The sequence below is a fragment of the Microcoleus sp. D3_18_C2 genome, from assembly GCF_036702395.1.
Lineage (GTDB): Bacteria > Cyanobacteriota > Cyanobacteriia > Cyanobacteriales > Microcoleaceae > Microcoleus.
This window is the reverse complement of record NZ_JAUBTG010000005.1, coordinates 1-57,671: the sequence shown is the minus strand read 5'-3', so window position 1 is coordinate 57,671 and position 57,671 is coordinate 1. Positions and strand designations below refer to the sequence as shown.

Below are 57,671 nucleotides of genomic sequence, written 5' to 3'. Positions count from 1 at the left end.
TTTATATTGTTCCAAGGATGGGGGTTGGAGTTCTTCGCTGGCTGGCTTTGATGGGACAGAAGGAGTTGCTTCTGGTGCTTGAGTGGTTTCGATTGCTATAGCTTGATACCAAGCATAATTTGCTTTTTCTGGTTGCCCCAACTGTGTCAACACTTTAGCCAAATTGCGATAAGCTCCTGCAAAATTGGGTTTAAGCTCGATCGCCTTTTGGTAATAAGCACTAGCGGGCTGCCACTGTTGCTGTTGAGCATAAAGACTGCCGACATTAGCATAAACTTCTGGAAAATTAGGCTGAATTTTGAGGGCCTTGGCGTAACAGTCTGCTGCTGCTTGCATCTTCCCCAAACCTTGAACAGCATTGCCTAAAGTTTTCCAGGCTGCTGCAAAATTAGGTTGATTTTTTAGGGCTTGTTGGCTGGCTGCGATCGCCTCTGATAGCTTTCCTTGTTTCAAGAATTCCTCAGCTTGTTTGTGCAATCCAACAGCGGTCTGTGTTTGATTTTGAGGAGCTGACGCATTATTTGTTGCTGGTTGGTTTGGGCGATCGCTCTTGGCATCTACCTGAGACTTTTCTGCCTTCTGAGGCTGTTGATTGGCGGACTCTTTTTCATAAATCTCTTTCGCCACAAAACGAGAGGTTGCTTTCGGTACAAACTCGACAAATCCTAATTTTTGGGCTAAATCCCGTGCTGCTTCTACTTGGTGCTGGTTGTGTTCAAAAATCAAGTAGTGCCATACAGCTTTTCCGCCAGCTTGGATGAAGGCATTAACAGACTGCATTATTCTGTCCCAGTTGGTATTTTGGCGGTAGATGCTGTTAGTATCTGCCAACCCGTCGATACTAAAAGTTACGCTATCGTGTTCTCCTGTCATCGCCTTTGCCAGGGCTTGCCACCAGTCGGGATTGCGTCCGCTACCATTAGTATAAAGCCCGATTTGAGGAACTCCCATGCGGTGCAAATACTCGATCGCGGGAATTGTGGTATTGCTAGTCATAGCATCGCCGTAGTTGCCGCACATATACACCAAATCCAACTGAGAGCAAAACTCTTGTGGGAAAATTCTCTCAATATCCTCCATCTTTAATTCTGCCCCCGGCAAAATCGGGTTGCCGGTGCGGGGACACTGGGGACAAGCTGCATTGCACCTGGAGGTAATTTCTACGCTGACTCTCCTGATATCTTCATATTTTAAGTACATGAGTTTTCTCCAATTAATTTGTGATTAATATTGAAATCGCGATCGACAGAATTAGATAACAAGAGGTGTGATTGAGTGATTAAAAATTAAAATTATACCTTATGCCTGCAGGCTGTGAACATGATATAAGTTTTTTGTATAAAGACCGAGGCGGCGATGACGACTATCTTGCTTGATTTCAAATTTTAATCAAAAACCGCAGCTCGATCGACATCGAGCCGCGGTTTTTTTAAGCTAAAGTTTCACTTAATCCCGGCCGTTGAGAGCAATCAGCAGGCGCAGAATGAAAATGAACAAGTTGATGTAGGTCAAGTACATCGACAGAGCGGCGGGCAAATACTGGTCGTCGCGGTAGCTGCGGGGTAATATGTAAAAATCGACGATCGCAGCGCCGGCAAATATAAACACGCCGATGCCAGAAATGCCAATTTCCAACCAGGTTGGGGTGTAGACGCCAAATAGAGATAGCAGAAACTGGCCGCCAACGACGACTAACAAAGCAATCACACCTAAACTGATAGTTTTGGTGAGGGCCATGCCGTCTTGTTCAGAAAGGTTGGAGCCAATTTGGCGGGCGGCGATAAAGGTAATGCCGCAGCCGAGGGCTGCAAAACCAATACCGGCGATGCCGACGCCTTCGCTTCTGAGGGCTATAGACACCAATCCGCTGAGGGTGTAGCCTGTAAGCAAGCTGTAGGTTGCCAGCAGAGGCAAAGCGGTATTTTTGTTATTTTGTTCGGCTGCGCCGCGGGCGACGAAGAACAGAATTAATTGTAGGACGATCGCGGCAATGAACGTGGGAAAGAAGATCCCGGGATAGTTGCGGATCACTCCGAGGCCACCGTAGGTGCCGACAGCAGTTAAGACAAGTCCGCCGCCCACGAAGGGGAGAGCGTTGGAGATGACGTTGGGGCCTACCAGCGCGTGGTTTTTGGCCTCGCGCACGGCTTCGCGGAAATTGCTAGTGTTACTCACGAGGATTTACCTAATTTGGGCTGAGAATTGCTATCTATCATTTTGACAGCTTTACACTTTGTTTGCAAAACCTCAAAGAGTTTAAAGATTTGATAAAGAACGGGGGTGAAATCACTCCAACGCAGGGATCGATTGTTTATAATCGACTGCGTACAGGTCTGTGCCGTGTCGCCCTCTCGCACCGTTGCGCGTCGTGGCTAAGCTATAATTGAGTTTAAGAGGTCGGCGCTATCTGCGGTCAAGGGCTACCTTAAAGTCGATAAAATCGCAAATAGCGGATGTAAATCAATTTGGGATGGGGGATTTACGATTGCGGATTAAGGAGTATATGCTAGAGGCAGGGATCACAGTTAATTTTAGGCTTTTGATGGGCGATTTAGTTTAAACTAGAGACCAGAAACTTCAATAATGTAAAATCGCCAATCAAAAATCGCTTCCGTTAATTACTAAGGTAGCTCAGATAGAGGATACCCAGAAAATTAATGAATAGATCGAGTTCTATCGAAAAACTGCTAAATAGGTAATGTCCAATGCCCACATTTTTTGAGCGCAAATTATTGCCACCTACAGCCGGAATTTTATTGGCTGCCGCCGTTATTTCCGGCGGTCAACCTGCCGTTGCAGCTAATGTCCGAGCCGTTTATACCGCTACTTCTGGGCAGGGTTCAGAAAATTGGCTGCTGGCTAAAAATACCGAGCAATTCACCCAAGCAAATTCTGGAATACCGAGCCGGGGGCCGGCAAAGCCGGAGCCTCTCCCGGCAAGAATTCCTGAGCCTTCGGCGGTGGTAGGGTTGGGTTTAGTTGCGGGTTCGCTGGCGCTGACTCGCCGGAAAGTGAGAGTTAAAAATTAGACTTTTAGCCAAAAGTCTAATTTTTGGATTTTTAACTGCAGATACACGCGGATAATCGCAGATCAATCAGGATATCAGGATTTTAGCCGATCGCGTCGCGCAGAGCATTTTTAGTCATAGCTGCGATCGACTGTTCGGTAGCTTTCGGCAAGTGATAGTATTTCCCTCCAGAAGTCTTGGCCAATTCCTTCGCAAAGCCAGTCGAAATAAACTTGCTCTCGGTATCAATCACCAGCAACTGCATTCCCAAACCGCGAATTTTGGCAGCAATTTCTAACAATTCAGCTTTAATATCTGGCTTTTCTCCATCTACAATCGGTTCCCCCAAAGAACGAGCCAAAGGAATATTCCCCCGCCCGTCAGTAATTGCGACAATCGCAACTTGACCGATATCTCCAGACTGACGGGCGTTGACTCCCACCCGCACGGCTTGAGTCAAACCGTGGGCCAGGGGGGAACCGCCGCCACAGGGCAACCGTTCCAAACGCTTGCGGGCCAAGGCTATGGAGCGAGTCGGCGGTAGCAGCACTTCTGCTTGTTCTCCGCGAAAGGGAATGAGAGCAACTTGGTCGCGGCTTTGATAAGCTTCTGTCAGTAGCTGCATGACTGCACCTTTGGCCGACTGCATTCGGTTGAGGGCCATCGAACCGGAAGCATCGACGACAAAGACGACTAAAGCTCCAGCTTTTCTGGCCAAGCGCTTCGCCCGAATGTCTCCCTGTTCCACAAATACACTGCGCTGAACCCCCCCTTGACCGGGGGGTTGACTCGTCTGTTGCCCCCCCAAGCTTCGGGGGGGTTGACTCGCCTCTTGCCCCCCCTTACTAAGGGGGGGTTGGGGGGGGTGAGAATTCCTGTCGCGGCGGGCTTTTTGGTAAGGTGCGGCGGCTCTGAGGGTGGCGTCAACGGCGATGCGGCGAACGGGGCCTTTGGGTAATACTGGCTTGACGTAACGGCCTCTATCTTCCGAGAAAATGGTGCTGCGGCTGCCGGATTTGCCTTGTTTGTTGGCGGATTGTTGGGCGAATAAAAGCACGCTGGGGTCGAGAATTACGCCTTCGGGGTCGAAGAGAAATTCTTCGGGAATGGTATCTTTTTCTGGTTCTTCTTCAGGTTCCGGGTTGTCTTCATCCTCTTGGTCTTCTTCGTCTTCTTGCTCGTTTTCTGGTTCGTCTTGTTCTTGTTCTGACTGCTTTTGGGGAGGCGGTGGGGGGGGAGGAGGAGGAGAGTTTTCGTCTGGGGGAGTTTGGATGATGGTGGCGCGGGGTACGATGACTAATTCTACGGCGCGGCGCAGGTCTTCGGCGTTAACTTCTGTGCGTCCTTCGATGGCGGCGGCGGCTTTGGCGACGCGGACTGCGAATATTTCGGCGCGGTGTCCTTGAACGCCACCCCGGATGGCTTCTTCTACTAGGTAGGCAATTTGTTCGCGTTTAATGCTGACATCTTTGAGCCATTCTCTGGCTAGGATGATTTGGGTTTTGAGGTTGTCGGTGTCTTCGCTGTATTGATTGAGAAAGTCTTGGGGGGAGCTGGAGTAGGATAAAGCTTGTTCTACTGCATAGACTCTTTCTTGTAGTTCGAGTGCTGCGTCGGCTGAAAGTACGATCGCGATTCGATCGAGCAAATGTTCTCTCAGTGGCCCTTCTTCGGGGTTGTAGGTGGCGATAAATAGAGGTTTGCATGGGTGTTGAAAGCTAATGCCTTCGCGCTCTATTTGGTTGCGCCCTTCGGTTAATACTGTTAGCAATTGGTTGGAAATGTTGTCATCGAGGAGGTTGATTTCGTCAACATAAAGTACGCCTCGATTTGCTTGGGCTAAGAGTCCGGGTTGAAATACGGTTTGGCCGAATTTCACTGATTGTTCGACATCGACTGAACCTAAGAGTCTGTCTTCGGTGACACCCAAAGGAATTTGAATGAAGGGTGTGGGAATTATTTCTGTATTTGGGGAATTACTATCGGTGGTGTGGGCATCTTGCCCGCCATTTTCTGGTAACAAGCCTGATGCCTGTTCTGCAACAATTTCATTAGGTTCGGCGTTGCAAAAAGAATCTTTAACAATTTCAATGGGTGGCAGTAAGGAGTGCAAGGCGCGGGCCATTACTGATTTTGCTGTACCGCGGCGGCCTGCGATCGCAACTCCTCCCAATCCGGGATCGACTGCTGCTAACAGCAGGGCTAATTTGATTGCTTCTTGCCCGACTACGGCGGTGAGGGGAAAGGCGGTGGTGGAAGGGCTAAGGTTGGCTGCGGGCATAGGATTTTCGGATGTAAAAATTTGAACTTAATGTTTAGCTTACTTCTTGGAGTATTTTAACTTCTTGCGGCAGAATCACGGTAAAAGTTGAGCCGACTCCTATTTCTGATACTAACTCGATTTTGCCTTGCAGCAGCGTGACGAGCCGCGATACTATCGCTAATCCCAGACCGGTGCTGTCGGTAGGAAAGAGCTGTTTGCCTGCTTCTCCTGCTTGAAAGAAGGGGTCAAAGATGCGGTTTGTATCTTCGGGGGCGATGCCAATGCCGGTATCTGTAATTGCGATCGCCCAATTTCCTTCTCCAGCATGGCGGCAACTTAATTCGATGCTACCAGATTCTGTATAGCGAATGGCATTGCTCAGCAGGTTGATCAGAATTTGTTGCAGCCGCCCATAGTCGGAGATTACTTGTGTTGGGCCGCCGTCGCTGGTAACGGCGAGCTTTAGTCCTTTAGCATCAGCAATTGGCTGCATCATTTCTACTACGGTGTTAATTACCGATCGTACATTAGTTGGCCGCAAGTTAAGTTTAATTTTTCCTGCCTCGGCGCGAGAAAGTTCTAGTGTGTCATTAATCAGGCGAAGCAACTGTCTGCCATTACGCAATACTCGCTCGATGTGTTCGATACCTGGGAGGGTATCTTTAATTTCAGATTGCCATTTTTCTTGGCGCAAGAACAGTTCGGAATAACCAATAATGGAGTTGAGAGGAGTCTTGAGTTCGTGAGCTAAATGGTAAACGTTTTCTTTATTAACGCTGACGAGGCGAGCGAGTTCTTGATTGGTGAGTTTTAACTGAGTTTGAATTTGTTGAAGTTCCTGGAGCCTCTGAGCGACGTAGCTATTGAAACACTGGGCAATTGCTTCGTCTACTACGGCATCTATCAGCCTAAAAGCTCTGAATACGTCGGCGGTGGTTCCTGCTAGCAATTCTGATTCTAACTGCGAGAATATTACTTGACGCAATAAGTGGTATTCCCTGGCTACTTCTGCTGCGTCGTAGCCTTGTTCTGCTCTGAGAAATCCGTGATCTAAACTGGCTTCAATTATTAGTTTTATTTCGCTGTTTTGATATTGGGAAAGCACTGTGGCCATCGCCGCCAGCAGGTGAGGTATGTGATTTTCGATTGCTGAGTGCGGTAATGCCTCAGCGCTTTCAATTTTCCGATCCTGACGAACTGCTTCAATCCACTTCTTGACGATAGTATCGGTTTTGTCGGCGAGCACTTGGCTGTAGTCCATGATGTCTGCGTGGGGGTTGAGTTTGGCAGAGATTGCCCATGCTTCATTGTAGTGGAGCGATCGCCAGATCGCCATATCAAACTTCGGGCGATCGCGACCCTGCCAAAAGAAGTAGTTTAGATGTGATTTTTTCCCAGTGCCGGAACTCTCTCTAGGGGTCGATCCCAGCTTGTTACTACAATAATCAGCCCTTCAACCTATTGACAGAAGAGCCATAAAGTAGTAGATTGCCTCACACTAATAGTTTTTAATTTTAAGTTTTAAATTTTTCAGGGGAATAAATGGAAAACGTACAAGCTGCGATCGCTGCAACAACATTTATATGTGTAATTTTCTTAATAATTACAGAATGGATACACCTCACAGTTGCGGCATTTCTGGGAGCGGTGATTCTGGTTTTTACCCACGTGATGACGTTAAACAACGCGATCGAATATATCGGTCGGAGTCACGCCACGCTGGGCTTATTCTTCGGAGTCATGGTAATGGTGAGAGCCTTTGAGCCTACCAAAGTATTTGAATACTTGGCAACTCAAATGGTGCTTTTGGCGAAAGGCAAAGGCAAAAATCTCTTGCTGGGTATTGTCGCAATTACTACCCCAATTTGTGCAGTTTTGCCCAATGCCACGACAGTCATGCTGCTAGCACCATTAATTCCGCCAATGGCAGAAGAAGTCGGTGTAGATTTTGTGCCGTTACTGATTTTAATGGTATTTGTAGCTAACAGTTCGGGACTGCTGACAATCGTGGGCGATCCGGCGACATTCATTGTCGGTGATGCTATTAACATGAGCTTTGCAGATTACCTGGTAAAGTTAAGTTTGGGCGGGGCAATTGCAGTAGGAGTGATAGTAGTTATGTTGCCTTGGCTGTTCCGCGAAATTTGGAACAAAAAATTAGACGATTTGGAACATTTGCCGCACCCAAAAATCAATCACCCACGAGTTTTAGCAGTGGGCGGTGTAATTATAGCTTTCGTGCTGACATTTTTTGTAATAGGAGAGTCTCTGCCCGTCCCTATTTCACCGGCAGCCGTTGCTTTGTTGGGGGCTGCTTTGGCAATGCTTTTAGCTCACCATTCCCAAATTGATTCTGTTAATAATATTTTGCGGGATTTAGATTGGAGCACGCTGCTATTTTTTATGTCTATCTTTGTGCTGATTGGCGGTTTGGAAAAAACCGGAGTTATCGGCAATATATCTGGAATATTAGCAGTGATTTTAGGTAAGAATATTTTTCTGGGTTCTTTAGTGTTGTTATTTTTTGTAGGTTTGATGTCGAGCGTGGTGCCAAATATTCCCTTGGTAGTGGCGATGGTGCCACTGCTAAAACAGTATGTTGTCAATATCGGGCTTGCACCGGCAGAGGTGCTGGCTCCGGATTTTGCAGGGCAGTTTCCACCTGCTGTGCTGCCACTGTTTTATGCGATGATGTACGGAGCAACTTTAGGCGGAAATGGCACTTTGGTAGGAGCTTCTTCTAATATAGTGGCGGCGGGAATTTCTGAACTCCACGGGCGCCGGATTTCTTTTCAAACTTTTCTGCGTTACGGGCTTCCTGTGATGGCGTTGCAATTGGTGGCTGCGGCTGTTTATGTAACTATTCGGTTTCTGATTTGAAGGAAGAAGGAAGAGGGAAGAAGGAAGAAGGAAGAAAAATTGATTGGTAATACCAAAGTATCTAAAATCGCCAATAGCTACTCCTCAAGACATATTGACAAAATGAAATGCTAGTGCTAATTTTATTGAAATTGGCTTAAAAAGTCAAGCCTAATCCAGCAGTGCGCGATCGAACCAAGCGTGTGGCTGGAGCGGAGGAACCAATTTTCGGGGCGAATCTCTACAGAATTAAAAAGCAAAGTTAAAAATTGCCAAATTTGAGTGTAATTTTTGATTTTGAAAACTAAGGAGAAGGACATCTCTCAGTCCTAGCCCGTCAGCTAACTTCGCAGGCATTGAGAAGAGACTGAAAAGCCAAATGTTCTGAAAAAGATTGTTTGGCTTCGTCAGTGTCTCAGGTTGGTATTGTTCAAGATTCTTGTACCTGCCCTGACTCTGAAGGAGTTTGAAATGTTCATACAGCTTAATTTATCTGCGATCGTAGTTGCAGGAGTTGCAACGTGGAAGCGTGTAAAACCCGTTGTCATCCGAGATGCAGTTTTGTTACCTGCTGCGGGTTTTTTGGGAATTCTTTGCTTGTGGTGGATTGTTGCCAGCTTCAACAGCGATTTGATTCCCACTCCCTATCAGGCGTTAATCGCTAATTTAGATTACATATTGCATCCATTTTACCAGCGCGGGCCTGGAGATATAGGCATTGGCTGGCTGCTGCTAGCGAGTTTGCGGCGGGTGTTGGTGGGATTTTTGCTGGGTGCAGCAGTTGCGATTCCCGTGGGATTTCTCATCGGGATGTCTAAACCAGCAATGATGGCGCTCAATCCGCTGATTCAAATCTTCAAACCGGTGTCGCCGCTAGCTTGGCTGCCCATAGCTTTATCGATTTTTAATTTAGCAGAGCCGTCGGCCATTTTTGTCATATTCATCACGTCTTTGTGGCCGACAATTATCAACACAGCTTTGGGAGTTTCTAACGTTTCCAAGGATTATCTGGATGTGGCGCAAGTTTTGGAAATGCCACGCTGGAGGCGAATTACCAAGATAATTTGGCCGGCGAGTTTGCCATACATTTTTACAGGTTTGCGGATTAGTTTGGGGATTGCTTGGCTGGTAATTGTAGCGGTGGAAATGCTGACAGGCGGCGTGGGAATTGGCTTTTTTGTCTGGGATGAGTGGAGCCGTTTGAACCTGAGTTCGGTATTTTTAGCGGTGTTTGTAATTGGCTTAACTGGACTTTGGCTCGACGCTGCTGTTGACAAAGTTCAGGAATTAGTAACGCATCGATCGGTCATTAATCATTAGCGATTAGTCAGTAGTCATCAGTCATTAGTCAGCAGCGAACAGTTAACTATCAACTGTCAACTGTAAGGTGCGTCGCTCATCGATGGTCGATTTTTGTTTGTGATGGTTGGTGGCGACGCACCCTACAACTACAACTTCAAATCTAAAATCTAAAATCTAAAATCTAAAATTGTATGAGTGACAAGTTTTCCAATGAATGGAAGCGCCGCGAGTTTTTGCAAGGAATGGGCTCGGCGGTGGCGGGAATGGCTTTATCTGGTTGTGGAATTAGCGCGGATCGATCGGCAAAAGGACTGACAGAAGAAGCCTCAGCCGTAAAGCAGGTTGTCGATTCCCGAACCTTAGAAAAACCAAATTTAACCGTAGGATACGTGCCGGTTAACGATTGTGCACCATTTGCGATCGCCTGGAAAAAAGGTTTTTTCCGCAAATACGGTTTAAACGTCCAACTCAACCGCGAAGCAAGCTGGGCAACCTCCCGCGATGGCCTAATCTTCGGCCGCCTCGACGCCTCCCCAGTCGTATCCGGCGCGGTCACAAACGCCCGAATTGGCGCAGAAGGAGCGCGGCACGCACCCCTGTGCGCGGCAATGACAATTCACCGCCACGGCAACGCCATGACGATGAACAAAGCTATGTGGGATTTCGGTTTGCGCCCGTGGCACGAATACAACGGCAATTTGGAAGAATTTGGCAAACAATTTCGAGCCTTTTTTGACAGTCAGCCACCAGAAAACAGGGTTTGGGCAGTTGTTCTGAGTTCTTCGATTTACGAATACTTTGTCCGCTACATATCGGCGGCTGCGGGTGTGAATCCGTTGAAAGAATTTCGGGTAATTATTGTGCCGCCACCGCAGATGGTAACTAATATCAGGATTGGCGCCATGCAGGCTTACATGGTGGCCGAACCTTGGAACACGCGGGCAATTCAAGGCAATTTGGGAGTGGGTTTTACCTTCGTGCAAGGCAAGGAAGTTTGGCTGGGGCATCCCGATCGCCTTTTGGGAGTAATGGAATCATTCATTGAGGAAAATCCGAAGACTTATTACTCGCTGGTTAAGGCAATGGTGGAAGCTTGTCAGTATTGCAGCAAGCCGGAAAATCGCAGTGAAATAGCGGCGCTGCTGACTGAGCGATCGTTTACGGGGGCGAAACCGAAACAAGGGGCGATCGACAAATTTACGCGACCGGCAATAGTTGGCGACTACAACTATGGAGGGTTTGACGAAAAAGACCGCACCATACAATCGTCCGATGCAACTATTTTCTATGACATTCCTAAGAATTTGCCTCAAATACCGGGAAATCATTCAACATTTATGTGGCAGTCTCAAAGTATTTGGTTGATGACTCAAGCCGCTCGCTGGGGACAGATTAAAGAAGTGCCGAAAAATGCTGAGGAATTAGCTAAAAAAGCTTGGAGAACCGACCTTTACCGACAGATTGTTGCCGAAATGGCGATCGAGTGTCCCCAGGAGGATTACCAAGTGGAACCTGCAGAACTTTTTATTGATAAACAGGCATTTGATCCTAGCGATCCGGTGGGTTATTTGAATAGTTTTGAAATTCGAGCCAACCGCCCTCAGTCTTTTTTTCAGTCTTAATGTTTGAGATGTTGCCTTTTCCCTCATGTCCCGCCAGGGAATAAATTCCCTGGCTAATAGCTAAAGTCGGTTGAAACCGACTGCCCAATTTGAGGATTTAGGCAATAGCCAGAAAAGTCAATTAACACTTTACTATTTTTGAGGAGAATACCGTGAGTCAATACACATCTACTTCTACCAGTACCAAAAATTCCGTCAAAAGCGATCGTCTATTTCTGGAAATAGAGAATTTGTTCAAGTCTTACAAAAATGGTGACGGTACAGAATTTAGCGTTCTCGAAAATATCAATTTAAGTATTGGAGAAAACGAATTTATTTCGGTAATCGGTCACTCTGGGTGTGGCAAATCAACGCTGCTAAAAATAGTGGCTGGTTTGGAAAAACAGAGCGGGGGAATGGTGACTCTGGAAGGAAAAGAAATTCGCAAACCTGGAGCCGATCGCATGATGGTATTTCAGCACTACGGCTTGCTGCCTTGGCTGACGGTGCGGGAAAATATTCGGCTGGCAGTTGATGAAGTTTTGCAAAGTCTTAGCCGCCCCCAGAAGATTAGTCTTGTCAACGAACACCTAGCAATGGTAAACTTAACGGCAGCAGCCGATAAATATCCAGACGAAATTTCAGGGGGCATGAAACAGCGGGTTGGGATTGCGCGAGCTTTGGCGATTCGACCGAAAATGTTATTAATGGACGAACCGTTTGGAGCGCTGGATGCTCTGACTCGCGGCAAGTTGCAGAAACAGGTGCTGGACATCTGGGAAAATCACAGACAAGCTGCAATGATGATTACTCACGATGTGGATGAAGCTATCTATATGTCCGATCGCATTGTACTGATGACAAACGGCCCGGCTGCGACGATAGGTGAAATTTTGTCAGTGCCGTTTGCGCGCCCGCGCGATCGCCAAGAGTTGCGGGAATCCCAGGAGTATTACGAACTCCGCAACTATGCTTTGAATTTTCTCGATCGCTACTTTACCCAAGACGAATAACGCCCGACGAACAGAGAAAACAATTCACTTAATAGAGGTCAAGCCTGTGAATCTCAAAACAATGTTAGCGCGTTTTGAAAGTGCATTGGGATACCAAAATTTAGCAGAAGAAATGGTATTGCTGCCGGAGCCAAAAGTACCCATTTCTAAGAAATCCAAATCTCCACAACAGCCAAAAACTATCAATTTTATTGTCGGTTACAACAGTTCTGCTCAAAGTCAAATAGCTCTGGATATTACCCTTTGGATGGCGCATCAAACTCGTTTAGTAACAACTAAAGAAGTCACGGTTCAAGTAGTCTACGTGATCGACGAAGCGCCAAAAGGTTACGGCGAAGATACTGGAAATTTTGCTGTGGAAAATTCCCTGGCTAACACGCCAAAATTGTGGGAATTAGAGGAAACATTCACCCTAAATTGTGCAGCGCCTGCGATCGCTTTACCCACCCAAATCCCCTCGGTATCCCAGCACAAAGATTGGATAGACCCGCATTATTTCCAAGCAATTTATGGTGAAAATAATGAGTACGAGGTTGCAGATAAGTTGCTGTGGCAAGCGCGCTGTTTGGCTGAGGAATGGCGCGGTTTATTCAAAGCTCATTTACGCATCGGGCGGGTTGCTACAGAACTGAGAAATGTGGTGGAATTAGAAGCAGCAAATTTACTCTTCTTGGGCTGCGATTCTGGCAACCACCCGCTGGTTAAGGAACTAGGCAATAATTTTCCGTGCTGCGTGCTCGGTATTCCTTCGGCACTCAGCTATCAGATGGATGTTCAGCCTGAAGAAAGTTTGAGCAAGTTACAGTTGGCGACAACTATACCTGCACGTTAAACTTGTTCACTCGTTGGGCCAGAATCTAAATATGTAAGGTGCAGCGCACCCTTTTTTTGCGTAAATTCTGTATCGTTCAAAAATTAAAAATGGTTTCCTCCCTCGAAGTCCTAATTATGACACAATTAGGACTTTTTTTGATGGTGGAGAATTTTAAAGTTATCGTCAAGGAAAATTATCGGCACTTATCTGATCGTAGACAGTTCGTTAACTAATTTTATCTTTCCCCGGCACACAGAGCGCAGCAGGCGATCGATCGAGCGTTTGTCTTCCTCAGTCAAATTTTCGTCAAAAATAGCAGCCATCAAACCGTACCTATCGGCTAGAGTAATGTAGCCATTTTGATTCACTTCGGCAAACAGCTCGCCCAAAGCAGATGGAATCAGGTGGACAGGAGTTTGCATAGTAATTGACTCTCTCACTCGACGATCGCGCGATCGGGCGTTTCTGCGGCAACCAAAGGCGATCGCACTATAAAAATTTATAGCTGTATTGCCTTTAAATGTGTGACAATAAACAGCAAAATTTGTGATAGTAAACAGCAAAATTTGTGAAGTAAATCACATTAAAAATTGGCGGATTATGCTAAGATTGCAGTTGCCGTTGAGCGAAGACATAGCAACTGCAAACTTAATTTTTTCTAAAGATTGAAAATCACCACTTCCTCCACAGGTTCAGCTAACTCAAACTTAAACACCCGCGAATAGAAATAGAATTCGCCATCCAGAGTTCTTTTGATATTTTCAGCACGGCGAAAACCGTGCTGTTCCCCTTCATAAGCAACATAAGCAACCGGCAAACCTTTAGCTTTCAATATGTCTACCATCATTTCCGCTTGATTGGGCGGAACCACTTTATCTTCTAATCCTTGAAAAAAGATAACGGGACAAGATAAACGTTCGGCGGAATGAATCGGCGAACGAGCTACATACAAATCTTTTCTTTCAGGATAAGGCCCGATTAATCCATCCAGATAGCGCGCTTCAAACTTGTGAGTATCCGTTGCCAAAGCTTCCACATCGCTAACTCCATAATAGCTCGCACCGGCCTTAAACACATCGCGGAAAGTAAGAGCGCACAGAGTGGTGTACCCCCCTGCACTGCCTCCGGCGATCGCCATTCTTTCGCCATCAACTAAACCTTTTTGAGCTAAATATTTAGCACCGTTAGCGCAGTCATCAACATCGACAATTCCCCAACTATCTTGCAGTCTTTTTCTGTATTCTCGGCCGTAACCAGTGCTGCCGCCGTAATTAACATCGAGCACGGCAAAACCGCGACTCGTCCAATATTGAATTTTCAAATTCATGCTACTAGAAGTAGCAGCAGTTGGGCCCCCGTGACTTTTCACAACAAGCGGCGGTTTTTCACCCGCAGGTGCTGCAAAATCTTGATTTTTCGGGGGATAGAAGAAACCGAAAGCAGTCAAATTGTTTTCCGTGGGAAATTCGATAGGTTCCGGTACAGAAAGATAACCAGAGTTGATGCTTAAATCGCTCGATTTTCGCAGAACTTCTAGTTGACTTGTTGCTAAATTTAATTGTACAATAGCACTAGATTCTGTCGGCGAAGCTGCCAGAAAAACCACATTTTCTTCCCGCGCTTTGACGGAGGAAATATCAGTGTAAGGCGTGTCAATTGTTGTCAAATGCTTTGTCGTTAAATCAAGACTCGCTAAATACCACAGGCCTTGCTGAGTGTAGGTGCAAATAATTTTGCTTTCCGAGACAACGGCATAAGTAGACATTCCAAAAACCCACTGAGGAAGTCCGAATTCAGCCGCCATTTCGCACAAGCTGGTTTCTATCTCTGCTTCCCCCCTTACCAAGGGGGGATTGAGGGGGGTTCTAGATTGCCAGCGGTAGAAATTCCACCAGTTAGACTTGTCAGAAACAAAATACAAAACTCCATCGGGCGACCATTCCGGTTGAAAAATCGACTCCTCAACCCCGCCAGCAACCAAGTATTTTTCACCTAAAGAACCGTCAGCCTTAATTTCTGCCACCCACAATTCTGTGCCATCCCACGGCATATTTGGGTGGTTCCAACAAATCCAGGAAAGTTGAGAACCGTCTGGACTTAAACGAGGGGAAGCATAAAAATCCTTGCCCTGAGTTAAGATTTGAATATCTTCGCCGTTATCTAAATTAATGCTAACAATAGTATTGACAGGTTCCCCCTCACCCGCATGGTCTTCGCGCACGCAAATCAGGCGATTTCGTTGCTTGTCAACTATCGCATCTGCATAGCGACAATTAGCAGCAGGAGTCAGAGGTTCGGGTTGAGAATTTAATGTTTGAACATAAATACGTTGGTCAGCAAAATGAGAGAAATAGACAACACCGCCAGCAACTGCAAAAGCAGCGCCGCCGTATTCGTTAACGCGAGTGCGAACATTAAAAGGATGCGGTGTCACGTCGTTGATTGTACCATCAGGAGTGCGCCGCACGAGGACGCTTCGCCCCGCTTCCGAAGGTCTTCCCTCAACCCAGTAAATATCATCGCCGTCAATAGCAATTTGTCCGAGTCCGACAGTTCCAGAAACAATTAAATCCGAAGAAATAGGTGATTTCCAAGAGCCGTAAGGTGATACTGTGGTCATATAGTTAAGGCAGTTGTGTTTCTCGCACAAAAAAATTAATATTTGTAGTTTACAGTAATTCAGTGACCGGGGAAGCAAAATGTCTAAAAAACTCGTACTAATGGATCACGACGGTGCAGTTGACGACTATCTCTCAGTCGTGTTGCTGATGACAATGGAGGAAGTCGAAACTCTGGGAGTAATTGTAACTCCTGCGGACTGCTACATTCAACCGGCGGTGAGTGCAACGCGCAAAATCCTTGATTTGATGGGGCGTTCAGAAGTTCCGGTGGCGGCGAGTACGGTGCGGGGACTCAACCCATTTCCGGCGTTATTTCGGCGAGATTCCTTTGCAGTCGATCGACTTCCCATTCTAAATGAAAAAGGAACCATTGACACGCCGTTAATATCAGAACCCGGACAAAACTTTATGGTGCGAGTTTTGCAAGATGCAGCCGCACCAGTCACATTAATGGTAACGGGGCCGTTAACAACAGTAGCGCAAGCTTTAGATATCGCGCCAGAAATTGAAAGCAAAATTCAAGAAATTGTCTGGATGGGAGGCGCCCTCAACGTTATCGGCAACGTTAGCAAAGATATGGAACCCGGACAAGATATGTCGGCGGAATGGAATGCTTACTGGGACCCGATAGCAATCGAGAGAATTTGGCAAACCCAAATTCCCGTTGTCATGTGTCCTTTAGACATCACGAATAATGTACCGCTAACTGTAGAATTTTCCAATCTCTTAGCCAAACAGCGCAAATATCCAATTTCCGACTTAGCCGGACAGTGTTATGCCCTAGCAATATCTCAAGATTACTATTTTTGGGACATTTTGGCAACCGCTTATTTAGCGCATCCAGAATTTTATCAACTGCGAGAATGGGAAACAGAAATTGTGACCGAAGGCATCAGCCAAGGACGCACAAAAGTTAAAATAGGAGGACGAAAAATTCAAGCAATGGATAAAGTAGACACAGCCAAATTTTACAAATACATATTACAACAGTGGGCGCGGTAAAAATCCCAATCTCTGCTAGAATCGAGCAAAATCTCCGTACAAACCCCCCCAGACACAAATATTCACATCCTCTTCTCCTCCCTCTCTTCCTCTGCGCCCTCTGCGCCCTCTGCGGTAAAAAAACTCCTCTCAAAAAATGCTGCCAATTATATCAATCATCCCCTTAGCCCAAACCCCTCCCGCACCTCAAGAAATCCTCCAAATCCAAGAAGTGCGACCACTCCCCGGACAATTAGACAACATACCAGTATTTAACAGCAACAGTCCAGAATTAGTGCTGCAAGAAGGAATTTTGCTTTCGACATTTCCCCCAGATGGTAAAAAATTTCCGGCGGCACATTTAAACTTTCCGTTTCAAGGACGTTTCGACATATTTGCCCACCACATAGCCCGCGCACCTTCCCCGGAAGATTTGCGAACATTGTATCAAGGAGTAATTGTTTATAATCCGGGCAATAAACCTGTAAAATTAGATATATTGCAAGCTGCGAGTTATCTCAGTCAACCCGATGCACCTTTTATTGAATTGCCGCCGCAAGTCGATAATTCAAACAGTAATATTTACGCCGGGCCGGGAAGTCGCGCTGTGAATGATATTCTCAGAGGAAGGAGACAGTCTGACTTTGATCCGCAGTTAATTATTCCACCGGGAAAAAGCCAACTGTTGATGAATCATCCGATACCGGTGCGGGAATTGGTACCGCCGCTAAACGGTCGATCGACCTTGATGCGGTTACGCAGCAATGGTATAGTCTATGTTGCCAGTCTGGCGATGTTTGCCCGAGTTGACGCACAGGGAAACGAGCGATCGCCCAATTTAACAGAATGGCAAAACTTATTAGACAATGGTAATATAGCCGGGCCGCGCGATCGAACTCCCACACCGCCCGAAATCACCGAAGGTCAAATAATTTACGGCCGAGTTGCCGGTGTAGCATTAGGTTCAGAATGGCGAGCACTTCTGTCAGACAACCCGGCCACCTCAAACCTAACAATTCCCCAACCCGGAACAGCATTTTCCTACCCATTAAGCAGCCTCCCGCGCGGAATGCTGGGCACAAATCAAGTGCAAAGTGCGAGAATGCTAGTCCGCTACCCAGATACAGCATACCGCGCCCACGGCAATTACGGAATTCAATACAGTCTCAGCTTGCCGCTGTACAATTCTACCAGCAACAATCAAACTGTAACTGTCGCAATTCAAACTCCAATTAAGACAGACAAATTAACTTCAGGAGGACTTACTTTTTTAGAACCTCCGGCCCCTCAAACTTTTTTTAGGGGGACGGTCAGAGTGCGGTATACTGATAACAGTAAAGTGCCTCAAACTCGCTACGTGCATTTAGTGCAGCGGCGGGGACAGCAGGGGGAACCTTTGGTAAAATTAGAGATGAAATCGGGAGAAAAGCGACTTGTACAAGTGGATTTTATTTATCCGCCCGATGCGTCGCCTCCGCAAGTTTTGACAGTGAAAACAAATTAAATTTGATTTGATTTGAACTTGTTTAAGATTAGCAATTATATTATGTCCGGTCGATTACCAGAAATCAGGTAGGGGCGGGTTCACCAATAATATCTGCCAATAATTAACAATCTCAAAAACCCGCCCGACCGGGATATTACGGTCAATCGAGCGGACATGATATTAACCGGGATTTCCCATCTGGACAATGTGTTTGAGAGCGTTCAAGGAGCGCGAATTAAATAACTTACAATTTTAATAGTTATTGTGGGATGGGCGTCCCGCCCGTCCAAAAAAGACGGGCGGGACGCCCATCCCACAAACTTGTGGAAGTTATTTAATTCTCATTCCTTAACGGTATGAACCAAATTTTGTCGGAAGTTACAAAACTCACCATACTTGGCTGATGGCAATTCCGAACTATTCAATTCATCCCTGTATTAAGCAACGCCCAATTTTAACTGTTATTGTGGGATGGGCGGGACGCCCGTCCAAAAAAGACGGGCGTCCCGCCCATCCCACAAACTTTTTGAGAAACCCGGTTGCTCTCAAAAAGAAAAACGGTTAAACCTTAGCAATATCCCCCGCTAAATCCATCAGCGAACCCGCACCTTCCACCTTAGCAACATCTAACAAAGTCTTCAAAACTGAATCGGGATTCAAACTAATTGAATCAATTCCCAACTCAACCAAGAAACGAGCAAACTCAGGATAATCGCTGGGCGCTTGACCGCAAATCCCAATCTTGCGATCGTACTTCTTGGCGGCTTTAATGGCAATTGCTACCATGCGCTTGACAGCTTCATTGCGTTCGTCAAAAATGTGCGCGACTAAAGCAGAATCCCGGTCTAATCCTAATGTTAGCTGAGTTAAATCGTTAGAGCCGATCGAGAATCCGTCAAAAACTTGGGCAAATTCGTCAGCAAATATGACATTGCTTGGCAATTCGCACATCACATACACTTGCAAGCCGTTTTCGCCCTTGACTAAACCGTGTTTTGCCATCTCTGCCAACACTTTTCGCCCTTCATCCGGGGTGCGACAAAATGGAATCATCGGAATCACATTTGTCAAGCCCATTTCGTCGCGGACTCGCTTTAATGCTTTGCATTCCAAAGCGTAAGCTTCGCGGTAATTCGGGTCGTAATAACGAGAGGCGCCGCGCCACCCGATCATCGGGTTTTCTTCCTTGGGTTCAAACTGCCGCCCGCCCAAAAGATTAGCATATTCGTTGCTCTTGAAATCGCTCATCCGCACGATAACGGGATTTGGATAAAATGCGGCGGCAATTGTGGCAATTCCGTGGGCGAGTTTGTCGGTGAAGAAATCGGGTTTGTGTTGGTAAAGTGCTGTCAGGTTTGCAATTTCTTCCTTGACTGATTCATCCACCAATTCGTCAAAGTGAATCAGTGCCAGCGGGTGTGCTTTAATGTGATTGGCAATGATGAATTCCAACCGCGCTAAGCCTACGCCGTCGCAAGGAATGGCTGATAAACCAAAGGCTTCTTCTGGGTTCCCGACATTCATTAAAATTTGAGTGCGGGTGCGGGGTAAATTCTCGATCGCAGTTTCTTGAATTTCAAAAGGAAGCAAACCGGAATAAACTTTGCCTTCATCTCCTTCGGAACAAGAAACAGTGATTTCTTGCCCGTTTTTCAAGATTTGGGTGGCATCGCCGGTGCCGACAATGGCGGGAATTCCCATTTCTCTGGCGATGATGGCGGCGTGACAAGTACGCCCACCGGAATTGGTGACGATCGCACTTGCTTTTTTCATAATTGGTTCCCAATCCGGGTCTGTTTTGTTGGTAACTAAAACTTCTCCTGATTGAAATTCAGCAATTCTGTGAACGTCTAAAATCACGCGGGCTTTGCCTTGTCCGATTGATTCGCCAACGGCGCGTCCTTTTGCCAAAACTGCACTGCTGCCTTGCAATTTGTAGTTTCGCAAAACTTTAGCAGACTTTTGAGATTGTACTGTTTCGGGTCGCGCTTGGACAATAAACAATTCGCCGGTATTGCCGTCTTTTGCCCACTCAATGTCCATCGGGGTGTACGTTCCGCGCACTTTTGAGTAGTGTTCTTCGATGACTACTGCCCATTTTGCTAGTTGCAAAATTTCATCATCTTTGATGGCAAATTTGTTTTTTTCTGCTGCGATGACCGAGACGTTTTTGGTGTATTTAGAACCACCGATATCGTACACCATTTTGAGTGTTTTGCTGCCGAGTCGTTTGTCTAAAATCGGACGAAAACCTTGTTTTAAGGTGGGTTTAAAGACGAAGTATTCGTCGGGATTGACGGTTCCTTGGACGACGTTTTCGCCTAATCCGTAGGCGGCGGTGACTAATACGGCGTTTTTAAATCCGGTTTCGGTGTCGATGCTGAACATGACGCCGGAGGATGCTAAGTCCGATCGCACCATTTTTTGGACGCCGACTGATAGGGCGACTTCAAAGTGGTCGAAACCCCGCTGTTGGCGGTAGGAAATCGCGCGATCTGTGAATATGGAAGCAAAGCATTTGTGACAGCATTCGAGGACGCCAGCGCAAGCTTGGACGTTGAGGTAGGTTTCTTGCTGTCCCGCGAAACTGGCGTCTGGTAAGTCTTCGGCGGTGGCGGAGGAACGCACTGCTACGTCTGTACTGTCGCCGTAGCGATCGCACAATTTTTCGTAAGCATCGGCGATCGCCGCTTGGAGTTCTCGCGGAAATGGTGTGTCGAGAATCAGTGCCCGCGCTTGCTTGCCTTTTTGTCGCAGGTTCTGCATATCTTCTACGTCTAAATCGGCAAAAATTTCGCGCAATTTAGCTTCTAAACCCGCTGACTGGATGAAGTACCGGTAAGCGTATGCTGTAGTTGCAAATCCGTTGGGAACTCTGACTCCTTGGCTGGTTAATTGTTGAATCATTTCGCCCAAAGAAGCATTTTTACCGCCTACTAATGGGATGTCGGCGATGCCGACTTCATCAAATAACAATACTAAGGCTTTTTCTTTGGGAATTACACCGGGTTTTTGATCAATTGCTAATTTTTCGATCATGGCTTTTTTCCTCTCAACTTCATCTCAGTTCGGTCAAAGCACAGTAAACAAAGGACAGTTTATTGGGAATTGTAATTTGGCTACCAAAGTTCTCTGATTTTTTCCTAGGCTGTATCAACCGAGTTTTCGATTGCCTCTACTTCAAGATTATCACTTTTTGGCTAAATAGCAAGGCCTGTGGAGATATTTGATTTGATTGCAAAACGTAAAGAATTTGCAGGAATGAGTTTATGTAAGGTATTATAAAAGAAGTGGTAAAAATATGAATAACGAAGATAGTTCTCACCGCTTTTTTGGCGTTGAGCGCTCATTGGTGCGGGGATATCGCTGGGATTGTGTTGGTAGCGGAATCCAAGGGCAAGAAACGGTGGGGTTCGATCGCGCGATCGGCTGAACCCGCCCAAAAACCGATACTTACTTTCCGATAGGAGTCGTGAGTCACCAAAAATAGGAGATTCTAGTTCAACCTCTCCGATTCATCTGTGGACTAAATCTAAAATCTAAAATCTAAAATCGGGTGACAGGGGCGATCGCCTCAAAAAATACTATGCAGCTTAGTTTCCTCCTGACACCGAGATTCTAAAAACCTTAAAAAATTTACCCCTGATTGCGTTAGCCTACTTAGAGGAAAAACACAATCGCATAGATATCAGATATTATATCATTTTCAATAAGCCTTTTAAGAGCTGGTTAGAAGAAACCCTCCCAAGAAAATTTACTCTTTCTGAAATGGGCCAGAAAGCCAGTTATTGAGAACCGTTCAACATCTAAGATAGAGTGCATTGTAATTGTTGAACCAAATAGTTTTCAACTGGGAACGGCGGATTTTGTGGCTATACAATTGTTTATATGCTATAATAGGTGGCTAAACTGCCTTATGACAAAAAACAAGGTATATGATATCAGTTTTGAGCCCACCCGCAAAGCGAAACGGCTTTAAAGTTCTTCTGGTCGAAGACAATCAAGCAGAAGCCGATCTGATTGAAGAATTATTATTAGAAACAAACGCCAGTAGAGCCGAACCCCAAAGGCTATCAGTAAGTTGTACGGACCGTCTGAGCAAAGCGCAGGAACTTTTGGTCAGCGAACATTTTGATGTGATTTTACTAGACCTTTCGCTGCCAGACAGCCAAGACTTAAATACAATTGTCAAAATACAAGAATATAGTCTAAATACTCCGATTGTCGTACTGACTGCCCGCAACGATGAAGAGCTTGCCCTGCAGTCAATCCAAGCCGGAGCTCAAGATTATCTAGTCAAGCGAAAAATTGACAGCGAAGTGTTAATTAGATCGCTTCGCTACGCAGTCGAGCGACAGCACAACCAAGAAGCTTTACGAAAAAGCGAAGAAAAATATCGCTCGGTAGTCGAGAATTCTCTCGTCGGAATTGCCATTCTCGCTCCTCCTATTTCCCCCTCAGCACCCGAAAAATGCGAGTGGTTGGAAGTGAACGATGCTTTGTGCGATTTACTGGGATACGATCGCCAGGATTTTTGGCATGAGAATTGGGAAATGTGGGTTTTTCCTGAAGACTTGCAGTCTAGTTTAGAGCAGTTAAATAAAATTTTGGCAGGGCAGAGTGAAGGCTATGTTTTAGACCAAAGATGGCGCAGAAAAGATGGAAAAACCGTTTATACTAGAGTTTACCTTCGCTGTATCCGCGCCCTAGACGGCTCGATAGACCGCCTGATTAAAGTAGTCTTGGACGTGAGCGATCGCTACCGTTACGAAGCTCAATTAAAAGCATCAGAAGAGTTTTTAAATCACACGATAAATTCTACTCCCGATCCAATTTTTGTCAAAGATGAGCAGCACAAATGGATCGTTGTAAACGATGCTTTTTGCAATTTGATAGGAAAAAGGCGATCGGAACTGATTGGCCAGTCAGGATACGATTATTTTCCCCCAGCACAAGCGGCTTTTTTTTGGCAACAAGACGAGCAAGTATTGCAAAGAAGTCTTGCTCAGGAAACAGAAGAAATTTTTACAGATAGCGGTGGTCAAGAACGCATTATATCTACTAAAAAAACAGTATTTAAAAAAACCGATGGGACTAAAATGTTGGTTGGAACAATGCGAGATGTGACCGAATACAAACGCCAGCAAATTGCGTTGCAGGAAAGCGAAGCTCGATTTCAAATAATGACGGACAACGTGCCGGGAATGATTTATCAATATCGGCTTTATGTAGATGGTAAAACATCTTTTACTTACGTTTCTTCTGGCAGTTGGCAGATATACAATTTAAAGCCAGAAGAAATAGAAGAAAATGCCAGTTTGGCTTTTGCAACAGTTCACCCAGACGACATCTCAGACTTGCAGCGATCGATGGCAACTTCAGCGGCGACTCAGCAAGCTTGGCAACACCAGTGGCGGCAAGTTATGGGAGATCGAGTGAAATGGCTTCAAGGCGCGTCGAAGCCAGAAAAGCAAGCAAACGGCGATATAGTTTGGGACGGTTTAGTGATGGATGTTACGGAATTGAAACAAACCCAGCAAGACCGCGATCGATTTTTTAATCTCTCGCTGGATTTACTTTGCATTGCAGGTTTTGACGGCTATTTCAAACGCTTAAACCCCGCTTGGTCAAATGTATTGGGTTATAGCAGCGATGAAATCTTAGCCAAACCTTTGATAGAATTAGTCCATCCAGAAGACCTAGAAATTACTGTAGCGGAATTAGAAAAACTTAAAAAAAGCCACCCGATTATTAGCTTAGAAAACCGCTATCTTTGCCAAGATGGTACTTATAAATGGCTGTCGTGGACTGCATCGCCGTTTGCAGAAGAAGGTTTGATTTATGCCGTGGCTCGCGATGTTACATTTAGCAAGCAAGCTGAAGCTGAATTGCGTAAGAGCGCAGCCACCAACCGCGCTCTTTTAAATGCGATACCAGACATGATATTTCGCTGTCGGGCAGACGGCACTTTTGTAGACTTCAAACCTGCAAAAGATTTCGATAATATCCTACCGCAAAAAGCACTAATCGGCAAAAAAGCACAAGACATATTGCCTGCTGCTTTTGCTGACAAAATCTTGTCGGGCCATCAACAAGCGATCGCCACTGGCGAGATTCAAGTTGTAGAATATCAAATGCCCGTTAATGATGAACTGTACGATTTTGAAGCGAGAATTGTTTTCTGCACGGATGACGAAATTATCGCGATCGTCCGCGACATCACCAATCGCAAACGTTTCGAGTCAAAACTCCACAGGCAAGCAGCAGCAATGGCGGCTGCTTCCGAAGGTATCGCCATATTCAGTGCCGACAAAGAGGTGATTTATTGCAACGCAGCACGACTCAATATCTACGGTTACAACTCTCTCGAAGAAATCTTAGGTAAAAGTTGGAAAATATTCTACCAAGGTGCAGAACTGCAAAGGTTCGAGCAAGAAGTCCTGCCGACTTTAGTGCAGAAAGGTTCTTACAGCACCGAAGCAGTAGGATGCCGCCGCGACGGATCGGAAGTCCCTCTCGATGTATCGCTGACAATGCTAGCCGGCGGAGAAACTATTTGCGTTGTTCGCGATATTTCTCAAAGAAAACAAGCAGAAGCAGCACTGCGGGAAAGCCAGCGATTCGCTCAGCAAATTGCTGGGGCAATTCCTAATATTTTGTATGTTTGTGACTTAATTGAAAAAAAAAATATCTATGGGAACGCTTCTATCTACCACATTCTTGGCTATACAGTAGAGGAAATTCAGGCAATGGGGCCGTGGATGATGTCAACTTTAATCCACCCCGAAAATTTAATCAAAATGCCTGATTATTTACAGCAAGTCGAAACAGGCAGCGAAGGGGATATCTTTGAAATTGAATACAGAATTAGGCACAAGGATGGTTCTTGGCGCTGGATGGTTAGCCGAGATACTGTATTTGCCAAAACAGCAGACGGTAAGTTAAAACAAATTCTCGGCACGGCAACTGATATTACCGAAAGCAAGCAAGCAGAAGATGAAATAAAGCTGTTGCTGGCCGCAACTCAAGCTATTAGTCAGTCTGCCGATTTTCACAGCGCCCTCCCGCAAATTCTGCGGTTGCTGTGCAATGCGATCGGCTGGAATTTTGCGGAAGCTTGGATACCGACTGCTAACGGTAGTTGTTTGGAACATAGCGAAACTTGGTACGCTAGCGATCGCGATTTAGATAGGTTCGGCCGCGAAAGTAAAAGAATTAGATTCGCCGCCGGAGTGGCAGTACCTGGACGGATTTGGTCAACCAGAAATGTAGAATGGATTGAAGATATTTCTCTAGCCAAAAATCATCTTTTTGCCCGATCGCAAATGGCGAAATCAGTCGGATTGAAAGCTTGTTTCGGAGTGCCAATTCACGCTAGTTCAAAGGTGCTGGCAGTTTTAGTATTCTGCAAGCGCGATCGCTCGATTATGGAACCGCGTATAGTAGAGTTGGTCAAGGCTGTAGCGACTCAGTTGGGCGATCATATTCAGCGCAAACAAGCCGAAGAAGAATTGCGTAAAAGTGAAGAACGCTGGCAGTTAGTTCTTAAAGGCAATCAAGACGGAATTTGGGATCTGAATCTTCAAACAAATGAAGCTTTTCGCTCGGCCCGCTGGCAAGAAATTATCGGTTACACAGACGGCGAAATCGACAGCACCAACAGCGCATCGATCGATCGCATCCATCCAGACGATCGCTCACGAGTGCAAGCAGCGATCCAAGGTTATCTCGATCGGCAAACCCCCAATTACGCCGCCGAATACCGCTTGCAGTGCAAAGACGGTAGCTATAAGTGGGTGCTCGCCCGCGCTCAAGCAGTGTGGGACGAAGCCGGAAACCCTCTGCGGATGGTGGGTTCGATGACGGATATTAGCGATCGCAAAGCAGCAGAATTAGCTTTACTGCAGGTCACTCAAGCCGTCGAAAGTACCAGCGATGCGATCGTGATCGCCGACTTGAAAGGGCGGTCTATTTATCACAATCAAGCCTTTATTCAGCGCTACGGCTACACAGTGGAAGAACTCAATAATCTTGGCGATATGACCGCGCTGTATGTCCGGCATAAAAATTACAAACAAATCTATAAAAGCCTTCGCAAAGGTCGCTCTTGGTGTGGCGAAGTTGCACTGCAAACTAAGAGCAACGAAGCAGTAACTGCTCTGGTGCGAGCCGACAGTATTCAAGATATTCATAGTAATTCAATCGGCTTGATTGCAGTAATTACTGATATCACAAAACGCAAAGAATCGGAATTAATTTTGCGACAAAAATTAAAGCGCGAACAGTTGGCAGTAGCCATGTTGGAACGCATTAGATATTCTCTAAATCTTGAAGAAATTTTAACCAAAAGTGTCGAAGAAGTGCGTCATTTTTTGCAAGTAGACCGCACTATTATTTATCAATTCAATCCTGATTGGAGCGGGTTTATCGCTGTTGAGTCGGTTGCCGAAAATGTTCGACCAATTGTAGGAATGGAAATTTATGACCCCTGTTTCGGGGCAGCCTACGTTCATCTTTACCAAGACGGTAGAATTAGAGCCATAGAAGATGTTCACAATGCGGGCCTAGCCGACTGCCACTTGGGTTTGTTGACTCGGCTAGACGTGAGAGCGAATCTGGTAGTGCCGATTTTGCAAGGCGAAAACTTGTGGGGGCTGTTAATTGCCCACCACTGCACGGGCCCGCGTCCCTGGCAACAATTGGAGGGAGAGTGCCTAAAACAATTGGGGGTGCAGTTGGCGATCGCCATTCAGCAATCGATGCTATTTGAACAAGCACAAACCGAAATTGCCGATCGCAAACTTGCAGAAGCCGCCCTGCAATTAGCTAAAGAAGCCGCCGAATCCGCCAACCGCGCTAAAAGCGACTTTCTCGCCAACATGAGCCACGAATTGCGGACGCCTTTGAACGGCATTTTGGGATACATCCAACTGCTCAAAGTCGATAAAAACTTTACCGCAGATCAGCAGGAAAGCCTTAACAACATTCACCAGTGCGGCAACCACCTGCTGATGCTGATTAATGACGTTTTAGACCTCTCAAAAATCGAAGCTAGTAAAATGGATCTGTCGCTGACAAACGTGCATTTTTCTAGTTTTGTGAAAAGTATTATTGATTTGTTCCAGATGCGCTCTGCTCAAAAAGGAATTGCCTTTAATTACGAGCAGATGTCAGCGCTGCCAGACGGCATTTTGGCAGACGAAAAAAGGTTGCGTCAAGTTTTGATTAATTTGCTCAGCAATGCCGTTAAGTTTACGAACAGCGGCAGCGTTACATTCAAAGTCGGTTATGCAGAAAGTTTCCCCGATAATTATCCTCAAACCAACTGCAAAAATTCTAGTTTGACAGCGGAAATTGCCCCCCCAACAATTAATTTGACCGCGAATATAGACGCGGAGCAAATGTCTAACCCGCCGCTAGGAACAACAGAAGCGCGCGAGGTGAAAACAGACAATACTGGCCGTGCCCCTACCCCTAAAATTCGCTTTCAAATCGAAGATACCGGCATTGGCATCGGGCAGAATAAATTAGAAGAAATATTTTTGCCTTTTCATCAAGTTGGCGATCATAAAAATTTCGTTGAAGGTACGGGACTGGGACTTTCCATCAGCCAAAAATTAGTCAAAATGATGGGCAGCCAAATTTGCGTCCAAAGTACCTCTGGCAAAGGCAGCATATTCTGGTTGGATCTAGACTTACCCGCAGTCGCCCAGTCTTCGGAACTCCCCTCCCGGCAAGAAAAAAGGCGGCTTGTAGGTTTTATCGGCCTCCAGCGGAAAGTGCTAATCGTGGATGATCACGAAGTAAATCGCGCCATGTTGCATAGGCTGCTTTTTCATTTAGGCTTTGAAATTGCAGAAGCTACAGACGGCGAAGACTGCTTGCACAAAGCACAGGAATTTCTACCGGATATAATTTTAATGGATTTGCTGATGCCCGTAATGAACGGTTGGGAAGCTACCAGGCGGCTACGACAGTTGCCGGAATTAAAAGATACGGTTATCCTTGCTTTGTCCGCTAACGTTTACGAGACTACCAAGCAAGAGAGCATACTTGCAGGTTGCGATAATTTTCTCACCAAGCCGATTCAAACTAATGAGCTTTTAGAATTATTGCGCCTGCATTTGAGACTAGAATGGGTTTACGAAGAAAGAGCACAAACCAAAAAGCGGACAGATCAAACTGCAAAAGCATCTTCTGAGATTGCTGCTGCTGACTCAACGATGGTGTCTCCTGCCTCAGAGTCAGTCTTGGCGTTGTTAAGATTGGCTGCAATGGGCGATATTGAAGCTATTCTGGAAGAAACTGCTAAACTCGAACATTCTGACCCGACATTAGTGCCTTTCGTTCATCACCTGCGCCAACTTGCTAAAGGATTTCAGCTCAAGCAAATTCGAGATTTTTTGAAGCAACATTTGTCCTAAAATTGACGGTAGCTAACAGACAACTCAAAATCAGTTAAATCTCGCGCCCAGAGTACCATTCTCAATTAGGTGTTGTGGCCTCCCGCGAAGCGACAACTTAATTTGCTTGGGCGGCCCGGACTCGCAGCCGGCTCCTCAAAGGGTTATTGCAAATAGAAGCATCTAGGAAGCAACCGGGTTTCTAGAGCCGCCAAAAATTCATTGAATCCGATTTAACGTCACAACCCACAACTCAAAAATCAAAAATTTGAATGTTTCCCTTGAATATGAACGATAAGAATTCCGACAGAAGCATCATACTAATTGTCGATGACAACCAAACAAATCTTGACGTGCTTTTCGAGTTGTTAAGGAATTACGGGTTTAAAGTATTAGTGGCTCTAGACGGCGAAAGTGCGATCGAGCAAATTGACTACATCCATCCCGACTTGATTCTTTTGGATATCATGATGCCAGGAATTGACGGTTTTGAAACTTGCCGACGTTTGAAAGCAGACCCGTCAACGCAAGATATTCCCATCATATTTATGAGCGCCCTTTCCGATACGCCTGATAAAGTAAAAGGCTTTCAGACAGGAGCAGTTGACTACATCACTAAGCCTTTTCAGCACGAAGAAGTTTTGAGCCGGATTCAAACCCACTTGACAATCCGCAGCTTGCAAAAAAAACTCGAAGAAAAAAACCTCGAACTTGCCCACCTCAACCAAAACCTTGAAAGACTTGTTGAACAAAAAACCAAGCAATTAATAAACCAGGAAAAAACAGCCATCATCGGACGTTTGACTCAGGGCATGGTTCACAACCTCAAAAGTCCCCTGCAAGTGATCCAGACTAGCGTCGATTTGATTGAAACAAAAGCCACACAAATTCAAGAAGACTCTCTGTTTAACTATACTAAGTATATTTTTCAAGCCGTCACAAAAATCAATCAGATCATGGATACCCTGATGATGAAAAGCCGAAACGAGCAAAAGCAAGATTTGCACCCGGTGAATATCAACGATTTAGTGCAGCGAGAAATTCAGCTATTGGAAGGCAACCTGTATTTTAAAAATAAAATTAGAAAAAAATACTTTTATGACGAAGAAATTGCCAGTATTCCATTAATTTATTCCTATCTTTCTCAAGTATTTTATAATTTAATCAATAATGCAATGGATGCTATGTGGGAAAAGAAAAGCAGAGAAATAACTATCGTGACCCGGCAAGACGACTCGAACATATACATGGATATTGCAGATACGGGATGCGGCATATCATCTGAAGATTTGCCAAAAGTTTTTGACCCTTTTTACACATCCAAGCCGCCTAAAGGCGAGGAAAAAACCGCAGGCGAACCGACAGGAACAGGTCTAGGACTTTATACTTGTATTGAACTTTTAAAGCCTTTTAACGGTGAGATTGCTATTAGCAGCAATGTCGGTCAAGGCAGCGTATTTACAGTTGTGCTGCCCAAACCACAGACAAATTGAGCGACTCAACTGAGTTAACTTGTGTCGGGTTAGACAACCATAATTAAGTTTGTAATTAAATTTGTAGCAAGGAATGCAAGTCTTGGTTACTCGATCAAGAGAGGACTTGCATTGCTCAATACAAGCGCTAATGGCGGGCATAACCGGACACAATCTCAGAGCGTATTTTGTAAATCAACGGTAATTCTCGTAGCTTAGTAGTAATACCATTTCACAAATAAATAATTTAACTTTAGGCGAGCTTTAAGCGGCAATTTAAAATCTAAAATTTCAAAGGCTATCAGCAATGCCAATCCTGATTACTCCGCGCTCTTTTGACTTGCCTCTTGCTATTCCCCTGCCAAAGGTTGTAAATTAAAATAGAGTAAAGTTGCAATATTTGTAAGACTATGATAATTTTGGCCCACTAGGTTTGGGGCCAGGCGGAAAACTTGCAGCGAACAACTCAATTCTACAAATAAATCTGGGTGGTCGGCAAGCACACAGCGCACTCTAAAGCGTGTGCTTCAAGTTCCCCAATCATGAGCTAGGTAGCTGCATCCGTTGCTGAGATTTTATAATTACTAAAAAATAGCAAAAGGATAGCAGTAAAAAAATGCTACTGTACGCAATAACCCAACTGCGATAGTCATCAGTCATTCCAAATCTCAAATCAAAAATATAAAATATAAAATGGTATGACATCTGTTTTTGAGTCAACTTTAACGCCTGGTTTAAAAATTCTTTTAGTAGAAGATTGTGCAGAAGATGCAGAATTCATTCAAGAACTGCTGTCTGAGCCCCAACTAAGACAATCAATTGATGTCACCAATGTAGTTCGCCTCCGGCAAGCGATAGAAATTTTAAGCGACAAAATTTTTGATGTAATTTTATTAGATCTTTCACTTCCTGACAGCCCAAAATTTAATACTTTTTTCCGAATTCAAGGTTGCGGTATCAATACTCCGATCGTCATTCTGACAGCGGCTGATGACGAAGAACTAGCTGTCGAGTTAATTGCCGCCGGCGCCCAAGATTATCTGGTGAAAAGACAGGTAGACAGCCGGCTGCTGGTACGGACGCTCAGGTGCGCGATCGCCCGCCAGAAACGGCAAGCAGAATGGAAAAAAAGTCAAGAAAAATACCAGCAGGTTGTTGACAATATCAAAGAAGTTGTTTTTGAAACAAATACGGCGGGCAATTGGACTTTTCTCAATCCGGCTTGGACAGAAATCACCGGATTTACCGTTGATGAAAGCTTAGGAACTTCCTGTTTGAGTTACATTCATTCTGAGGATCAATACCAATATTTAAATTCGTTGACAGGTCTGAGCGAAAATCAAGAAACATCCAATTGCTATCAAATTCGATATCTTACAAAAAATGGCGAAATTCGGTGGGTAGAAGTGCAAGAATTTTTTCTTTGGGGCGAGAACGGCGGGGCGCAGGGGACGACAGGAACTATCAATGATATTACCGATAAAATTTTAGCACTTTCCGAACTAGAAGCTAGTAAAAAGTTTTTGAATTATACAATCGATGCAGTGGCAGACCCACTTTTTGTCAAGGATGAACAGCACCGCTGGATACTGTTAAATGATGCTTTTTGCAAGCTGCTCGGCAAGGAGCGCGAGGAACTGCTGGGCAAGTCGGATTATGACTTTTTCCCAAGACAAGAAGCTGAGATTTTTTGGCAGAATGACGAACAAGTTTTTAGGACGGGGGAAGAAAACGAGAGCGAGGAAATATTTACGGACGGCCGCGGTGCAAAGCACATTTTGTCTACTAAAAAAACTGTATTTGAAAATAGCGATGGCAGTAAAAATCTCGTCGGGATAATTCGAGATATCACTGAGGATAGGCGCAAACAATTAGCGCAGCAAGAAAGCGAAGCTAGACTTCGGCAACTTGCAGCCAATTTACCGGGAATAATTTATCAATTTCGTCTCTCAACAGACGGAAAAAAAAGTTTCCCTTATATTTCTTCGGGGAGCATCGATTTATATGAATTGGAGCCAGAAAATATTCAGCATAATCCTCAACTACTTTTTGATTTTATTCATCCAGATGATTGTCAAAAATTTGAAGAATCTATTGCTGTTTCTGCGGCAAATATGCAGCCATGGCAGCAGGAATGGCGGGCGATTGTACCGTCGGGAAAACTTAAGTGGATGCAAGGGGTTTCGAGACCGGAACGAGTTGATTTTGCGACTAAAATAGGGCAGGAAGGGGATATAGTTTGGGAAGGGATCGTGCTGGATATTACTGATTTAAAGCAGACTGAAGCAGCTTTGCGGGAGAGCGAAGCCAGATTTCGATCGCTCGTTGAGAATATCCCTGGCGCTATCTGCCGCAGCTTGTACGATGCTGAGTGGACGATGGTATTTATTAGCGATGAAATTGAGGTAATTAGTGGGTATCCTGCTGGAGATTTTATTCGCAACAACGGCTTAAGTTTTGCGAGCATTGTCCACGAGGCAGACAAGGAAATGGTCGATCGACAAATCAGCGCAGCAGTAGAGTCGAAACAGCCGTACAATCTAGAATACCGGATTGTTCGCGATGACGGAGCGGTGCGGTGGGTGTCGGAAAGAGGTAGGCCAACTTACAATCTGGAAGGGCTGGTTTTGTGGCTCGACAGAGCGATTTTTGATATTACCGATCGCAAACAAGCCGAACTGACTCTGTGCCTAGTAACTCAAGCTGTAGACAGTGCTAGTGATGCGATCGCGATCGCAGATTTAGACGGTTATTCCGTTTATCATAATCAAGCATTTATTCAGCGCTACGGCTATACAGTGGAGGAACTAAATAATGCCGGCGGCCCAGCAGTAATGTACCCCAAATCTCAAGACTTGAGAAAGTTATTTAGGGTGCTGCGGAAAGGTTTTTCCTGGGAAAGTGAAATTGAAATCAAGAGTAAAAATGGCGATATTATAGAAACTTTTTTGCGGGCTAACTGCATTAAAGATAGCGCTAAGCAACCGATAGGAATGATAGCCATAATTGCCGACCTCACAGAAATAAAACGCACCGAATCGGCATTAAAACTCAGTCAAGAGCGATTACAGTTGGCGGTTTCCGGTAGCTCTTTGGGGCTGTGGGATTGGAATATAGCTACTGGCGAAACTTATTTCGACTTTTATTGGAAATCAATGCTAGGCTATGCAGAAACCGAAATTGAAAATAACCTCAAATGTTGGGAAACTTTGCTGCATCCCGAAGACCGAGTGAAGGTAATGGAATGTTTAAATTCCTATTTGGAAGGTGAGACTGATATCTATGAATTTGAATTTCGGATGCTCAATAAAGCGGGCAATTGGCAGTGGATTCTGGCGATGGGCAAGGTCGTCGAGTACGACGAATGGGGTACGCCGCTGCGGATAACAGGCACTCACAAAGATATCAGCGCCCGCGTTGCAGCAGAAGCCGAAAAAACGCAGTTGATCGCATCTTTGCAACAACTTGCCGAACAGTTGCAAGCAGCGCAAAAAATAGCCCGCATCGGCAATTGGGAATTTGATAGGGAGACAGGAGTTATTACTTGGTCGGAAGAACTGTTTCGAGTTTACGGTCGAGAATTGAATCGGCCGCCGACAATGGAAGAACTTTTAGAGCAAATTCATGCCGATGACAAAGAAAGGTTTGCAGAAGTTGTACAAAAAGCAGTGACTGAAGGAACAGCTTACGATATCGACCACCGCATCTATTTTCCATCAGGAGAAATTAGGCACGTTAACGCTAAAGGAAAAGCTGTTAAAAATGAGTTGGGTCAGGTGGTCCGGCTGTGTGGCACGGCAATGGACATTAGCCATCGCAAAAAAGCAGAAATTGCTTTACAAGAAAGCGAACAGCGATTTCGAGCTGTATTTGAACAAGCGGCGATTGGCATTGTCAAAGTGTGGCGCGACGGTCAATTTTTGAATGCAAATCAAGGGTTTTGCAATATTGTCTGCTACTCAGAATTAGAGCTAAAATCGCGAAATGTTGGGGACATTTCTCACCCCGAAGATGTAGCAGCAGATGTCGAGTCGCGCGACAGACTGTTAGCTGGGGAAATTTGTAATTATTCCCTTGAGAAACGCTTTATTCGCAAAGACGGTTCATTTGTTTGGACTAATATGACTGTATCTTTAGTGCGGGATGGGTTTGGGGAACCTAGCTACTTAATTGGTGTGATTGAAGATATTAGCTCTCGCAAACTTGCTGAGGCTATCTTGCGCCAGCAATTAAAGCGCGAACGCCTGGTGGTAAAAATGCTGGAACGCATTCGATCTTCTCTCAATTTAGAAGAAATTTTGACAAAAACTGTTGCTGAGGTACGGCAGTTTTTGCAAACAGACCGGACAGTTATTTATCGTTTTAATCCCGATTGGAGCGGTTTTATAACAGTCGAGTCGGTGGGCGAAACTTGGCAGTCGATTCAGGGAATAACTATTAAAGATTCGTGCTTTGAAGACAGCCATGCTTCGGCTTACGAAGACGGTCGCCCTTTAGCTGTGGATGATATTTACAAAGCAGGTCTTTCCCAGTGCTACATTAATTTATTAAGTCAATTTCAGGTGCGAGCTAATTTGGTAGTGCCGATTTTGCAAGGCGACAAGTTGTGGGGGCTATTGATTGCCCACGAGTGCGCGGGCCGCCGTCGCTGGCTGGAAATTGAGGTCGAGTGTCTCAAACAAATTAGCGTGCAGTTGGCGATCGCGATCCAGCAATCAATGCTGTTTGAGCAAGCACAAAGTGAAATTGCCGATCGCAAACAAGCCGAGTCAGCCTTGCAGGAATCGGAAGCGCGAGAACGTTCAAAAGCGCTAGAGTTAGAAGCAGCTATTAACAAACTCCGAACGACTCAAGCTCAGCTCGTTCAAAATGAAAAAATGGTGAGCTTGGGTCAGTTAGTTGCTGGTGTTGCTCACGAAATTAATAACCCTGTTAGCTTTATTCACGGCAATCTCAATCCCGCTCGTAATTACACTTTAGATTTGCTGGAATTGATTAAAGTTTACCAGCATTACTGTCCTCATCCTCCGGCCAAAGTCTTGGAGAAAATTGATGAAATAGACTTGGATTATATTGCTGAGGATTTCCCGAAATTGTTTAATTCGATGCAAGTAGGAACCGAGCGAATTGTCGAGATTGTGAAATCGTTGCGTAATTTTTCCCGATTGGACGAGTCCGCGGGGAAGTCGGTTAACATTCACGAGGGAATTGATAGCACTTTGATGATTTTGCAAAATCGGTTAAAATCTCACAGCAGTCATGGAGAAATTCAGATAATTAAAGATTGCCAAGTATTGCCACAAATTGAATGTTTTCCTGGCGAGTTAAATCAGGTATTTATGAATATTTTAATTAATGCGATCGATGCTTTGGAAGAACGGGACAAGCAGCGTTCGATCGAGGAGTGCGATCGACATCCCAGCACGATCGCTATTCGCAGTTATCAGGTGGCTGGGGGCTTCGTAGCGGTATCGATTGCCGACAACGGGGGGGGGATACCGGAGTCAGTGCGATCGAGGCTGTTTGACCCATTTTTCACGACTAAACCTGTGGGCAAGGGTACGGGTTTGGGACTGTCGATTTCTCACTCGATTATCGTCGATCGCCACGGCGGCCGATTGAGCTGTATTTCGACACCGGGTGAGGGAGCGGAGTTTTTAATTGAAATTCCAGTGCGGCCGAATTTAACTGGTAGGAATTCAAATTTGGGGCAATAAATTAGCAATTGGTAATTGGAAAGCGGAAATGGGCAATATCTCACATCTGGCACCCTTCTCAAGAACAGGCTTTTCGGCCTGTTCCACAAAGAGAGAATTTTCTTGTGGAACAGGCCGAAAAGCCTGTTCCTAAACAAGTAATATCATGTCCGGTCGATTAGCAGAAATCAGGTAGGGGCGGGTTCACCAACAATATCTGCTAATAATTAACAATCTCAAAAACCCGCCCGACCGTGATATTATGGTCAATCGAACGGACATGATATCAAAAAATTATTCTGATGCCAAGGTCAACAATATAAGTTATGAGTTATGAGTTGTGAGTGAAAAATCAAACACGATATTACAAATTACCTTCAAATTTTACATAACAATCGGGGAAGATTCCGAGTTACTGCTGGCGTGACAAATGCGATTTTTGCCTTCGGTTTTGGCTTTAAAAAGGGCGCTGTCAGCGCTGCGAATTAGGGCATTGGGAGATTCCCGGGCAGAAGGAATCGCTGTCGCAATGCCGCAACTGAGGGTAACGTAGGGGCCGATCGACGATCGCGCGTGGGGTAGTTTCAAGCTGGCGATGCCGTCGCAAATTTTTTGGGCGACAGCGTTTGCCCCTTCGGCGCTAGTGTTGGGCAGCACTAGGGCAAATTCTTCGCCACCGTAGCGGGCAGTCAAATCCCCAGCCCGGTTGGTGGCGCTGGCGATCGCCCCGGCAACTTGGCGCAAACAATCGTCCCCGCCGAGGTGCCCATAAAACTCGTTGTAAAGTTTAAAAAAGTCGATGTCAAACATAATTAAAGACAGCGGCAGTTCCTCTCTGGCCAATCTGCGCCACTCTAAGCTCAAAACTCGATCGAACTGGCGACGATTGGCAATGCCAGTCAGTCCGTCAGTAGTTGCCAGTTGCTGCAATTTTTGATTGGCTATTGCTAGCTTGCGGTAAAGTTGAGATTGTTCGATCGCGATCGCCACTTGATTTGCCAAGTGCTGTAAAAAATCTATTTCCCACTGTTGCCATTCCCTGACACCGCTGCAATTGTATGCTGTCAGCATTCCCCACAAACTATTGCCATTTTCTGCGATCGAATCCGGCAAATTTTTACCCTGGGCCTGCGGTTTGCCACTCGCCTGGTGCCAGATATAATTTTCCGCTGCATCTTGATTGTTCTCGACTTCCCAAACACTGGCTTCTTGTGTTTCTTTTGCCGTTTCCCAGTCGCCTGATTGCCAAATTGGTACGCTGATAACTGCTGCAATTTCACAATCTGTCAACAATTCTTTGCAACTGCCAGCCAACGGGGCAGTGCTGACATCTGCTATTGCTTGTACCGATTGGGATTCGACTAAAACAAAGCATGACACCGCCAAAGCAGCACTAATATTTTGGTTTTCAATATAACCTTCTGGCAAACCGTCACCTGCGACGATCGCACCTTTTTGCTCTTCCCCGTCCAATTGAGACACCCAATCCTGACAGCGATAAATTAAAACGCGGTCTGTTTGGAGAAATTGGCGCACTTCTGCGACGGTACTTTGGAGAATGCTTGCCGGATCTATTGACGATCGAATATGTTCGATCATTTTGCCCAACAGCCGCTGTCGCAGAGCCTGCTGCCGCAATTGTTCTTCGATTTGCTGGCGTTCGATCGCGTAATGGATAGCCCGCACCAGCAGAGTTCGGTGAAATCTTCCCTTTACCAAACAATCTTGAGCGCCCCAGCGCAATACTGAGCGGGCAATATTTTCATCGTTGATATCTGTCAGCACCACAATTGGCAATGTCGGCCATCGCCCTTTCAAAACTGCGATCGCCTCGCTTCCCCTCAAGCTGTCTGACAGTGACAAATCTAATAGTACGGCGTCAAACTTGTCTACTTCCAGACGCCCAACTCCTATCTCCAGAGACTTAACAGTTTGGAGAAGAAATAGAGACTCGCTGAATGACCCTAGAAGGTCTTCGATCATTGTCGGATCTCCGAGGTCATCCTCAACCAACAAAATTTTCAGACATTGGTTACGTGTTAACACAACTATAGCGTTCGGAGCGAGTCGAAGGCAACTTTTTTGTTTTGATAGCGATACTTGCGATCGGCAAATATTTCCGCTTATCAAATTCACTATACACTCAAACTACGCATTTAGCGCTCCATTAAAGCTTACATATCCGGTGGGAGTGAAACGATCTCAAACCAATACTCACATAAAGTCTTCATTACTTCCAGCAATCCTTCAAAAGTTACTGGTTTGGATATGAAAGAATTGGCTCCCAAGCGGTAGCAAAGCAAGATATCTCCTCTGCGGTGGGAAGTTGTGAGTATTACAACCGGAATTTGTTGCAAATGAGGGTCAGCTCTGATCAAACTTAGTGTTTCTCGCCCGTCCAGCCTCGGCATATTCAGATCCAAAAGTATCAAGTCTGGCTGATGCCAATTGCTGCTACCAACATATTGACCACGACGGTACAAGTAGTCTAGAACTTGTTCTCCATTTTCCACAAATTCGCTCGTAATTTCAAATCGAACTTCTCCCAGTGCTTCCTTCACCAAAAAGCGCGTATCCTCGTCATCGTTGGCTATTAAAAGAGTAAATCTTTTCTTTTTATAATTCACGGCTTTGCCTCACTCCGAACGTTTTTTGTGAGGTCGCTGGACTTTGATCCGTGTCTGAGTACCTGCCAATAATCTCTTGCCATCATCCGGTAAATCTTGCAGAGAACACTGAAATTGTGTTGCAATAATTTACATTTTTTCTGCATTTGCAAAGGTTTGCGAATCATGATTGTTTCACTTGGCAGTCTGTCCGAAAACCTGCAAACTGCAAACACATCACAAATCTTTCTCCGCGAACTACTATGGAAACTACTGCATCCCAAAGCAAGATGCTCTGGATACAGTTGAAAAAAATTAACAAGTCTTGCGCGCACCGCTGATTTATAAGTTGTATAAGGATAGAGCTAATAGATTTATATTGATAGATTTATAGCTCGATGTCATCAGTGAATATGCTACACTTTATAAGCATTTTTGTAAAGAAAAGATAAAGATATTTAAAGCTTAAGTAAAGGACGGGTGACAATCAAGCAATTTGGTGACAAGCCCCCGGATTCATCCGTGGAGCGAGAAAAAAGCTCCGAATCCTCTTCACTTGCCCCCGGATTTATCAGTGGAGTCGCTTTCTTCAATTCTAAAATCTAAAATCTAAAACCTAAAATCTACAATCTACAATCTACAATCTACAACCTAAAATCTAAAATCTACAACCTAAAATCTACAACCTAAAATCTAAAATCTAAAATCTAAAATCTACAATCTAAAACCTAAAATCTAAAATCTAAAATCTAAAATCTAGAACCTAAAATCTAAAATCTAAAATCTAAAATCTAAAATCTAAAATCTAAAATCTACAATCTAAAATCTAAAATCTAAAATCTAAAATCTAAAATCTAAAATCTAAAATCTAAAATCTAAAATCTAAAATCTACAATCTACAATCTAAAATCTAAAATCTAAAATCTAAAATCTAAAATCTAAAATCTAAAATCTACAATCTACAATCTACAATCTACAATCTACAATCTACAATCTAAAATCTAAAATCTACAATCTACAATCTAAAATCTACAATCTACAATCTACAATCTACAATCTAAAACCTAAAATATACAATCTACAATCTAAAACCTAAAACCTAAAATCTACAATCTACAATCTACAATCTAAAACCTAAAATCTGCAATCTAAAACCTAAAACCTAAAATCTAAAATCTAAAATCTAAAATCTAAAATCGATTGACTTTACTTTGATATAGGAATAGAAAAATAAAAAGTCGAGCCTCGATTGGGTTCTGATTCTACCCACAGGCTGCCGCCATGCCGCTCGACAATTCTTTGACAAATCGCTAAACCGATACCAGTTCCCGAATACTGTTTTTGGGTGTGCAAGCGCTGAAAAATCTGAAAAATTCGCGGATGATACTGTGAGGCAATCCCAATACCATTATCCTGCACTGAAAACACCCAGCTATCCCCCTGATGCGAAGCGTCCACCTGCACCACCGGCGCCTCACTGCTGCGGTACTTAATGGCGTTACCAATTAAATTTTGAAACAGTTGCAGCAGTTGAAAAGAGTCAGCTTTTACCCTTGGCAAATTCCCCTTAGTAACTGAAGCTTGATTCTCGCGGATGGCCAAATGCAAATTAGCACAAGCATCCTCAAAAACCTGATTGCAATCTATGAGCTCAAAAGGTTTCTGACTGCGACCTACCCGCGAATACTCCAGCAAGTCATCAATCAGCGCCTGCATCCGATCGCAAGAATGAACAATATTGCGGATAAATTTATTCCCTTGGGCATCAAGTTGGTTGGGAAAGCGTTTTTCTAATAGTTGAGCGTAGCCAGCAATCGTGCTCAAAGGCGCTTGCAAATCATGAGAAGCCACATAAGCAAACTGTTCTAGTTCGGCATTAGAACGAGTTAATTCTTGAGCGTAGCGGGTTTGAGCGTCTAAACTCGCTTGCAGCATTTCTTGTACCAGCTTGCGTTCAGAAATATCCTCGATCGCACAAATCAAATACTGCAGCGTCCCCTTGACATCGCGCATTGCCGACACAGTAACATTTGCCCAGCGCACGGCCTCATCTTTGCATAGCAAACGCTTCTCCACAGAAAAAGTTTGAATCTTCCCAGATAACAGCGACCCCAGGTATTCTCTGTCCGCTTCTCTATCATCTGGGTGAGTAATTGCCTCCCAATTTTGCTGTAACAATTCAGATTGTGCATAGCGGACAATTTGACAAAAGCCGGGATTTACCCGCATAAATTTACCGCAAAGCGCTGTTTTAGCTATGCCGACCGCAGCTTGCTCGAATATCGCGCGGAAGCGTTCTTCGCTGTCTCGCAGGGCAATTTCTGCTCGTTTGCGATCCGTAATGTTACGAAATGTTACAGCCAGACCATCGTTTAATTTGACCGCCACAATGTGCAGCCAAACAATTGTATCTCCCTCCTGTTCGTAATAAAATTCTCGATCTACAGTTTCTCCTGTTTCTACTACAGAAACATACAAATCAAATAACCTGTTATTGCTAAATTGGGAAACTTTGGCTAAAAAATTCTTGCCAACTATCTCATTTAATAGCAAACCATAAAATTTTTCGGCAGCAGGGTTGATCAAGAGCCACTGGAAATCTACAATATTTCCCTCACTGTTGCGGACAGCAGAATAAGCCACCATACAGTCTAAGGAACTATTTAATATGCTAGCAAGCAGCGACTGCGACTGTTGCAGTTGATAATTTTGTTCTTTTAATTGCTGTTGCAGTTTTTGCAAGCGGACTTGCTTGTCGATGCGCGCTAAAACTTCTTCTACTTGAAATGGTTTCGTAATATAGTCGGCGCCTCCTACTCGAAAAGCTTGTAATTTATCGTTCATTTCATCTAATACGCTTAAAAAAATTACCGGAATTTGTTCAGTTTCAGGTGTCGCTTTCAGTCTCCGACAAACTTCATAACCGTTCATTTCCGGCATTCTAATGTCGAGCAAAATTAAATCCGGGCGATGGGCGATCGCCACATTCAACGCCAGTTGACCGGAAATAGCTCGGTAAACTTGATAGCCCTGGGATGTTAGCAGTTTGGATAAGAACCGCAGATTGCTTGGTTGGTCATCAACCACCAATACTTTAATTTCGCTATTATCCATTTATTTTAAACTCGATCGAGTTAAATCCATTATCTTGTCGAGTCGGTAATCGGCAAGCAAATCTTTTAAAGCCTCAGCTAAAGTTGGATGACTTTCCCAGATGCGATCGACAAGTTGAATCGCCAGCTCTTCATTAACATCATTAGCTGCGTCATGGAGTTCCTTCACCCAGCTTTGAGGCATTTGAGCCAGCAGCCCTCCGAAAAATGAATCGGGTTTTTCGTTCACACAATAACGCCGTAAAGCCCCGACAGGGAGTCGGGGCAACTCTTGATAAAGATAGCGCACTCCCAAGTAGCAAGCCATCTTATCAAAAAGGATTTGTTCTTGAAAAGGTTTCCGCACAAAATCGTCGCAACCTGCGGCGATAATTTCGCCTTTTTTTTCCTCAAAAGTGCTAGCAGTCAGAGCAATAATTACAGTTCGCCACTGAGTTTGTTTCTCTTTGGCTCTAATTTGTCGGACAGCTTCAAAACCGTCCATTACTGGCATTCGCGTATCCAGCCAAATTAAATGAGGCTGCCAACTTTCCCAAAGTTCAACCGCTTGGTAGCCATTTTCCGCTTCTCGGACTTCAAAACCAATTGGTTGCAACATTTTAACCAGCAGCAGCCGATTTTCTTGATTGTCGTCAACTGCTAAAATCCGATAAATCGGTTGATCTGCTTCTAGTCCGATCGCACGCTGGAATGTCGCCACTGTTATTTCCGACGAAATAGCGGCAAATACTCGGATATTAAATTTAAAACTGGTTCCCTCACCTAAAACACTTTTCACCCAAATATCCCCCCCCATTATTTGCACGTATTTTTTAGTAATTGTCAAACCCAATCCCGTACCATCAGCCGCTTTTCTCCCCGCTTGTGTTTGCACAAAAGCATCAAATAAAGTATCAATTTCTGCTGCTGCTATGCCAATTCCAGTGTCTTCAACTTCAAACAAAATTAACAATGGATCGACGAAGGTATAGTTAAGATGAGTTTCCGATTCTGCCGACTGTGGCTGGTTGCTTTCCACGCTCACGCGCAGCCAAATACGGCCCCCGTCGTGAGTGAATTTCATGGCATTTGCCAGCAGGTTAATTAAGCAAACGCGCAGCTTTTTTTCGTCAGTTTTTATATATTGGGGAACATTAGCCTCGACGGAAAATCTCAGTTGCATTTTTTTTGTTTCAGCTTTAATTTGAAACATTTCTTCGAGAGTGTCGAGGAGTTGATAAAGGTCAAAGCTGCGTTGATCTAAGCCAATTATCCCTGCTTCTATTTTCGACAAGTCTAAAACATCGTTAATTAGTTCCAGCAAATGTTGACCGCTGCGGTTAATAATTCGGAGATTTTCGAGATTTTCGTGGCCCAGCAAAGAGTCGCGGCTCATGACTTGGGTAAAACCCAGGATGGCGTTCAGGGGAGTCCGCAATTCGTGGCTCATGTTGGCAACGAATTGACTTTTTGCTAGCGATGCAGCGGCCGCTGCTTCTTCGGCTTTTTTGCGTTCTATTATTTCTTCTTGCAGTTCTTTATTGCGATCGAGCAATTGTTTTTTCAATCTCTGGATAGTCAGTTGGTGTTCGATTCGCGCTAAAACTTCTGCTACATGAAACGGTTTTGTGACATAATCAACCCCTCCCACTTGAAAGGCGGTTAGTTTGTCCAATACTTCATCTAAAGCGCTGATAAAAATCACAGGAATTTCGGATGTCTTCGGATCTTCCTTGAGCTGGGTGCAGACTTCGTAGCCGTCCATTTCCGGCATTTTGATGTCGAGCAAAATCAAATCGGGACAACCAGAGCGCGCGGCCCTGATTGCCATTTTGCCGTTAATTACGCCGCGGACTTTGTAGCCCCTATCGGACAGCGTTGCTGATAAAACTTGCAAATTTTCTGGAGTATCGTCAACAATTAATATGTTGCCTTTATTTTCTTCTATTTGATTTTTGATCATCGATCGCTATTTTTTGTTAATTTAAAATTTGTGGGAATTATCAATAGTGGTTAAATAGTCATTATAGCACTCCCTCCTCAATCAACTCCTTTTATATTTACAGAACTTATCCTAGTTAAGATTTGAGATTAGATATTGGAGATTAAAGAATTGGGAAGGACTGATGATTGGCAGGGTGTGGAGCTTGGCTACAAGTAAATTAGTCGATCGCCCGCAGGCGAGTTTACAAATAGGCGATCGACCTACACAATCAATAATCCTGAACCTGCCACTATTATCCCTTCTTCTTTCATCCTTCAACAATTTCTAAACTCCTCAATCAAATCGATAATCCGATCGCACCGGAAGTTATTCGCCAAATCGGCGATCGCGTTGCCGAAACTAGCATTAATAGGAGGAATCGACAACAACAGCCGAAAAATCTCCTCGTTATCAACCGCATCCGCCGCAGAATACAATTCATCAACCCATTCCGCAGGCATAGCTTCCAAAAATGAAGTATTCAGCGTAAAAGCCAAATCAGCCGTTTCACTTACCCTGGAAACCTCGCCGGACACCGCAGCATCAGAACTTAGCGAAGCTTCTCGATCGTAAACATAGCGGACTCCCAGATACTTAGCCATCTTTTCCAGAATCACTTGCTCCCGAAAAGGCTTCGCTACAAAATCATCGCAACCAGCAGACAAAATCAGCGATCGCTCCTCATCAAAAGCACTTGCAGTCAGAGCAATAATCACCGTTGCTTGACCTTTCAAATGCGCTTTAATCTGTTTAGTAGCTTCGTAACCGTCCATCACCGGCATCCGCATATCCATCCAAATCAAATGAGGTTCCCAACTCGACCACATTTCCACAGCTTGAACCCCATTTTCAGCTTCCTGCACCGCAAAGCCAAGGGATGTCAGCATTCTAACCAACAGCAAGCGGCTTTCCAGGCGATCGTCAACAGCTAAAATCCGGTATTCTGGCTGTCCGGGTTCCAGGCCCACCACTCGGCGAGCTGTTTGAGCCACCTGAATTTCCACTGCATTAGGGAGCGAAACTTTAACATCAAATCTAAAAATGCTGCCGCGACCGAGGGTGCTTGTTACCGTCATCTTCCCTCCCATTAACTTAACGAACTGCTGGCTGATTGGCAAGCCCAAACCGGTTCCTTCTTGAGCTTTTTTCCCGCTCTCTGTTTGCGCGAAAGGTTTAAACAAATTCTCCATTTCTTCCGCCGAAATTCCAGCACCAGTGTCTTCCACTTCAAATAGCAAACAGCAACTGTCAATTGGTTGAATCTCTCCCTCGTTTTTAGTTTTTAACAACTCATGTTTGATTCTCAAGTTGACACCACCTTCTGCCGTGAACTTAATAGCATTTCCGACTACATTTATCAAGACTTGTCGCAACTTGCTTTCGTCAGTTTCTATATATTGAGGGAGAGCTGGTGAACAATCAAAAATTAACTGCAACCCTTTTTTTTCGGCTTGCAGCTTCAGCATATTTTCAGTATTTTTTAGCATTTTGTGTAAGTCGAAGGTGCTATTATTAAGTGTCACCAGCCCGACTTCAATTTTTGACATTTGCAGAATATTGTTAATCAGAACAAGCAAATGTTCCCCGCTCTGGGTAATAATTCCTAAGTATTGCTGTTGGTCTGCATCGAGGTCTGGGTCGCGGGCAAGCAGTTGGCTGAAACCGAGAATTGCGTTGAGGGGAGTTCGCAATTCGTGGCTCATATTCGAGAGAAATTCGCTTTTTGCCCTGTTCGCTCTGTCGGCTTCTTCTTTGGCTTTTTGCAGGACTATTTCAGCTTGTTTGCGTTCGGTAATATCGCTAGCAGTGCCTGTTGTGCCGATGATGTTGCCTTCAGCGTCCATGCGCGCGATCGCCTTGGTATTTACATCAATCTTTCTACCGTCTTTTCCTAATACTATATTTTCGTACTGAAACACAGTTTTTCCCGTCAGCAAGCGCTGCTGAAGTTCCCATTTCCAGTCTATTTCTCCGGGAGCCAAGAAATCGCTAAAAGAACAGCCGAGCATTTCTTCAGGCTCGTAACCGTATATTTGTTTAACTGCTTGGTTGACAAAAGTAATGTGTCCTTGAGCATTGCAAGACCAGATAATATCTTGGGAAGTCTCAACTAAATGACGGTATTTTTCTTCGCTCTCTGCAAGGGCTATTTCTGCTAGCTTGCGTGGAGTAATGTCCATCAAAGTTGTGAATAGTTTTGTCACTTGCCCTTGTTGGTTGACAACTACTTCTCCTCTGGCTTCGATGTAGCGGATGAAGCCGGCTTCACTTATTTGTGACGGAGAATTATCCGCAACAATTTTCTGTTCCGGGCGCAGAATTCGATATTCCAAAGTGTAAGATTGCCCGCTAGCAATAGCAGTGTCGATCGTTGTTTGCCACTTTTGTCGATCGTCGGGATGCACGTATTGCAAAAACTCAGTTAGTGTTGGCGCAGGCTCGGTTGGAGCGATCCCAAAAATCCGAGATAATTCTTCCGACCAAGTAGTTGTGTTGGCCGATAAATCGCATTCCCAATTACCGACACGGGCGATTCTTTGCGCTGCTGCTAAAGAAGCCGCTATAGCTCGGAGTTTTTCTTCCGCTAATTTGCGATCGCTAATATCTTGAATCACAGAAATTACGCAGGTTTCCCCATGAATTTCAATGATTTCTGCTGACAGCAGCCCCGTTCTAACTTCCCCTGTTTTAGTGCGAAAATTAAATTCGTAATTCAGAATAATTTGTTTTTCATCTAACAGTTTAAACAACTCGGCGCGGGCTTGTATATTTTCCCAAAGATTCAACTCAAGCGCCGTGCGATCGATAATTTCTGCAGCAGAATAACCAATAGTCTGACAAAAAGCCTCATTAATTTCTAAATAACGACCGTCATTAAATCTGGTAATAGTAATCGGGTTGGGAGAAGAACGAAAAGCTTTAGCAAACTTTTCCTCAGACAAGCGCAGTTGTGCAGTCCGCTCCTCGACTAAAGTTTCCAGTTCTTGATTTAGCTTTTGGAGCTGAGCATTTTGTTGCGCTAATTGCTTCTCCCTAAAATAGCTGTTAATCGCTTCTTTTACCGTCAACTTCAAATCTTCCGACTGCCAAGGTTTCGATATGTATCGGTACAATTTAGCATATTTAATAGTATTCGCCACGGCTTCTAAGTCTGCTTGCCCCGTCAGCATAATTTTGATAGTCTTTGGCAAAATTCGGTGAATCTGCTTCAGCAATTCGTCCCCTTTGATATTCGGCATCAGATAGTCGGAAATTACTGCTACTATTTCGCAGCCCTCTGCCAGTAATTCCTCGATTAACTCTAAAGCATCTTCGCCACCTTCAGCGGTTTCTAATAAGTGTTCTTCCCCCAGGGTTTTTTTTAACTCAATTTTCAAACTTTCCAGAATTATCGGTTCGTCATCCACACAAATAATCACAGGTTTATTGTTCATATTTTTGTCAAACCAGATTTTATAGTTTCTACTAATTCTTGGCGCTCCCACGGCTTGTACAAACAACGGTGCAAGTTTGCTTGCTCTTTCACCCGTGATATTGCTACTTCGTCTGCTTGCCCGGTCAGCATAACTTTCACAATTTTAGGATATTTTTGGTGAACCATAATCAAAAAATCATCTCCTTTAATCCCTGGCATTAACCAGTCAGATACTATGACTAAAATATCACTTTCATCTTCTTTTTGAATTTCCTCCATAATTTCCAGAGCTTCATCTGCATTTTCTGCTACTTCATAGAGGTAAGCATCCCCAAATTCTTTTTTAAGTTGAATTTTCAAACTATTTAAGACCACAACTTCATCGTCAACGCACAAAATTACTGGTTTAGACATAAAACTTTACTTATATTAAAATTGTAAAATTGGGTAATTTCCCGGTTTTTTTTATTGCTATCAAGGGATTCCTATGGGCAAGGATATAGTAAATTTTGTTTGACCAGGCACGCTTTCTACTTGCAGTCCACCTTGATGTTTCTCCAGAATTTTTTGAACTATATCTAATCCCAACCCACTGCCTTCCCCTGGAGGTTTAGTTGTAAAAAACGGCTCAAAAATTCTCGGCATAATTTCTGGGGGAATGCCGGGGCCACTGTCGGTAATACTGACTGATATTGCATTCGCTTGGTGTTTGACATCAATTTTTAACACGCCTTTGTTACCCATCGCTTGTAAAGCATTGTGAACTAAATTTGTCCAAACTTGACTGAGTTCATCAGGATAGCATAGCACAGAGGGCAAATTAGTACCATAGTTTCTGACTACTTCCACACCGTGTTTGATTTGGTACTGGTAAAGCGTTAAAACAGTATCAATACCGTCGGTAATATTAGCGATTACTTTAGAACCCGACTGGTCGTAACGAGAGTAGCTTTTCAAAGCAAAAACGATTTTAGCTGCCCTATCCGTGGCAGTAGCAATATTTTTGGTACTTTTTAGTACCGTAGCAAATTGGTAGGCGATTTGTACAATGTTTCGACTTTGGCTGTCTTTCAACAAAGGTAAAAAAGGTTCTAAATTATTGCCGATACCGATATCTAATAAAGTACAGGCAAGACTAGCGGCGTCGTCAATGTTTTCTGATTCTAATTTACCCTGCAAAAGTTTTTTTAACTGACGTTTTTCTTTACTAGATAATGTATCTGTTTCTTGGCTGGACTTGTGTAGTAAAGCAAAGAAATCCTGTCGCCTTTCCGGGGATAGTTGTTGAAAAAATATCGGCAACTGCTGCAACTGTTCCGTCCAGAAGTCGGCGATGTTCTGCACAGAAGAGCGAATCGCCCCTAAAGGAGAATTGATTTCATGAGCAACTCCGGCAATTAACTGTCCGAGGGCTGCCATTTTTTCTGATTGAATAAGTTCTTTTTGAGTCCGCTTCAGTTCTTCTAAGGTATGAGATAACTCTGCATTTTTTTGGCACAGCGCTGACTCTGCTATTTTGCGGGCGTTAATGTTGCGGGCAACCCAAATAACTGCATCTTTTGAGAACAGAGAAATGCAGGCAGAAAACCAAATTGCGCGATCGCAAAATGTTAAGCTGTAGTCAAAATTGATAGGTTGTTGTGTTTCTAAGACTTGCTGGACTAAGACCCACCAATCATCCGGGTTGTCATCGTCAAGAAAATGTTCTATAGTCAAGCTGACTATATCGAAATCAGACTCAGAAATCGCTGCCACATTCGTTGGCAAAATTTCAATGTTCCGCTGACTATCTAGCACGAGAACGATGTCTGTCATCGCTTCAAAAACGGCGCGTACTTTCCTTTCAGAAAAGTGCAATTTTTCTTCGAGCAATTTTCTACCGCTAATTTGTTGCTGCAATTCTTCGTTACTGGCTGCTAGTTGAACTGTGCGATCTAGAACCCGCTGTTCGAGTTCGGTGTTGAGGCGGCGAACTTCAGATTCAGCGGTGGTGCGGTCTTGTATTTCCTTTTTTAACTGACTGTTGGCATTAATTAATTCTAAAGTTCGCTGTTTGATTTGTTCTTCCAAATTATCATTTAAGAGTCGCAATTTTTCCTCGACTTCAGTTCTCCGCAACGCTTCTTTTTGCAATTCTTCGTTCATTTTGTTCAACTCCTGAATTTTGTCGGCGACTGTTTCCTGCAAAAGCTCGACATTTGCGTGCATTTCTACCGGATCTAAGGCCTGCAGCAGGCTAATTTCAGTCACAATTCCGGCTAAATATCCTTCCTCGTCCACCACCACCAAGCGCCGGATGCCGTGCTGCTGCATTAACTGGTGAGCCTGCCACAAGGTGGCTTTTACCTGCAACGGTATCAGCGGAAAACTCATCGCGGCGGTGACGGGAGTACGTGCGAAATCTAGCCCCGAAGCTTGGAATTTAACAATATCGCGTTCTGTAATTATGCCCACAGGTTTCTGATTTTTGTTGTCGCTGTCAGTGCAAATGACTATGCAGCTTTTTCGCTGGGTTCTCATCTGTTTTACGACTTCTAAAACTGAAGCGCTGCTTGAGGTAACTATTACTTGTGTGGTCATAATTTCTTCGGCGCGCCACATTTTTAGCAAGTCGGCCGGTTTGAGGATTTGACGGATGCTTTCGCAGGTGATAGCGCCTAGTAACTTGCCACCTTCGTCTAGGAGGGGTAAATGACGGATTCTTTTCGATCGCAATATGCTCAATACTTTGAAGATATTTCCCCCTTGATCGAGGTTCAGGGCGATCGGGTTTTCAGTCATCACCTCAGAAATTGCCACCCCTGCTAGCGGTATTTCGCTAGCAGTTATTTTCACAACATCACGTTCTGTAAAAATTCCGAGCAATTTCTGCTCAAACGCGATTAAAATACAACTGGCACTCGCCTGAGTCATGGCAGCAATTGCGACTTTCAAGGGTGTGTCTGGAGGCAGCACCGGCGGTTTGGGGTCGATCGCCTGTTCTAGCAAGCTTTGAGTATCAGAAACTGTTGGTGACATGGGCAAATCAAGGGGGATAGATGCAGGGGAAACCGCCACTTAATACCATTTTAGATTTCAGATTTTACAGTCGCGGTATCCTCACAGCAATAGAGAATTGACATCGGTCTAAAGTTGCATTTTAGTCCCGCATTGGTATGATTTTTAGTGCGATCGCGCTAAACGGCGATATGAATTGGCACGATACACGTCCTTTGGCCGATAACTGATGTTACTTCTATTTTAGCCAAATGTTTTTCCACACTTTTTTTAACAATCTCCAGTCCCAACCCGCTGCCTTCGTCGGCGGGTTTTGTGGTAAACAACGGGTCACATATTCGTGGCAAAATTACCAAGTAATTCAGTTGCCACTGACGAGCGCCGGCTCTGATTTTCTTCTCTCACCTCTAATTTTAAAATTAGGCAATTATCTATCGCTTGTAAACCATTGTGCATCAGATTTATCGAAAATTGTTTTAGTTCGTCTGGATTACACAACTATTTAGGCAGTGTAGCTTAAGATTCTCTGACAATTTCTACTCGGTGTTGTAGTCTTTTAATCAAAAATTAATGAATTTTTAAGGGGTTATTAATAGTAGCAATTACTTTTCTACCATACAGTTATATCGAGAATATTTTTGAAATTAAAAATTACTTTTGTGGCTCTCTGTGTACCAGATGATCTTCTTGGCAAGCTGTGAATAAATGGCAGAGACTATCTGACTGACTCAGCAAGTTAAGCTAATCCGCATTTAAATTGCATAGTAAAATAAATTTTTCCTCTTGTGGGGAGTAGGGGTTGGGCATCCTGCCCGCCCTCAACATACAAATTAAATGCACAACAGCTTAAGCACCCTTTGATGAAATATGTAATTGCAGTGCAAATTTATGGATTCCTTATGTTGAGCAAGCCGGATGCTCGATTCAGAAATTTCGTGTTTTATTTTTGTAAGTTCTTGTCCTGAAAAATAGGAATATTGCGAGTTTTTCCTCATAGCAGACAACTTCAAAATCAGCGTTTTTGACAAAAAATTAATAGCTTTCTCGGAACATTGGCAGAGTTTCCCTGACATGAAACTTGTCGTGAGCGATACAAGCTGCTACTTATAATATCCTGCCTCAGAGGCTGTTGGCATTGAACATCGATAACTGTAGCTATGTGTTGCAGGAACTAGCAGCCCAGAAAATCAGGGTGTCCGCAATTGTAAATAATAACCCTGCCTTTGCGCGCAAGCATTCAAGGCAGGGTTATTATTGAGTATTCCGAATTCTCAAGGGTGAAGCGAGGGCGCTGCTGCCGACTTCGGCTGCCCAGCAGTGCACTACTCGCCCAATCGAGTTATTTTAGCGCTGCGTTGGGCCAACATCAGCACTACATAAATAGTCATTACATAGCCGGCGGCCAGAATGGGAATAATTAGAGGAATATCGCGATAAATCATAATTAGAACCAAAAGTCAAGGACGAGGAGGAGCAGGACAAGTTCAAGACCTACTACATTAAGTCAGCACGCAAGACCATGCCTTGGTTCTGAAGGCTGTTTTTCCATATCAAGCCTGCGGGAACATTTAGGCGTTCCCGGTCATCAACAATGATTTACTGCTTTACAGATGCTTAAACAGCCTAAAACCATCCACTTTAGCTGCTTTGAGCTACCGTGCACATAAGATGCGCTACTCTTAACTTCTGAAAACTTTTAGCCGCGAGGAACTAAAAATCTGTACCAGAAATTTTGGCTGCGATCGACTAACAAGGCTGGCTCTACGAAACTTTTACAGGCACCTAATAGCTACCTGCCCGTCTGGCTGTACTTAATGTATAGAATTGTTTAAATCCTTAATACCCATAATAACACAGGGTTTCTGGGATTTAGAGAATTTTTGGCAAGGTCCTTAACAATTCGATACAATAGGGGCAACCCCTCTGGCAGCCGGCTACTCGCCTCTGGCAGACGGGTGACTCCCATCGGGTGGTAGATGACAAATAACTGCAGATATCCTAGATTTTTCTTTTCTATTGCAGAGAATTACCTTAAAATAAAGATATGATATGTAAAATTTTGTTACTTTACGGCTTGAGTCGGCGTATCCATGATCTCTAGCACTCTCCTATTTTCCTCGGTTGAAGAAGACCTGCGACTGTTGACAGAAAACTTAAAACAGTTAGTGGGTGCCCGTCATCCCATCTTGTACGCGGCTGCAGAATACTTATTCGGCACAAAGGGAAAACGAGTGAGACCCGCGATCGTTCTGTTGATGGCCAAGGCGACTATGCCCGATCGGGAAATCACAGAAAAACACCGCCGCCTCGCTGAAATCACGGAAATGATCCACACAGCTAGTCTCGTGCACGACGACGTGGTGGACGAGTCGGATCTGCGGCGAGGAGTGCCGACGGTTCACAGTCGGTTTAACAACCGAGTGGCAGTATTGGCGGGAGACTTTCTGTTTGCTCAATCTTCCTGGCATTTGGCAAATCTCGACAACCTGCCAGTAGTCAAACTGCTTTCAGAAGTGATTATGGATTTAGCTGAGGGGGAAATTCAACAGGGACTCAATGGATTTGACACCAGCTTGTCGATCGAAGCGTACCTCGAAAAAAGTTATTACAAAACAGCGTCTTTAATTGCCAACAGTTCCAAAGCAGCGGGCTGTTTGAGCGAGGTTTCAGCGTCCATAGCAGACGATTTGTACAACTACGGTCGCAACATTGGTTTGGCATTCCAAATAGTAGATGATATATTAGATTTCACCGCTTCAACGGAAACTTTGGGGAAACCTGCAGGCTCGGATCTCAGAAGCGGTAATCTGACAGCACCCGCACTATTTGCCCTAGAAGAAAAACCTTACTTGGAAGTTCTCATAGAACGCGAATTTGCCCAAGAAGGAGATATAGAGCAGGCCCTGGCACTGGTAGAAGATTCTAGAGGCATAGAGCGATCGCGAGAACTAGCCACAAACCACGCACAGAAAGCAGTCGAATACTTAGCTGCGCTGCCCCATTCAGAGTCCCGTCAAGCTTTGATTGATTTGGCTGAGTACGTTTTGAGTAGACTTTATTAGAGGTGAAAAAGTTACACTTTATTGGTAATGGGGAATTGGTAATGGGGAATTCCCCATGCCTAATGCCCTGTTACCAATCAATAGAAAATAGATTTGTTTAGGCAAGATCCGGCGGTGGAGCCGATCGATACTGTTGCAAGTAAACGTTAATTAAACTCTGTACTTGCTCGCGAGGGATTTCCGTCCCGACTTCCTGATTTCCGGGACTTTCAAAAAAAACAATGCTGTCAAGACCTTCGAGAGCTATCATCTGAAATAAAATGTGAGTGACAGGCAAAAGCACCGGTCTGAGGCGATCGCCCCCAGCAGCAGCAGCCTGCGACGCATCTTTAATACTGCTCCAAGCATAAATCACCCTCTTCTCCCGTCCCGGTTGCTTGAGATTGCTCAAAACCACGATCGCCCAACTTTGGTCTACCGCTTGCAGGATCGAGTATTCAAGGTGCTGTAGCTGTTGGGCAATTAACACCAGGGCCGGGGCGATCGCCTTTAAGATTTGTGGCGTCGAACCGTCGGGCGGAGCTTTTTCGATCAATGCTTGAATCTGTTGGTCTAAATCCATCAGTCAGTTCTTTGATATCTAAAATTAAAAATTTCAGGTTAGCAGGTTCGCATCCAAGTATATATTACCCCTTGGAGTTTAGCTAGTCAGACGGGAATCCCCACACGCTTGTCGCTTCGATTAGTGTGGGATGACTCCTCGCGTGAATCGAGGATTCCACATTTTCATGGTAATTAGCTCAGCAACAAAACATTTAATCGATCGACTTCTTTTGGAGAAGATTTCTTTGGCTGGTATAGCTAGAAGCACGGGTGTTTCTCAAAAATGGTTACAGGATTACGTAAATAATAAATATGCCTCACTCGAACGCAGAGTAAAGGTTAAACCTAAAAAAAGTCAGATTGAATGTTGAATGTGATGAACTGTGGCCATTTGTAGATTGCCAAGAAAATAAGCAATGGGTGTGGCGCCGCAATGGATAGAGAGACCAGAGAAATTATTGGTGTTTATATTGGTGATCGTAGCGAAGAAGGATCCAAACAATTATGGAATTCTCTACCTTCTGTATATCGACAATGTGCTGTTTGCTATACAGATTTTTGGGCTGCATATGCTTGTATTTTTCCTTCGCTACGCCATCAGCCAGTTGGGAAAGACAGTGGAAAAACTAATCACATTGAAAGATTTAATACTACTTTGCGCCAACGTGTTTCTCGTCTAGTAAGAAAAACTCTTTCATTTTCTAAAAAGTTAGAAAACCATATTGGTGCTATTTGGTATTTTATCCATCATTACAACTATGTTTTGAGCCAATAAATATCTAATCACTACATATTTATTACTACCCCGCAGCTAAACAGTTGCCATCAATGATTCTGATTTGATAATTAGCTAGTAACTTTGGTGGACTATCTCCCAGAAATTGCATCACATCAGTCATAGAGGCAGCAGTTTCTCCTAAATACTGCAAGATGGGGTGAGCCAATAGCTTGTATGCTAGTCCTACAAGGTTTCAACCATTATACCGATACCCGCAAATCGAAGAGAACGGCAACAGTCGCCGATCTAAGTTTATTCGTAAGGTTGCCAAGCTTGTCGCCAGCGACCGTTGCCGTTCAAGATTCACCAAGAATGCCTGAATAAAGAACACCTTGACAGGGCTACCCCGCTTTAGCCTATTGGTTGCCACCCGGTAAACTAGGGGATATGCTTTCACTCCTGCACTTGGAGGGAAGGACTTACCGCATGGCGGTTCACCTTCAAATGTAACCAGTTGTCACCAGTCTCATCAACTGGGCTAACCGTCTCGCAAGCTTTTTAACTTACTTTAGGTTAAACGAATCGCACACTCCGATCGGTACCGGGTTGTTGACTGCTTACTTGAGGCATGACCGGACTTCAAATGAAGTTTTTTACGTGGGAGTAGCGGGTGTGAATCCGGTAGGGAAGTGGGCTTCCCATACTAAACAACCTTATCAGGTCGCACTCGGCTAAACGAATCGCACCCGAAACAATATAATTACACAATCGCAGCCGCTTTCATCGCGAAAATGCGATCGATCGCATCTTCAACAACCTTATCAGGCGTAGAAGCACCCGAAGTCACGCCCACTACAATTTTACCATCCGGTAGCCAACCTTCAGTTACGACCAAATCTCCCCCCAAAGGCTTGTGTTCGATCCGATTTCCCGGTAAAATGCGCTCCGCACAATCAATGTGAAAAGAAGGAACAGTTTTGTCGATCGCAATTTCCTGTAAATGCGTAGTATTAGAAGAATTAAAACCCCCAATCACCAGCATCAAATCCAACTTTTCCTCAACCAAACTCAACATAGCATCTTGCCGTTCCTGAGTCGCATCGCAGATAGTATTAAAACTCAGAAAATGCTCGCTCAAATTCTCCGGTCCGAACTTCCGCATCATTGTTTTTTCAAACAACTTGCCAATATTCTCTGTCTCAGTTTTGAGCATAGTAGTTTGGTTAGCAATTCCTACCCTTTCTAAATCCAGATCCGGGTCAAAACCAGCAGAATAAGCCTTACTAAACTTAGTAAGAAACTCAGCGCGATCGCCCCCATGCAAGATATAATTGCTGACATATTCAGCTTCTTGCCAATTCAACACAATCAAATACTTATCAGCAAAAGAACTCGTAGCAACAGTTTCCTCATGCTTGTACTGACCGTGAATAATCGAAGTGTAATCCTTTTTTTTGTGCTTTTCAACAGTATTCCAAACCTTAGAAACCCAAGGACAAGTAGTATCAACAATCTTGCAGCCCTTATCATTAAGCAACTGCATTTCTTGGACGCTGGCCCCAAAAGCAGGTAAAATTACCACATCGCCGATATCGACAACCGAAAAATCTTTCTGCCCCTTTTCCACAGCAATAAAACCAACTTCCATATCGCGCAAATGCTGATTGACAGACGGATTATGAATAATCTCATTAGTAATCCAAATCCGTTCGGTTGGGAAATGCTGGCGAGTCTCGTAAGCAATAGCTACAGCGCGTTCCACCCCCCAGCAAAAGCCAAAAGCCTCAGCTAGCCGGATCGTGACAGCCCCACGTTCCAGTCTGTAATTATTGTCGCGAATTTGCTGGATCAGACTGCTTTGATAAGCCGTCTGCATTACCCCAGCTACCTCAGCTTCGTGTCCGAAACCCTTGCGGTGGTAGTTTTCCGACTGTTGGAGCGATCGTTTAAAAGCTTTAGTATCCATGCGGTATCGAGTTGAAATCTAGGTTAATTACCTTTGATTTTAGAATGCCTGGGGTGCGATCGGACTTATTGGCTCAGTAGCAAACAGGGCATATGCTATTTATACGATCGACACATTGAATTGAGAGCCAAGAAAGAATGAACGCGCCTTCGCGGCTCGTTAAAAAAAACTTAAAAAAAAGCGTAGAGACCCAGATACCTGCATCTCTACACGATCGAACTTATTCAAATAATCAGCTTCAAATCTTCTTCGGCGCAAAAGGAGAACTCGATTCAAACGAACTGAAACCGCCGCCAAAATCCTCACCGTAAGCTTCTTCCCCGTGCAAGTCAATATCCAAACCTTTGTCTTCAGCAGATGACGGCACTCGCAGTTCCATAAACTGTTCCAAAATTTTCAGGATCGCAAAAGTGCCGACACCCGCAAACACGTAAGTAGCTAGAACGCCTATCAACTGGGTGCCGATTTGCCCCGGATTCCCGGCAAACAGCCCGTCATTTCCGGCAAAGTTAACCGCTTTAGTGGCAAATACGCCCGTCAGAATAACGCCCACAGTTCCGCCGACGCCGTGAAGCGGGTAGGTATCCAAAGAGTCATCAAATCCAAGCTTAGCGCGCCAGCTAATGGCAAAGAAGCAACAAACCGAAGTGATCGATCCGATCAAAAGCGCTCCTACTGGCAGCACGAATCCAGCGGCAGGTGTGATGCCGACCAATCCCGCGAGGAAACCGCTAGCAATTCCCACTGCTGTCGGTTTGCCTCTGAGCACCCATTCGACAATTGTCCAAGTTAAACCGCCGACTGCTGCAGAAATCATGGTGGTGACAAAAGCCACTGTTGCTAAAGAACCAGCTCCCAAAGCGCTACCGCCGTTGAAGCCAAACCAGCCAAACCACAGCATCCCAATTCCCAACAAGACGTAGGGTACGTTGTGGGGGGTGTGGGGTTTCTTCAAGTGGTCTTTGCGGGGCCCGATTACCCAAGCTGCGACAACTGCAGAAACACCGCAACTGATGTGCACGACTGTGCCGCCGGCAAAGTCTAAAACTCCGATCGCCTCCAGCCAGCCTCTACCCCAAACCCAGTGAGCTAAAGGAGAGTAGATAAAGGTAGACCACAGCAGCACGAACCAGAAATAGGTTTTAAATGTTACCCGTTCGACGATCGCCCCGGAAATCAAGGCTGGAGTTATGATGGCGAACATCATCTGGTACACCATGAAGACTTGGTGGGGTATTCTCGGTGCATAGCCGATCGGATCTGGTGTGTCCGCCGTGACGTTGTTCAAGAACATCCAGTCGAAGCCGCCGATGAAGCTTTCGATCCCTTGCCCAAACCCTTTAGCATCGAGGTTGCTGGCGGTGACATCAAAGGCCAAACTGTAGCCCCACAGCGTCCATGTGACGCCGATCAGTCCCATCATGATTAAGCTCATCATCATGGTGTTGAGGACGTTGCGCGATCGCACCAGTCCCCCGTAGAAAAACGCCAGCCCTGGTGTCATCAGCAATACCAGTGCTGAGGAAACCAACATCCAGGCCGTATCGCCGGTGTCGATCGGATTTGGCACCACCGCAGCAGTACCAGCAGCATCTTGAGCTAAGGCATTGTCCGTTAGCGGCACGCTTAACAGCAACAGCGCGATGATGCCGATCGTTAAACTTTTTTTGATCACGTTAGTTGTTGTACCTTCTCATAGCTGGTAAAAGTATAGTCATTTATAGACATGGGAGGCTTCAAGTCCCTCCCCTTTCACTTTTACTTTGAGC

The 57,671-nt window shown here is 44.7% G+C and carries 32 protein-coding genes, 1 pseudogene and 1 riboswitch (1 of these 34 running past the window's edge); of the genes and pseudogenes, 14 read left to right on the top strand and 19 right to left on the bottom strand.

What is annotated here, in order from left to right:
* Positions 1-1,200 carry the 5' portion of a tetratricopeptide repeat protein gene (locus tag QUA88_RS05205; RefSeq protein ID WP_333055723.1) on the bottom strand. Its footprint begins 384 nt before the window's first position, so 1,200 of the gene's 1,584 nt are visible here — the first part of the coding sequence; the start codon lies at positions 1,198-1,200; its stop codon lies beyond the left edge, outside the window.
* A 246-nt stretch (positions 1,201-1,446) separates the two neighbouring features.
* Entirely contained in the window at positions 1,447-2,175 is a 729-nt protein-coding gene (locus QUA88_RS05200; protein ID WP_333055722.1) for a Bax inhibitor-1 family protein, read from the bottom strand.
* A gap of 530 nt (positions 2,176-2,705) precedes the next feature.
* On the opposite strand from QUA88_RS05200, the gene QUA88_RS05195 reads away from it, so the two are divergent.
* Complete coding sequence (locus QUA88_RS05195; protein WP_333055721.1) at positions 2,706-3,029, top strand: PEP-CTERM sorting domain-containing protein; 324 nt, start codon at positions 2,706-2,708, stop codon at positions 3,027-3,029.
* Positions 3,030-3,111: 82 nt separating this feature from the next.
* On the opposite strand, the gene QUA88_RS05190 is transcribed toward QUA88_RS05195, so the two are convergent.
* The gene (locus QUA88_RS05190) at positions 3,112-5,289 is read right to left on the bottom strand and encodes a VWA domain-containing protein (RefSeq protein WP_333055720.1); all 2,178 of its coding nucleotides are present in this window, start codon (positions 5,287-5,289) and stop codon (positions 3,112-3,114) included.
* A 34-nt stretch (positions 5,290-5,323) separates the two neighbouring features.
* Positions 5,324-6,607: a HAMP domain-containing sensor histidine kinase gene (locus QUA88_RS05185; protein WP_333055719.1), complete on the bottom strand. Its 1,284-nt coding sequence runs from the start codon at positions 6,605-6,607 to the stop codon at positions 5,324-5,326.
* Positions 6,608-6,813: 206 nt separating this feature from the next.
* On the opposite strand from QUA88_RS05185, the gene QUA88_RS05180 reads away from it, so the two are divergent.
* The 5 genes from QUA88_RS05180 (at position 6,814) to QUA88_RS05160 (ending at position 12,878) form a co-directional block, all read left to right on the top strand.
* Positions 6,814-8,151, top strand: coding sequence for an ArsB/NhaD family transporter (locus QUA88_RS05180; RefSeq protein ID WP_333055718.1), 1,338 nt, complete (start codon positions 6,814-6,816; stop codon positions 8,149-8,151).
* A 137-nt stretch (positions 8,152-8,288) separates the two neighbouring features.
* A riboswitch (cyclic di-AMP (ydaO/yuaA leader) is annotated at positions 8,289-8,501 on the top strand.
* Between the two features lie 100 nt (positions 8,502-8,601).
* Positions 8,602-9,450: a nitrate ABC transporter permease gene (gene ntrB / locus QUA88_RS05175; protein WP_333055717.1), complete on the top strand. Its 849-nt coding sequence runs from the start codon at positions 8,602-8,604 to the stop codon at positions 9,448-9,450.
* A 173-nt stretch (positions 9,451-9,623) separates the two neighbouring features.
* The gene (locus QUA88_RS05170; protein ID WP_333270597.1) at positions 9,624-11,054 is read left to right on the top strand and encodes an ABC transporter substrate-binding protein; all 1,431 of its coding nucleotides are present in this window, start codon (positions 9,624-9,626) and stop codon (positions 11,052-11,054) included.
* Between the two features lie 152 nt (positions 11,055-11,206).
* A complete protein-coding gene (locus QUA88_RS05165; RefSeq protein WP_333270594.1) occupies positions 11,207-12,046 on the top strand; it encodes a nitrate ABC transporter ATP-binding protein in 840 nt (279 codons plus the stop codon).
* Between the two features lie 46 nt (positions 12,047-12,092).
* Positions 12,093-12,878 (top strand): universal stress protein, encoded by a 786-nt coding sequence (locus QUA88_RS05160; RefSeq protein ID WP_333232654.1) that lies wholly within the window; start codon positions 12,093-12,095, stop codon positions 12,876-12,878.
* A gap of 185 nt (positions 12,879-13,063) precedes the next feature.
* On the opposite strand, the gene QUA88_RS05155 is transcribed toward QUA88_RS05160, so the two are convergent.
* Positions 13,064-13,282 carry a hypothetical protein gene (locus QUA88_RS05155; RefSeq protein ID WP_190741995.1) on the bottom strand — a complete coding sequence of 73 codons (219 nt, stop codon included), beginning with the start codon at positions 13,280-13,282 and terminating at the stop codon, positions 13,064-13,066.
* 236 nt (positions 13,283-13,518) lie between these two features.
* Complete coding sequence (locus tag QUA88_RS05150; RefSeq protein WP_333055712.1) at positions 13,519-15,480, bottom strand: S9 family peptidase; 1,962 nt, start codon at positions 15,478-15,480, stop codon at positions 13,519-13,521.
* Positions 15,481-15,559: 79 nt separating this feature from the next.
* Between QUA88_RS05150 and QUA88_RS05145 the strand changes: the two genes are divergently transcribed.
* The gene (locus QUA88_RS05145) at positions 15,560-16,483 is read left to right on the top strand and encodes a nucleoside hydrolase (protein ID WP_333055711.1); all 924 of its coding nucleotides are present in this window, start codon (positions 15,560-15,562) and stop codon (positions 16,481-16,483) included.
* Between the two features lie 136 nt (positions 16,484-16,619).
* On the top strand, positions 16,620-17,966 hold the full coding sequence (locus QUA88_RS05140; protein ID WP_333270591.1) for a DUF3370 domain-containing protein: 1,347 nt from the start codon (positions 16,620-16,622) through the stop codon (positions 17,964-17,966).
* A gap of 543 nt (positions 17,967-18,509) precedes the next feature.
* Here QUA88_RS05140 and ppsA read toward each other — a convergent pair.
* Positions 18,510-20,987 (bottom strand): phosphoenolpyruvate synthase, encoded by a 2,478-nt coding sequence (ppsA, locus tag QUA88_RS05135; protein ID WP_333057002.1) that lies wholly within the window; start codon positions 20,985-20,987, stop codon positions 18,510-18,512.
* A gap of 262 nt (positions 20,988-21,249) precedes the next feature.
* Between ppsA and QUA88_RS05130 the strand changes: the two genes are divergently transcribed.
* The 4 genes from QUA88_RS05130 to QUA88_RS05115 all read left to right on the top strand — a co-directional run bounded on the left by QUA88_RS05130 (position 21,250) and on the right by QUA88_RS05115 (position 35,540).
* Positions 21,250-21,381 (top strand): hypothetical protein, encoded by a 132-nt coding sequence (locus tag QUA88_RS05130; protein WP_333057001.1) that lies wholly within the window; start codon positions 21,250-21,252, stop codon positions 21,379-21,381.
* A gap of 502 nt (positions 21,382-21,883) precedes the next feature.
* Positions 21,884-28,372, top strand: coding sequence for a PAS domain S-box protein (locus QUA88_RS05125; RefSeq protein ID WP_333270587.1), 6,489 nt, complete (start codon positions 21,884-21,886; stop codon positions 28,370-28,372).
* Positions 28,373-28,638: 266 nt separating this feature from the next.
* Positions 28,639-29,844 (top strand): hybrid sensor histidine kinase/response regulator, encoded by a 1,206-nt coding sequence (locus QUA88_RS05120; protein ID WP_333270584.1) that lies wholly within the window; start codon positions 28,639-28,641, stop codon positions 29,842-29,844.
* A gap of 677 nt (positions 29,845-30,521) precedes the next feature.
* Positions 30,522-35,540 (top strand): PAS domain S-box protein, encoded by a 5,019-nt coding sequence (locus QUA88_RS05115; RefSeq protein ID WP_333270582.1) that lies wholly within the window; start codon positions 30,522-30,524, stop codon positions 35,538-35,540.
* Positions 35,541-35,903: 363 nt separating this feature from the next.
* Here QUA88_RS05115 and QUA88_RS05110 read toward each other — a convergent pair whose 3' ends face one another.
* The 8 genes from QUA88_RS05110 to QUA88_RS29460 form a co-directional block, all read right to left on the bottom strand.
* The gene (locus tag QUA88_RS05110; protein WP_333270579.1) at positions 35,904-37,565 is read right to left on the bottom strand and encodes a diguanylate cyclase domain-containing protein; all 1,662 of its coding nucleotides are present in this window, start codon (positions 37,563-37,565) and stop codon (positions 35,904-35,906) included.
* Positions 37,566-37,693: 128 nt separating this feature from the next.
* On the bottom strand, positions 37,694-38,146 hold the full coding sequence (locus QUA88_RS05105; RefSeq protein ID WP_333056994.1) for a response regulator: 453 nt from the start codon (positions 38,144-38,146) through the stop codon (positions 37,694-37,696).
* Positions 38,147-39,331: 1,185 nt separating this feature from the next.
* Positions 39,332-41,239, bottom strand: coding sequence for a PAS domain S-box protein (locus QUA88_RS05100; protein ID WP_333270576.1), 1,908 nt, complete (start codon positions 41,237-41,239; stop codon positions 39,332-39,334).
* A complete protein-coding gene (locus QUA88_RS05095) occupies positions 41,240-43,180 on the bottom strand; it encodes a response regulator (protein ID WP_333056992.1) in 1,941 nt (646 codons plus the stop codon). It abuts the gene before it with no gap.
* Positions 43,181-43,476: 296 nt separating this feature from the next.
* A complete protein-coding gene (locus QUA88_RS05090; RefSeq protein ID WP_333180434.1) occupies positions 43,477-46,635 on the bottom strand; it encodes a PAS domain S-box protein in 3,159 nt (1,052 codons plus the stop codon).
* Positions 46,632-47,030 (bottom strand): response regulator, encoded by a 399-nt coding sequence (locus QUA88_RS05085; RefSeq protein ID WP_333056990.1) that lies wholly within the window; start codon positions 47,028-47,030, stop codon positions 46,632-46,634. The genes QUA88_RS05090 and QUA88_RS05085 overlap by 4 nt, the downstream gene beginning before the upstream one ends.
* 60 nt (positions 47,031-47,090) lie before the next feature.
* On the bottom strand, positions 47,091-49,634 hold the full coding sequence (locus tag QUA88_RS05080) for a CBS domain-containing protein (RefSeq protein ID WP_333180435.1): 2,544 nt from the start codon (positions 49,632-49,634) through the stop codon (positions 47,091-47,093).
* A 158-nt stretch (positions 49,635-49,792) separates the two neighbouring features.
* A complete protein-coding gene (locus tag QUA88_RS29460) occupies positions 49,793-49,960 on the bottom strand; it encodes an ATP-binding protein (protein ID WP_333211996.1) in 168 nt (55 codons plus the stop codon).
* 1,743 nt (positions 49,961-51,703) lie between these two features.
* Here QUA88_RS29460 and sds point away from each other — a divergent pair.
* Positions 51,704-52,675 (top strand): solanesyl diphosphate synthase, encoded by a 972-nt coding sequence (gene sds, locus QUA88_RS05075; RefSeq protein WP_333261200.1) that lies wholly within the window; start codon positions 51,704-51,706, stop codon positions 52,673-52,675.
* Positions 52,676-52,772: 97 nt separating this feature from the next.
* On the opposite strand, the gene QUA88_RS05070 is transcribed toward sds, so the two are convergent.
* On the bottom strand, positions 52,773-53,237 hold the full coding sequence (locus tag QUA88_RS05070) for a hypothetical protein (RefSeq protein ID WP_333056987.1): 465 nt from the start codon (positions 53,235-53,237) through the stop codon (positions 52,773-52,775).
* 172 nt (positions 53,238-53,409) lie between these two features.
* On the opposite strand from QUA88_RS05070, the pseudogene QUA88_RS05065 reads away from it, so the two are divergent.
* Positions 53,410-53,993: pseudogene (locus tag QUA88_RS05065) on the top strand (IS1 family transposase); the annotation flags it as partial.
* A 25-nt stretch (positions 53,994-54,018) separates the two neighbouring features.
* Here the strand turns inward: QUA88_RS05065 and QUA88_RS05060 are convergent.
* The 3 genes from QUA88_RS05060 to QUA88_RS05050 all read right to left on the bottom strand — a co-directional run bounded on the left by QUA88_RS05060 (position 54,019) and on the right by QUA88_RS05050 (position 57,577).
* Positions 54,019-54,162 carry a hypothetical protein gene (locus QUA88_RS05060; protein WP_333056986.1) on the bottom strand — a complete coding sequence of 48 codons (144 nt, stop codon included), beginning with the start codon at positions 54,160-54,162 and terminating at the stop codon, positions 54,019-54,021.
* Positions 54,163-54,696: 534 nt separating this feature from the next.
* On the bottom strand, positions 54,697-55,902 hold the full coding sequence (locus QUA88_RS05055) for a 4-hydroxy-3-methylbut-2-enyl diphosphate reductase (protein ID WP_333211992.1): 1,206 nt from the start codon (positions 55,900-55,902) through the stop codon (positions 54,697-54,699).
* 238 nt (positions 55,903-56,140) lie between these two features.
* Complete coding sequence (locus QUA88_RS05050) at positions 56,141-57,577, bottom strand: ammonium transporter (protein WP_333270571.1); 1,437 nt, start codon at positions 57,575-57,577, stop codon at positions 56,141-56,143.
* Positions 57,578-57,671: the final 94 nt, after the last annotated feature.

Bases quoted from the DNA above. Each gene is read 5' to 3' on its own strand.
- QUA88_RS05115 (WP_333270582.1), top strand. From the start codon at position 30,522: ATGACATCTGTTTTTGAGTCAACTTTAACGCCTGGTTTAAAAATTCTT.
- QUA88_RS05130 (WP_333057001.1), top strand. From the start codon at position 21,250: ATGAATAACGAAGATAGTTCTCACCGCTTTTTTGGCGTTGAGCGCTCA.
- ntrB (WP_333055717.1), top strand. From the start codon at position 8,602: ATGTTCATACAGCTTAATTTATCTGCGATCGTAGTTGCAGGAGTTGCA.
- QUA88_RS05085 (WP_333056990.1), bottom strand. From the start codon at position 47,030: ATGTCTAAACCAGTAATTTTGTGCGTTGACGATGAAGTTGTGGTCTTA.
- QUA88_RS05090 (WP_333180434.1), bottom strand. From the start codon at position 46,635: ATGAACAATAAACCTGTGATTATTTGTGTGGATGACGAACCGATAATT.
- QUA88_RS05055 (WP_333211992.1), bottom strand. From the start codon at position 55,902: ATGGATACTAAAGCTTTTAAACGATCGCTCCAACAGTCGGAAAACTAC.
- QUA88_RS05190 (WP_333055720.1), bottom strand. From the start codon at position 5,289: ATGCCCGCAGCCAACCTTAGCCCTTCCACCACCGCCTTTCCCCTCACC.
- ppsA (WP_333057002.1), bottom strand. From the start codon at position 20,987: ATGATCGAAAAATTAGCAATTGATCAAAAACCCGGTGTAATTCCCAAA.
- QUA88_RS05180 (WP_333055718.1), top strand. From the start codon at position 6,814: ATGGAAAACGTACAAGCTGCGATCGCTGCAACAACATTTATATGTGTA.
- QUA88_RS05145 (WP_333055711.1), top strand. From the start codon at position 15,560: ATGTCTAAAAAACTCGTACTAATGGATCACGACGGTGCAGTTGACGAC.
- QUA88_RS05155 (WP_190741995.1), bottom strand. From the start codon at position 13,282: ATGCAAACTCCTGTCCACCTGATTCCATCTGCTTTGGGCGAGCTGTTT.
- QUA88_RS05100 (WP_333270576.1), bottom strand. From the start codon at position 41,239: ATGGATAATAGCGAAATTAAAGTATTGGTGGTTGATGACCAACCAAGC.
- QUA88_RS05170 (WP_333270597.1), top strand. From the start codon at position 9,624: ATGAGTGACAAGTTTTCCAATGAATGGAAGCGCCGCGAGTTTTTGCAA.
- QUA88_RS05070 (WP_333056987.1), bottom strand. From the start codon at position 53,237: ATGGATTTAGACCAACAGATTCAAGCATTGATCGAAAAAGCTCCGCCC.
- QUA88_RS05150 (WP_333055712.1), bottom strand. From the start codon at position 15,480: ATGACCACAGTATCACCTTACGGCTCTTGGAAATCACCTATTTCTTCG.
- QUA88_RS05120 (WP_333270584.1), top strand. From the start codon at position 28,639: ATGAACGATAAGAATTCCGACAGAAGCATCATACTAATTGTCGATGAC.
- QUA88_RS05195 (WP_333055721.1), top strand. From the start codon at position 2,706: ATGCCCACATTTTTTGAGCGCAAATTATTGCCACCTACAGCCGGAATT.
- QUA88_RS05185 (WP_333055719.1), bottom strand. From the start codon at position 6,607: ATGGCGATCTGGCGATCGCTCCACTACAATGAAGCATGGGCAATCTCT.
- QUA88_RS05140 (WP_333270591.1), top strand. From the start codon at position 16,620: ATGCTGCCAATTATATCAATCATCCCCTTAGCCCAAACCCCTCCCGCA.
- sds (WP_333261200.1), top strand. From the start codon at position 51,704: ATGATCTCTAGCACTCTCCTATTTTCCTCGGTTGAAGAAGACCTGCGA.
- QUA88_RS05125 (WP_333270587.1), top strand. From the start codon at position 21,884: ATGATATCAGTTTTGAGCCCACCCGCAAAGCGAAACGGCTTTAAAGTT.
- QUA88_RS05080 (WP_333180435.1), bottom strand. From the start codon at position 49,634: ATGTCACCAACAGTTTCTGATACTCAAAGCTTGCTAGAACAGGCGATC.
- QUA88_RS05095 (WP_333056992.1), bottom strand. From the start codon at position 43,180: ATGATCAAAAATCAAATAGAAGAAAATAAAGGCAACATATTAATTGTT.